This window comes from Pseudomonas guariconensis, from assembly GCF_015680235.1.
In the GTDB taxonomy this organism is placed as follows: domain Bacteria; phylum Pseudomonadota; class Gammaproteobacteria; order Pseudomonadales; family Pseudomonadaceae; genus Aquipseudomonas; species Aquipseudomonas guariconensis_A.
This window is the reverse complement of record NZ_JADLJL010000012.1, coordinates 1-57074: the sequence shown is the minus strand read 5'-3', so window position 1 is coordinate 57074 and position 57074 is coordinate 1. Positions and strand designations below refer to the sequence as shown.

Annotated in this window: 52 protein-coding genes and 2 pseudogenes (1 of these 54 running past the window's edge); 41 read left to right on the top strand and 13 right to left on the bottom strand. The window is 62.2% G+C overall.

Annotated features, from left to right (window positions below; translation table 11 throughout):
• A pseudogene (locus tag IRZ56_RS11055) lies at positions 1–112 on the top strand (response regulator); it begins 2269 nt to the left of the window's first position.
• On the opposite strand, the gene IRZ56_RS11050 reads toward IRZ56_RS11055, so the two are convergent.
• Positions 78–566 (bottom strand): glutathione peroxidase, encoded by a 489-nt coding sequence (locus IRZ56_RS11050; protein ID WP_196144972.1) that lies wholly within the window; start codon positions 564–566, stop codon positions 78–80. The pseudogene IRZ56_RS11055 and the gene IRZ56_RS11050 sit on opposite strands and share 35 nt — an antisense overlap.
• Before the next feature lie 13 nt (positions 567–579).
• Positions 580–975 carry a peptide-methionine (R)-S-oxide reductase MsrB gene (msrB, locus tag IRZ56_RS11045; RefSeq protein WP_196144971.1) on the bottom strand — a complete coding sequence of 132 codons (396 nt, stop codon included), beginning with the start codon at positions 973–975 and terminating at the stop codon, positions 580–582.
• Between the two features lie 161 nt (positions 976–1136).
• Between msrB and IRZ56_RS11040 the strand changes: the two genes are divergently transcribed.
• Positions 1137–2348: a pyridoxal phosphate-dependent aminotransferase gene (locus tag IRZ56_RS11040; protein ID WP_084854990.1), complete on the top strand. Its 1212-nt coding sequence runs from the start codon at positions 1137–1139 to the stop codon at positions 2346–2348.
• 285 nt (positions 2349–2633) lie between these two features.
• Entirely contained in the window at positions 2634–3521 is an 888-nt protein-coding gene (htpX, locus tag IRZ56_RS11035; protein ID WP_196144970.1) for a protease HtpX, read from the top strand.
• 107 nt (positions 3522–3628) lie between these two features.
• On the opposite strand, the gene IRZ56_RS11030 is transcribed toward htpX, so the two are convergent.
• Entirely contained in the window at positions 3629–4279 is a 651-nt protein-coding gene (locus IRZ56_RS11030) for a thiopurine S-methyltransferase (RefSeq protein ID WP_196144969.1), read from the bottom strand.
• Between the two features lie 101 nt (positions 4280–4380).
• Between IRZ56_RS11030 and IRZ56_RS11025 the strand changes: the two genes are divergently transcribed.
• Positions 4381–5148, top strand: coding sequence for a DODA-type extradiol aromatic ring-opening family dioxygenase (locus IRZ56_RS11025; protein ID WP_196144968.1), 768 nt, complete (start codon positions 4381–4383; stop codon positions 5146–5148).
• Between the two features lie 135 nt (positions 5149–5283).
• Here the strand turns inward: IRZ56_RS11025 and IRZ56_RS11020 are convergent.
• Together IRZ56_RS11020 and IRZ56_RS11015 are read right to left on the bottom strand one after the other, a co-directional pair.
• Positions 5284–6994, bottom strand: a pseudogene (locus tag IRZ56_RS11020) (DEAD/DEAH box helicase).
• Positions 6995–7372: 378 nt separating this feature from the next.
• Positions 7373–8128 carry a spermidine synthase gene (locus IRZ56_RS11015; protein WP_196144966.1) on the bottom strand — a complete coding sequence of 252 codons (756 nt, stop codon included), beginning with the start codon at positions 8126–8128 and terminating at the stop codon, positions 7373–7375.
• A 113-nt stretch (positions 8129–8241) separates the two neighbouring features.
• On the opposite strand from IRZ56_RS11015, the gene IRZ56_RS11010 reads away from it, so the two are divergent.
• Complete coding sequence (locus IRZ56_RS11010) at positions 8242–9588, top strand: class II 3-deoxy-7-phosphoheptulonate synthase (protein WP_196144965.1); 1347 nt, start codon at positions 8242–8244, stop codon at positions 9586–9588.
• Between the two features lie 193 nt (positions 9589–9781).
• Here IRZ56_RS11010 and IRZ56_RS11005 read toward each other — a convergent pair whose 3' ends face one another.
• Entirely contained in the window at positions 9782–10003 is a 222-nt protein-coding gene (locus tag IRZ56_RS11005; protein ID WP_196144964.1) for a DUF1127 domain-containing protein, read from the bottom strand.
• A 96-nt stretch (positions 10004–10099) separates the two neighbouring features.
• Here IRZ56_RS11005 and IRZ56_RS11000 point away from each other — a divergent pair, with 96 nt between their 5' ends.
• Complete coding sequence (locus tag IRZ56_RS11000) at positions 10100–10951, top strand: LysR substrate-binding domain-containing protein (protein WP_196144963.1); 852 nt, start codon at positions 10100–10102, stop codon at positions 10949–10951.
• 162 nt (positions 10952–11113) lie between these two features.
• Here IRZ56_RS11000 and IRZ56_RS10995 read toward each other — a convergent pair whose 3' ends face one another.
• A complete protein-coding gene (locus IRZ56_RS10995) occupies positions 11114–11863 on the bottom strand; it encodes a sulfite exporter TauE/SafE family protein (protein WP_196145026.1) in 750 nt (249 codons plus the stop codon).
• Between the two features lie 136 nt (positions 11864–11999).
• Between IRZ56_RS10995 and IRZ56_RS10990 the strand changes: the two genes are divergently transcribed.
• From IRZ56_RS10990 to IRZ56_RS10980, 3 genes are all read left to right on the top strand, one after another.
• Positions 12000–12953 carry a LysR family transcriptional regulator gene (locus tag IRZ56_RS10990; RefSeq protein ID WP_196144962.1) on the top strand — a complete coding sequence of 318 codons (954 nt, stop codon included), beginning with the start codon at positions 12000–12002 and terminating at the stop codon, positions 12951–12953.
• 58 nt (positions 12954–13011) lie between these two features.
• On the top strand, positions 13012–13467 hold the full coding sequence (locus IRZ56_RS10985) for a MarR family winged helix-turn-helix transcriptional regulator (protein ID WP_196144961.1): 456 nt from the start codon (positions 13012–13014) through the stop codon (positions 13465–13467).
• A gap of 129 nt (positions 13468–13596) precedes the next feature.
• The gene (locus tag IRZ56_RS10980) at positions 13597–14025 is read left to right on the top strand and encodes an organic hydroperoxide resistance protein (RefSeq protein WP_084854979.1); all 429 of its coding nucleotides are present in this window, start codon (positions 13597–13599) and stop codon (positions 14023–14025) included.
• Positions 14026–14203: 178 nt separating this feature from the next.
• Here the strand turns inward: IRZ56_RS10980 and efp are convergent, their stop codons facing one another.
• The gene (efp, locus tag IRZ56_RS10975) at positions 14204–14773 is read right to left on the bottom strand and encodes an elongation factor P (RefSeq protein WP_170028870.1); all 570 of its coding nucleotides are present in this window, start codon (positions 14771–14773) and stop codon (positions 14204–14206) included.
• 48 nt (positions 14774–14821) lie between these two features.
• Positions 14822–15955 (bottom strand): elongation factor P maturation arginine rhamnosyltransferase EarP, encoded by a 1134-nt coding sequence (gene earP / locus IRZ56_RS10970; protein ID WP_196144960.1) that lies wholly within the window; start codon positions 15953–15955, stop codon positions 14822–14824.
• A gap of 132 nt (positions 15956–16087) precedes the next feature.
• Here earP and IRZ56_RS10965 point away from each other — a divergent pair, with 132 nt between their 5' ends.
• The 4 genes from IRZ56_RS10965 to IRZ56_RS10950 all read left to right on the top strand — a co-directional run bounded on the left by IRZ56_RS10965 (position 16088) and on the right by IRZ56_RS10950 (position 20533).
• Positions 16088–16468 carry a hypothetical protein gene (locus IRZ56_RS10965; protein ID WP_196144959.1) on the top strand — a complete coding sequence of 127 codons (381 nt, stop codon included), beginning with the start codon at positions 16088–16090 and terminating at the stop codon, positions 16466–16468.
• Positions 16469–16470: 2 nt separating this feature from the next.
• Positions 16471–16953, top strand: a complete 483-nt coding sequence (locus IRZ56_RS10960; protein ID WP_196144958.1) for a GreA/GreB family elongation factor — start codon at positions 16471–16473, stop codon at positions 16951–16953.
• An 863-nt stretch (positions 16954–17816) separates the two neighbouring features.
• Complete coding sequence (locus IRZ56_RS10955; RefSeq protein WP_196145025.1) at positions 17817–19058, top strand: glutamine synthetase family protein; 1242 nt, start codon at positions 17817–17819, stop codon at positions 19056–19058.
• A 131-nt stretch (positions 19059–19189) separates the two neighbouring features.
• Entirely contained in the window at positions 19190–20533 is a 1344-nt protein-coding gene (locus IRZ56_RS10950) for an MFS transporter (protein ID WP_196144957.1), read from the top strand.
• A 68-nt stretch (positions 20534–20601) separates the two neighbouring features.
• Here the strand turns inward: IRZ56_RS10950 and IRZ56_RS10945 are convergent, their stop codons facing one another.
• The 4 genes from IRZ56_RS10945 to flgA all read right to left on the bottom strand — a co-directional run bounded on the left by IRZ56_RS10945 (position 20602) and on the right by flgA (position 23235).
• Entirely contained in the window at positions 20602–21345 is a 744-nt protein-coding gene (locus tag IRZ56_RS10945) for a flagellar brake protein (protein ID WP_196144956.1), read from the bottom strand.
• Positions 21346–21425: 80 nt separating this feature from the next.
• Positions 21426–21893 (bottom strand): flagella synthesis protein FlgN, encoded by a 468-nt coding sequence (locus tag IRZ56_RS10940; RefSeq protein WP_196144955.1) that lies wholly within the window; start codon positions 21891–21893, stop codon positions 21426–21428.
• Positions 21894–21941: 48 nt separating this feature from the next.
• The gene (gene flgM / locus IRZ56_RS10935; RefSeq protein WP_196144954.1) at positions 21942–22253 is read right to left on the bottom strand and encodes a flagellar biosynthesis anti-sigma factor FlgM; all 312 of its coding nucleotides are present in this window, start codon (positions 22251–22253) and stop codon (positions 21942–21944) included.
• Between the two features lie 229 nt (positions 22254–22482).
• A complete protein-coding gene (flgA, locus tag IRZ56_RS10930; RefSeq protein WP_196144953.1) occupies positions 22483–23235 on the bottom strand; it encodes a flagellar basal body P-ring formation chaperone FlgA in 753 nt (250 codons plus the stop codon).
• Between the two features lie 63 nt (positions 23236–23298).
• On the opposite strand from flgA, the gene IRZ56_RS10925 reads away from it, so the two are divergent.
• From IRZ56_RS10925 to fliG, 28 genes are all read left to right on the top strand, one after another.
• Positions 23299–24228 (top strand): chemotaxis protein CheV, encoded by a 930-nt coding sequence (locus IRZ56_RS10925; protein ID WP_196144952.1) that lies wholly within the window; start codon positions 23299–23301, stop codon positions 24226–24228.
• A gap of 51 nt (positions 24229–24279) precedes the next feature.
• The gene (gene cheR, locus IRZ56_RS10920) at positions 24280–25107 is read left to right on the top strand and encodes a protein-glutamate O-methyltransferase CheR (RefSeq protein ID WP_084858256.1); all 828 of its coding nucleotides are present in this window, start codon (positions 24280–24282) and stop codon (positions 25105–25107) included.
• 351 nt (positions 25108–25458) lie between these two features.
• Complete coding sequence (flgB, locus tag IRZ56_RS10915) at positions 25459–25866, top strand: flagellar basal body rod protein FlgB (protein WP_196144951.1); 408 nt, start codon at positions 25459–25461, stop codon at positions 25864–25866.
• Positions 25867–25868: 2 nt separating this feature from the next.
• Complete coding sequence (gene flgC, locus IRZ56_RS10910; RefSeq protein ID WP_084858254.1) at positions 25869–26312, top strand: flagellar basal body rod protein FlgC; 444 nt, start codon at positions 25869–25871, stop codon at positions 26310–26312.
• A 15-nt stretch (positions 26313–26327) separates the two neighbouring features.
• Entirely contained in the window at positions 26328–27032 is a 705-nt protein-coding gene (flgD, locus tag IRZ56_RS10905) for a flagellar hook assembly protein FlgD (protein ID WP_196144950.1), read from the top strand.
• Between the two features lie 31 nt (positions 27033–27063).
• Complete coding sequence (gene flgE, locus IRZ56_RS10900; protein ID WP_196144949.1) at positions 27064–28425, top strand: flagellar hook protein FlgE; 1362 nt, start codon at positions 27064–27066, stop codon at positions 28423–28425.
• Positions 28426–28497: 72 nt separating this feature from the next.
• Positions 28498–28683, top strand: a complete 186-nt coding sequence (locus IRZ56_RS10895; RefSeq protein ID WP_196144948.1) for a hypothetical protein — start codon at positions 28498–28500, stop codon at positions 28681–28683.
• A 216-nt stretch (positions 28684–28899) separates the two neighbouring features.
• On the top strand, positions 28900–29640 hold the full coding sequence (gene flgF, locus IRZ56_RS10890) for a flagellar basal-body rod protein FlgF (RefSeq protein ID WP_084858250.1): 741 nt from the start codon (positions 28900–28902) through the stop codon (positions 29638–29640).
• Positions 29641–29688: 48 nt separating this feature from the next.
• Complete coding sequence (flgG, locus tag IRZ56_RS10885) at positions 29689–30474, top strand: flagellar basal-body rod protein FlgG (protein WP_196144947.1); 786 nt, start codon at positions 29689–29691, stop codon at positions 30472–30474.
• Between the two features lie 33 nt (positions 30475–30507).
• Positions 30508–31203: a flagellar basal body L-ring protein FlgH gene (gene flgH, locus IRZ56_RS10880; RefSeq protein ID WP_196144946.1), complete on the top strand. Its 696-nt coding sequence runs from the start codon at positions 30508–30510 to the stop codon at positions 31201–31203.
• A gap of 11 nt (positions 31204–31214) precedes the next feature.
• Positions 31215–32324, top strand: a complete 1110-nt coding sequence (locus tag IRZ56_RS10875) for a flagellar basal body P-ring protein FlgI (protein WP_416764332.1) — start codon at positions 31215–31217, stop codon at positions 32322–32324.
• A gap of 12 nt (positions 32325–32336) precedes the next feature.
• On the top strand, positions 32337–33491 hold the full coding sequence (flgJ, locus tag IRZ56_RS10870; RefSeq protein WP_196144944.1) for a flagellar assembly peptidoglycan hydrolase FlgJ: 1155 nt from the start codon (positions 32337–32339) through the stop codon (positions 33489–33491).
• A gap of 12 nt (positions 33492–33503) precedes the next feature.
• Positions 33504–35549, top strand: coding sequence for a flagellar hook-associated protein FlgK (gene flgK / locus IRZ56_RS10865; RefSeq protein WP_196144943.1), 2046 nt, complete (start codon positions 33504–33506; stop codon positions 35547–35549).
• Between the two features lie 13 nt (positions 35550–35562).
• Complete coding sequence (locus IRZ56_RS10860) at positions 35563–37131, top strand: flagellar hook-associated protein 3 (RefSeq protein WP_196144942.1); 1569 nt, start codon at positions 35563–35565, stop codon at positions 37129–37131.
• An 86-nt stretch (positions 37132–37217) separates the two neighbouring features.
• The gene (locus IRZ56_RS10855) at positions 37218–40769 is read left to right on the top strand and encodes a glycosyltransferase (protein ID WP_196144941.1); all 3552 of its coding nucleotides are present in this window, start codon (positions 37218–37220) and stop codon (positions 40767–40769) included.
• Between the two features lie 54 nt (positions 40770–40823).
• On the top strand, positions 40824–43547 hold the full coding sequence (locus IRZ56_RS10850) for a glycosyltransferase (RefSeq protein ID WP_196144940.1): 2724 nt from the start codon (positions 40824–40826) through the stop codon (positions 43545–43547).
• A gap of 587 nt (positions 43548–44134) precedes the next feature.
• Positions 44135–45070 carry a ketoacyl-ACP synthase III gene (locus IRZ56_RS10845; RefSeq protein ID WP_196145024.1) on the top strand — a complete coding sequence of 312 codons (936 nt, stop codon included), beginning with the start codon at positions 44135–44137 and terminating at the stop codon, positions 45068–45070.
• A 276-nt stretch (positions 45071–45346) separates the two neighbouring features.
• Entirely contained in the window at positions 45347–46219 is an 873-nt protein-coding gene (locus IRZ56_RS10840; protein ID WP_196145023.1) for a flagellin domain-containing protein, read from the top strand.
• 72 nt (positions 46220–46291) lie between these two features.
• The gene (locus tag IRZ56_RS10835) at positions 46292–46648 is read left to right on the top strand and encodes a flagellar protein FlaG (RefSeq protein WP_196144939.1); all 357 of its coding nucleotides are present in this window, start codon (positions 46292–46294) and stop codon (positions 46646–46648) included.
• A gap of 78 nt (positions 46649–46726) precedes the next feature.
• Positions 46727–48142, top strand: a complete 1416-nt coding sequence (fliD, locus tag IRZ56_RS10830; protein WP_196144938.1) for a flagellar filament capping protein FliD — start codon at positions 46727–46729, stop codon at positions 48140–48142.
• Between the two features lie 134 nt (positions 48143–48276).
• Positions 48277–48672 (top strand): flagellar export chaperone FliS, encoded by a 396-nt coding sequence (gene fliS / locus IRZ56_RS10825; protein ID WP_196144937.1) that lies wholly within the window; start codon positions 48277–48279, stop codon positions 48670–48672.
• Between the two features lie 15 nt (positions 48673–48687).
• The gene (locus IRZ56_RS10820; protein ID WP_196144936.1) at positions 48688–48984 is read left to right on the top strand and encodes a flagellar protein FliT; all 297 of its coding nucleotides are present in this window, start codon (positions 48688–48690) and stop codon (positions 48982–48984) included.
• A gap of 167 nt (positions 48985–49151) precedes the next feature.
• Positions 49152–50627, top strand: a complete 1476-nt coding sequence (gene fleQ, locus IRZ56_RS10815) for a transcriptional regulator FleQ (protein ID WP_196144935.1) — start codon at positions 49152–49154, stop codon at positions 50625–50627.
• Positions 50628–51039: 412 nt separating this feature from the next.
• Positions 51040–52257, top strand: a complete 1218-nt coding sequence (locus IRZ56_RS10810) for a sensor histidine kinase (RefSeq protein ID WP_196144934.1) — start codon at positions 51040–51042, stop codon at positions 52255–52257.
• Positions 52257–53630 carry a sigma-54-dependent transcriptional regulator gene (locus tag IRZ56_RS10805; protein WP_196144933.1) on the top strand — a complete coding sequence of 458 codons (1374 nt, stop codon included), beginning with the start codon at positions 52257–52259 and terminating at the stop codon, positions 53628–53630. The genes IRZ56_RS10810 and IRZ56_RS10805 overlap by 1 nt, the downstream gene beginning before the upstream one ends.
• Positions 53631–53839: 209 nt before the next feature.
• The gene (gene fliE, locus IRZ56_RS10800) at positions 53840–54172 is read left to right on the top strand and encodes a flagellar hook-basal body complex protein FliE (RefSeq protein ID WP_196144932.1); all 333 of its coding nucleotides are present in this window, start codon (positions 53840–53842) and stop codon (positions 54170–54172) included.
• A 14-nt stretch (positions 54173–54186) separates the two neighbouring features.
• The gene (fliF, locus tag IRZ56_RS10795; protein ID WP_196144931.1) at positions 54187–55968 is read left to right on the top strand and encodes a flagellar basal-body MS-ring/collar protein FliF; all 1782 of its coding nucleotides are present in this window, start codon (positions 54187–54189) and stop codon (positions 55966–55968) included.
• Positions 55961–56980 carry a flagellar motor switch protein FliG gene (gene fliG, locus IRZ56_RS10790; protein WP_196144930.1) on the top strand — a complete coding sequence of 340 codons (1020 nt, stop codon included), beginning with the start codon at positions 55961–55963 and terminating at the stop codon, positions 56978–56980. The genes fliF and fliG overlap by 8 nt, the downstream gene beginning before the upstream one ends.
• Positions 56981–57074 lie beyond the last annotated feature (94 nt).

The window sequence follows — 57074 nt, the reverse complement described above, 5'->3', positions numbered from 1 at the left end:
AGCAGGCATGAACGACTACCTGGCCAAGCCGTTTCGCCGTGAGGAATTGCTGGCGCTGGTCGAGCACTGGGTGCCGTTCAGCGATCAAGCAGCGCCTCGATCGGCGCCTTGAGTGCGTCGGGCTTGGTGCTGGGAGAAAAGCGGGTGACCTTGCCGCTGGCCGGGTCGACCAGGAACTTGGTGAAATTCCACTTGATCCGTTGCGTGCCGAGGATGCCCGGCGCACGCTTTTTCAATTCGACGAACAATGGGTGGGCGCCTGGGCCGTTGACCTCGACCTTGCGAAACAGCGGGAAGCTCACGCCGAAGTTGCGCTCGCAGAATTGTGCGATCTCCCGCGCCTCGCCCGGTTCCTGCTTGCCGAACTGGTTGCAGGGAAAGCCCAGCACCACCAGGCCTTGGGCCCTGTAGTCCTGCCAGAGCTGCTCCAGGCCCTTGTATTGGGGCGTGAAACCGCATTGGCTGGCGGTATTGACCACCAACAGCGCCTTGCCGGGAAAGTCGCCCAGCACTTTGTGCTCGCCACCGAGGGTGACGCAGCGGATATCGCTCAGCGAATCGGCCATCGCAGGTCTCCGGTCAGTCACGCGGCTTGAGGTCCAGGCACACCGAGTTGATGCAGTAGCGCAGGCCGGTCGGTGGCGGGCCGTCGGGGAATACGTGGCCCAGGTGGGCATCGCAGCGGGCACAGGTGACTTCGGTACGGATCATGCCATGGGAGGTGTCGCGCACTTCGATCATGGCGCTTTGCTCGATCGGCTCGTAGAAGCTCGGCCAGCCGCAACCGGAGTCGAACTTGGCCTTGGCATCGAACAGCGGCAGGTCACAGCAGATGCAATGGTAGATACCGTCGCGCCGCTCGCTGTTGTACTTGCCGCTGAACGGGCGCTCGGTGCCCTTCAGGCGGCACACCTGGTACTGGGCGGGGTCGAGCATCTGGCGCCACTGTTCCAGGGTCTTGTCGATCTTTTGCATGGGTAACCTCGGCAGGCTGAATTTCACTCGCGCCGTCTTTCTTTATGGCGGGGGTGACACGTATATTAGTGGGCTTCTCTGCCAGCCAGTCTGGCATGCGCTCCGCCCTTTTCAAACCTTTTGACGGCGGTGCGCCGCGACTTCTCAATCGGGATCACATCATGCAGTTCAGCAAATCGAACAAGCTCGCCAATGTCTGCTACGACATTCGCGGCCCAGTGCTCAAGCACGCCAAACGCCTGGAAGAGGAAGGCCATCGCATCCTCAAGCTGAACATCGGCAACCCGGCCCCGTTTGGCTTCGAAGCGCCGGACGAGATCCTTCAGGATGTGATCCGCAACCTGCCCACCGCCCAGGGCTACAGCGACTCCAAGGGCCTGTTCAGCGCGCGCAAGGCGGTGATGCAGTACTGCCAGCAGAAGCAGATCGAAGGCGTCGGCATCGAGGACATCTACCTGGGCAACGGTGTGTCCGAGCTGATCGTGATGTCCATGCAGGCGTTGCTCAACAACGGTGACGAGGTGCTGATCCCGGCGCCGGACTACCCCCTGTGGACCGCCGCGGTGAGCCTGGCAGGCGGCAAGCCGGTGCACTACCTGTGCGACGAGCAGGCCGATTGGTTCCCCGACCTCGAGGACATCAAGGCCAAGATCACCCCCAACACCAAGGCCCTGGTGATCATCAACCCGAACAACCCGACAGGCGCGGTGTATTCCAAGGAGCTGCTGCTGGGCATGCTGGAGCTTGCGCGCCAGCACAACCTGGTGGTGTTCTCCGACGAGATCTACGACAAGATCCTCTACGATGAAGCCGTGCACATCAGCACCGCCTCGCTGGCCCCGGATCTGCTGTGCCTGACCTTCAACGGCCTGTCCAAGTCGTACCGGGTGGCGGGCTTCCGCTCCGGCTGGCTGATCATCTCCGGGCCCAAGCATCACGCCCAGAGCTATATCGAAGGCATCGACATGCTGGCCAACATGCGCCTGTGCGCCAACGTGCCGGCCCAGCACGCGATCCAGACCGCCCTGGGCGGCTACCAGAGCATCAATGACCTGGTACTGCCGCCAGGCCGGCTGCTGGAGCAGCGCAACCGCACTTACGAGCTGCTCAATGCCATCCCAGGCGTGAGCTGCGTCAAGCCCATGGGCGCGTTGTATGCCTTCCCGAAGATCGACCCGAAGGTCTGCCCGATCCATAACGACGAGAAGTTCGTGCTCGACCTGCTGTTGTCCGAGAAGCTGCTGATCGTCCAGGGCACGGCGTTCAACTGGCCATGGCCGGACCACTTCCGCGTGGTGACCCTGCCGCGGGTGGACGACCTGGAGCAGGCAATCGGGCGTATTGGCAATTTCCTGCGCACCTACCAGCAGTAACAGCGCAGCGCCCAATCGCCGGCAAGCCGGCTCCCACCAGGCCTGCGCTGCGCTCGAAAGCAGTGCCGTACCTGTGGGAGCCGGCTTGCCGGCGATTGGGCTTTCAGCGGGCTGTTAAGAAACCTCTTACATCCTGCAACGCTCTGCCCCACAGCTCCCGCTCCAACCTCTGCCATACTCCGCCGTACACAGTTTGAAATAGTCCCCCGGTTGAATCAGCAGGACCTGCCCCTTATATAGCCCGCAGTACGCAACATTTTCGTCCGTCAGGAGAACGTAACAACCATGATGCGCATTCTGTTGTTTGTAGCCACCAACCTCGCGGTGGTGCTGGTTGCAAGCATTACCCTGAGCCTGTTCGGCTTCAACGGGTTCATGGCGGCCAATGGGGTTGACCTCAACCTCAGCCAGCTGCTGGTCTTCTGCGCCGTTTTCGGTTTTGCAGGTTCCCTGGTTTCGCTGTTCATCTCCAAGTGGATGGCGAAGATGACCACCGGCACCCAGATCATTACCCAGCCGCGCACCCGCCACGAGCAGTGGCTGCTGCAAACGGTCGAGGAGCTGTCTCGCGAGGCCGGCATCAAGATGCCCGAGGTGGGTATCTTCCCGGCCTACGAGGCCAACGCCTTCGCCACCGGCTGGAACCGCAACGACGCCCTGGTGGCCGTCTCCCAGGGCCTGCTGGAGCGCTTCTCGCCCGACGAGGTGCGTGCGGTGTTGGCCCACGAGATCGGCCACGTCGCCAACGGTGACATGGTGACCCTGGCGCTGGTGCAAGGCGTGGTGAACACCTTCGTGATGTTCTTCGCTCGCATCATCGGCAACTTCGTCGACAAGGTGATCTTCAAGAACGAAGAAGGCCAGGGCATCGCCTACTACGTGGCGACCATTGTCGCCGAGCTGATCCTGGGCATCCTGGCCAGCATGATCGTCATGTGGTTCTCGCGCCGCCGCGAATACCGCGCCGACGAAGCCGGCGCCCAGCTGGCCGGCACCGGCGCGATGATCGGCGCCCTGCAGCGTCTGCGCGTGGAACAAGGCATGCCGGTGCATATGCCCGACACTCTCAAGGCGTTCGGCATCAACGGCGGCCTCAAGCACGGCCTGGCCGGCCTGCTGATGAGCCACCCGCCGCTGGAAGAGCGCATCGAGGCCCTGCGCCGCCGCGGTTGATCAACGGGTAAACAACAAAAGGGCGACTTCGGTCGCCCTTTTGTATTCAGGTGAGGCGCCGCTCTGGAGCGGGCTTGCCCCGCGATTGGAGGGCACAGCCCTCCCCTTCACCGCTCCAACCGATATACCCGCTCCACCAGGCTCGGCACCCCTGCCTGCTCGAACTTCGGGCTTTCCTTGATGATCTCCCGCGCCTCGAGCCGCTCCACTCGCCACCCGACGAACCCGGCCCGCACCTCGTCGTCCGCCACCGAGAACGGCGGCCCGTCGAGCAAGGCCTGGTCATAATCGAGCGTCACCAACACGCCTTTGCAGGCACTCGGCAGCAGCGTCGACAGCAATGCCATGTAGCGCTCGCGCATGGCTGGTGGCAGTGCGATCAAGGCGGCGCGGTCATAGACCCCGACACACGCCTCCAAATCTTCCGCTCGCAGGGCGAAGATGTCCCCGCACCACAGTTCTACATCCCCACTGCGCCACACTTCGAAAGCGCCTTGCTGCTCCACCTCCGGTACCAGGCCATGCTCCTGGAAGAAGCTTTCCACCGCCCGTCGCGACAGCTCCACGCCCAGCACCCGATGCCCCTGCCCGGCCAGCCAGGCCATGTCCAGGCTCTTGCCGCACAACGGCACCAGCACGCGACTGCCTGGGGCCAGGCCCAACTTCGGCCAGTGGGCCTGCAGGTCGGGGTTCACCTGCGCTTGGTGAAAGCCGATCTGGTTGTCCGCCCACCGCTTGTGCCAGAACGTTGGCTCCATGCTTCCTCCCGATTTTTCGATGAAATGCCTTGAAAACTTATATTGGATATCGATCGATGAGTGATCGAAGATGAAGCCATCTTAACCGCCAGGACTTCATCATGCTGCCTAGCCTGTTCATTTCCCACGGCTCCCCGATGCTTGCCCTGCAACCCGGCGCCAGCGGCCCGGCCCTGAAAAGCCTGGCCGATGCCCTGGCGCGACCGAAGGCGGTCGTGGTGGTGTCGGCACACTGGGAGAGCCGCGAGCTGCTGGTGACGGGCAACGCCCAGCCCGAAACCTGGCACGACTTCCATGGCTTTCCTGCTGCGCTGTATGCGGTGCAGTATCCCGCACCGGGCGAACCGGCTCTGGCCGAACAGGTCGTCGAGCGCCTGGCGGCGACCGGCTTGCCGGCACGCCTGGACGCCCGCCGCCCATTCGACCACGGCGCCTGGGTGCCGTTGTCATTGATGTACCCAGGCGCCCGCATCCCGGTTATCCAGGTATCGCTGCCCAGCCCGCTCGGCCCGGCGTTGCAGGTGAAGGTTGGCGAGGCGCTTTCGGCATTGCGCGCCGAGGGCATCCTGCTGGTGGGCTCGGGCAGCATCACCCACAACCTGGGCGAACTGGACTGGCACGCAGGGCCTGATATGGTCGAGCCCTGGGCGCTGGCATTCCGCGATTGGGTGGTGGACAGGCTGGCCGCGGATGACCGCGACGCGCTGCTCGACTATCGGCGGCAGGCACCGTTTGCCGAGCGCAACCATCCCAGTGACGAGCATCTATTGCCGTTGTTCTTCGCCTTGGGGGCTGGCGGGACGTTCTCGGTGGTGCACCAGGGGTTTACCCTGGGGGCGTTGGGGATGGATATCTATCGGTTCGACTGAAGAGCCCAATCGCCGGCAAGCCGGCCCAACAGCACTGCGTCGAGCCTGTGGGAGCCGGCTTGCCGGCGATTGGGCCATTCCAACCGGGCAAAAAAATCCCCAGCCGAGGCCGGGGATTTTTTCATTGCGCCAGGATCAATCCTCGCGGTAGCGGCGCAGCTTCAGCTGCTTGCCCGCCACACGGGTGTCCTTGAGCTTGGACAGCAAACGCTCCAGGCCTTCTTCCGGCAGCTCGACCAGGCTGAAGCTGTCGCGTACCTGGATGCGGCCGATGGCATCGCGTGCCAGGCCACCCTCATTGAGGATCGCGCCCAGCAGGTTCTTGGCGGCGATACCGTCACGGGCACCGAGGGCGGTACGGCAGCGCACGCGGCCTTCCGGCAGCGGCATCGGCGCGCGACGCTCGCGGTCACCACGCTCGCTACGCTCACCGCGCTCACTGCGTTCGCCACGCTCACGCGGGGTGTAGGTCGGCACCAGCGGCTGTTCGCGCTCGACCGCGGCCAGGTCAAGGGCCTGGCCGTTGGTGGCCTTGCGCAGCAGGGCCGAGGCCAGGGCACGTGGGCTGCAGCCCAGGTCAGCGGTCAGGCGGTCGAACAGTTCGCCATGGCTGGCCTCCGATTCGGCCACCAGCGGCGCCAGGCTCGCGGTCAGCTTCTTGATGCGCGCGTCGAGCACGGCCTGCGGGTTCGGCAGGCGGGCTTCGGCGACCTTCTGCCCGGTGACACGCTCGATGACCTGCAGCATGCGGCGTTCACGCGGGGTGACCAGCAGCAGCGCACGGCCATCGCGACCGGCACGGCCGGTACGGCCGATACGGTGCACGTAGGACTCCGGATCGTACGGCATGTCGACGTTGAACACGTGGGTGATACGTGGCACGTCCAGGCCTCGGGCCGCGACGTCGGTGGCGACGACGATGTCCAGGCGGCCATCCTTGAGCGAGTCGATGACGCGCTCACGCTGGTTCTGGGCGATGTCGCCGTTCAGTGCGGCAGCCTTGTAGCCCTTGGCTTCCAGGGCGGCGGCCAGGTCCAGGGTGGCTTGCTTGGTACGCACGAAAGCGATCAGCGCGTCGAACTCTTCCACTTCCAGCAGACGCAGCACGGCCGGGATCTTCTGGTCGGCGTGGACCATCAGGTGAGCCTGCTCGATCGCGGTGACGGTCTGGGTCTTGCTCTGGATCTTGACGTGCTTGGGCTCACGCAGGTGACGCTCGGCGATCGAGCGGATCGACGACGGCAGGGTGGCGGAGAACAGCACGGTCTGGCGCGACTCGGGGATGGCCTTGAAGATGACTTCCAGGTCGTCCATGAAGCCGAGCTTGAGCATTTCGTCCGCTTCGTCGAGTACCAGGTACTGGACGGTGGACAGGACTTTCTCGTCGCGGCGCAGGTGGTCGCACAGGCGGCCAGGGGTAGCGACGACGATCTGGGCGCCGTTACGGATGGCACGCAGTTGTGGGCCCATCGGGGCACCACCGTACACGGCCACTACATTCACGCCCGGCATCTGCTTGGCGTAGGTTTCGAAAGCGGTGGCTACTTGCAGCGCCAACTCACGGGTCGGCGCCAGGATCAGGGCTTGCGGTTCGCGCTTGCTCACATCGATGCGATTGAGGATCGGCAGGGCGAAGGCAGCGGTCTTGCCGGTGCCAGTCTGCGCCTGGCCGATCATGTCGTGACCGGCGAGGATGATCGGGATCGATTGTTGCTGAATGGCCGATGGCTCTTCATAGCCGGTCGCCAGTACTGCGGCAACGATATTCGGATTGAGATCGAGAGCGGCGAATCCGCCGGTTTCCTGGGTCATGGGTCTGCCTCTAGGTGCATCCGCAAAGACCCATGCTCCAAAGCTGCACATGCCTTGAAAGACCAAACGGTCACCCAGGCAGCTTTGGCGGCGGGGATTTGCGAAAACGATTGAAAAAGGAACGTCTTGGGAAGGTCCGCCTAGCGGACACGCAGCCGAAGCTGGACTCGGAGGATTTGCACCACCTGATTTTGAGGTCCGCTAAAAGACCGGCGCGTACTATACCCGAATCCTGGCCGAACCGTGAGATTTTTTTCAACGGTGAAGGCCAGCACGCGGCCATCAGCCTGTGGGCGCTGAATCGTTTTCGCGTTCTCCTCATCGCGGGACAAGCCCGCTCCCACAGGGCCGGTGCATGCTGCCCCCTGGAGCGGGCTTGCCCCGCGATGGGCCATAAAGCGGCCCCGTTTGCTCAGCTGGCCGATCGAACCGCCCTGATCAGATACTCCAGCGAATACCCAAGCCGCGGCGCCAGCGCCTCGGCCCGCGCCCGCAGCCCGTCCAGGTCCAGTTCCTGCTCCAAATCAGCCGGCACCAGCAAGATCACATTCCCCTCCTTCACCGGCAGCTCCCAGTAGTGCCGGTGGTACAACCCGCGCAACAACGCCGCGCCCAACGGCCGGCCGTCGTCCCCTGCCCATTGGTTGATCACCAGCCACCCGCCTGGGTTGAGCTGCTTCTGGCAGTTCTCCAGGAACCCCCAGGCCAAATGGCCGACGCCGGGCCCATGATCGGTATAGAGGTCGACGAACAACAGGTCGGCCTTCTCGGCGCTGGGCAGCAGCTCCAGGGCATCGCCCACCCGCACGTACAACCGCGGGTCGTCGTCCAGCCCCATATATTGCATCGCCAGGCGCGGCACGTCCGGGCGCAGCTCGATGGCCTCGACGTCTTCCAGGGGCAGGAACTTCAGGCAGGCCTGGGTCAGGGTACCGGCGCCCAGGCCCAGGAACAGCGCGCTTTCCGGTTGCGCGTGGCACAGCGCCCCGACCAGCATGGCGCGGGTGTAGTCGTACTCCAGCCAGCTGGGGTCGGCCGTGAAGGTGCAGCTTTGCTCGATGGCGTCGCCGAACTCGAGGAAGCGGTAGTCGTCCACCTCATAGACGCTGATGACCCCGAATGCATCCTCGACCCGGGCCAACAGCCGCTCTTCCCGCTCCGTCCCCATTACCGCCACCTGCCCGCGCAAAACGGCCATTGTCCGCCAATGCCCCCGGTGCAACAAGCACGCCGCCAGCTGATACCATGGCAGGCAGCCTATAACCGACTACCGAGCCCGTGATGAACCGACCCTGGAGCCCCGAGAGCTGGCGCACCCTGCCGATCCAGCAGCAACCGACCTACCCCGACGCCGCGCACCTGCTCAAGGTCGAGCAGACCCTGGCCAGCTACCCACCACTGGTGTTCGCAGGCGAAGCCCGGGAGTTGCGCCGGCAGTTCGCCGAGGTCACCGAGGGCCGGGCCTTCCTGCTGCAGGGGGGCGACTGCGCCGAGAGTTTCGCCGAGTTCTCGGCGGCGAAGATCCGCGACACCTTCAAGGTGCTGCTGCAGATGGCCATCGTCATGACCTTCGCCGCCGGTTGCCCGGTGGTCAAGGTCGGGCGCATGGCCGGGCAGTTCGCCAAGCCGCGCTCCTCGGGTGACGAAACCATCGGCCAGGTGACCTTGCCGGCCTACCGCGGCGATATCGTCAACGGCATCGGTTTCGACGAGCAGAGCCGTGTGCCGGACCCGGAGCGCCTGCTGCAGGCCTACCACCAGGCCACCGCCAGCCTCAACCTGCTGCGCGCCTTCGCCCAGGGCGGCTTTGCCGACCTGCACCAGGTGCACAAGTGGAACCTGGATTTCATCGCCAACTCGGCCTTGTCGGAGAAGTACCACCAGCTGGCCGGGCGCATCGATGAAACCCTGGCGTTCATGCGCGCCTGCGGCCTGGACGGCGCACCGCAACTGCGCGAGACGAGCTTCTTCACCGCCCACGAAGCGCTGCTGCTCAACTACGAGGAAGCCTTCGTGCGGCGCGACAGCCTGACCGGCGACTACTACGACTGCTCGGCGCACATGCTGTGGATCGGCGATCGCACTCGCCAGCTGGACGGCGCCCATGTGGAGTTCCTGCGCGGGGTGCACAACCCGATCGGTGTGAAGGTGGGGCCGAGCATGAACCCCGAGGAACTGATCCGCTTGATCGACACCCTCAACCCGGACAACGATCCAGGGCGGCTCAACCTGATCGTGCGCATGGGCGCCGGCAAGGTGGCCGAGCACCTGCCGGGGTTGATCCGCACCGTCGAGCGCGAAGGGCGCAAGGTGCTGTGGAGCTCCGACCCAATGCACGGCAATACCATCAAGGCCAGCAGCGGCTACAAGACCCGGGATTTCGCGCAGATCCTCGACGAGGTGCGCCAGTTCTTCCAGGTGCACCAGGCCGAAGGCAGCCATGCCGGGGGGATTCACATCGAGATGACCGGGCAGAATGTCACCGAATGCATCGGCGGTGCGCGGCCGATCACCGAAGATGGATTGTCGGACCGGTACCATACCCATTGCGACCCGAGGCTCAATGCCGACCAGTCATTGGAATTGGCGTTCCTGATTGCCGAGACATTGAAGCAAGTACGCAAGTAAGGCGCTGCTGCCAATCGCGGGACAAGCCCGCTCCCACCAGGCCTGCGCTGTTTTCAGAGACACCGCTGTACCTGTGGGAGCTGGCTTGCCAGCGATAGGTCCGGGGCAAGCAACTCAAGACAGTTGGCTCCCACAGAATCCGCGACAAGGCCGTCCCTGTGGGAGCGGGCTTGTCCCGCGATGGCATCGGCACTCATTTGCGCAGCGGATCATCCCAGAAATGCCGCTCGGCCTCCTGCTCGATATCCGCCCTGCTCAACCCCAGGTCGTGCAAGGTCGCATCGCTCAGGCTGCGCAACGCGCGGCGCTGGCGGTACAGCTCGTACCAGCGAAGTAGCCGCGCCAGCAACGCCTTTCCCATATAGGTGAATGACGAGGAAGGTTTGACGTACAGGGTAGTGATCTGACCTTTCATCTTGAAGCCCTCCGTGAAGATGGCTTCAGTCTCGCGCCGGGCTTAAGATCAATCCAACGAATGTTTCTGATGCAATGCATCTCGGAGATTGATGCAATGTCCCAGTACCAGAACCTCGATTCAGACGTACTTCGCACCTTCGTGGCCATCGCCGAACAAGGCGGTTTCACCCGCGCCGGCGAGGTGGTCAACCGCACCCAGTCGGCGGTGAGCATGCAGATGAAACGGCTCGAAGAAGACATTCTCCAACGTCAGCTGTTCGAACGCGACGGCCGCCAGGTGCGCCTGACCGCCGAGGGCCAGGTACTGCTCGGCTATGCCCGACGCATCCTCAAACTGCAGGGCGAGGTGTTCAACACCCTGCGCATGCCGCATATGGTCGGAGTGGTGCGCATCGGCACGCCCGACGACTACGCCATGCGCTTTTTGCCGACCATTCTTTCGAGCTTCGCCCAGGCCTACCCGCTCATCCAGGTAGAAGTGCATTGCGAGTCGTCCAAACACCTGATGCTGCGCCAAGACCTGGACCTGACCATCGTCACCCGCGAGCCGGGCAACGAGGTCGGCCAGCTGCTGCGCCAGGAGCGCCTGGTATGGGCCGCGGCGCAAGGTTTCTGCCCGCAGGAGCAACGGCCCATGCCTTTGGCGCTGTTCAACACCGACTGTTTCTGCCGCGCCTGGACCTGCAACGCCCTAGAGGCCCAGGGCATCGACTATCGCATCGCCTACACCAGCCCCAGCCTGGCGGCGATCTTCGCCATCGTCAGCGCCGGCCTGGCCGTCACGGCCCAGCTGCAGAGCCTGATCGGCGGCAATCTGCGGATGCTCGGCGAGCACGAGGGCCTGCCGCAGCTGCCGCTGGCCAATGTGATGCTGTTGCGCAATACGCAGCAGCAGTCGCCGATCACCGACTGCATGGCGGACTACATCGTCGAAGGGTTCAAGTGATGCCTGTCGCCGGCAGAGGCGCGGGCCCTATGGGAGCGGAGCAAACTGTCTTGGTTGCCTGCTCCGGCCCTATCGCCGGCAAGCCGGCTCCCACAGGTACGACGCTGCCTCTTAAAACAGCGCAGGACAGGTGGGAGCCGGCTTGCCGGCGATGCGTCTTGGCTAGATCTCCAAGCCCAGCATCACGGCGCAGGCCACCAGAAAGATGCAGAATAGCGTGCGCAGCACGTTCTCCGGCAAGGCGTGGGCCAGCTTCACGCCCCAACTGATGCTGAGCAGGCCACCGATGGCCAGCGGGATACCTACGTGCCAGTCGACACTTCCGTGCACACCGTAGGTGACCAGCGTCACCAGGGTGCTGGGGGCAGCCAGGGCCAATGGCAGCCCCTGGGCAACGACCTGGGTGGTACCGAATACGCTGGTCAGGATGGGGGTCGCCACCACGGCCCCGCCGACACCGAACAACCCGCCCATGGCACCGGCGAAACTTCCCAATACCCCCAGCCAAGGCCATGGGTATCGCAGTTCGGCGCTCGGCGGCGGCACGCGCAGGAACATCCGCGCCACGTTCCACAGCGCCAGAGCCACCAGGAAGCCAACGAAGCCTAGGCGCATGGACTGTGCATCGATGCCCACCGCCCAGATCGAGCCGAGCCAGGCGAACAGGAAGCTGCACACCGCCAGCGGCAAGGCATGGCGCAACTCGATGCGGTTACGCTGGTGGTAGCGCCACAGCGCCAGCAGCACGTTGGGCACCACCATCACCAATGCCGTGCCTTGCGCCAGTTGCTGATCAAGGCCGAACAACACCCCCAACGCCGGGATCGCGATCAACCCACCGCCGATACCGAACAATCCACCCATGGTGCCCAGGGCCGCGCCTAACACCCCATACATCACCCACTCGATCATCCGCGCCTCATCCCGCCGGTTTGACAATACGGGCATGCTAGCGGCTCGCTGCTGGCGGGGAAACGCACAGCAGCGCACAATGGCTTTGCTTGTTTCGCACAAGCAAACCCTCTCCGCGCTGGAACAGTGATGTGCCATGAGCCCTGATACCCTGACCGAACAATTGAGCCTGTTTCTCGATGTGCTGGAAACCGGCAGCTTCTCCGCCGCGGCGCGCCGCCACCCGCTGACGCCCTCGGCGGTAGCCCGGCGTATCGATAACCTGGAGCAGGCCGTCGGCAGCCGCTTGTTCGCCCGCACCACCCACGCAGTTCGAGCCACGCCAGCCGGTAAAGCTTTCGCCGAGCGGGCCCGGCGCATCATCGAGGAACTGCGCCTGGCGCGGGCCGAGGCGGTGTCGTTAAGCAGCGCGCCGGAAGGGTTGATCCGCATAGATGCCCCTGCCGCCTTTGGCCGCCGCCACCTGGCTCCGGCCATCGCCGACTTCCTGGCGGCCTACCCTGGGCTGGATGTGCAACTGCGTCTGATCGATAGCTTCGTCGACCTGCACGGCAGCCACCTGGGCGAGGTCGACTTGGTGCTGCGCGCCGGTCCCCTGGCCGACACCCGCCTGGTGGCCACGCCCCTGGCCTACATGGTGCGCATCGCCTGCGCCAGCCCCGCCTACCTGGCCAGCCGCGGCGTGCCGGCCTGCCCGAGCGAGCTGCCGGAGCACCATGGCCTGGACTGGGACGGCCTGGCGCCGCCCTTCGCCTGGCGCTTCACGGTCGATGGCCAGAGCCGCCTGTACCGCCCGGCACGCATGCGCATGGCCGCCAACAATGCCGAGACGCTGCTGTTCGGCGCCCTGGCCGGCCTGGGCATCGCCCATCTGCCTACCTGGCTGGTCAGCGACTACCTGCTGCGCGGCGAACTGCTGCCGCTGTTCTGCGAAAACGGCCTGCCGCCACCGGAAAGCAGTGGCATCTATGCATTACGCCTGGAACATGAAACGAACTCTCGCAGTCGCTTGCTGCTCGAATTCCTCAAGAGCCGTTTCAGTCCGGTACCCCCCTGGGACCTGGCCCTGCGCAGCGGACTGCGCAGGTAGTGAGCGCGCCAACCATCAGCGTGCTAGATTTTCACCCTGACTTCATTCAAGGACCTGCATGAACGCCGACATCAATGCCCCTTGCAACGAGCTGCTGCTGGACAACCAGGTCTGCTTCGCCCTGCATTCCACCTCGTTGCTGATGACCAAGGTCTACAAACCCCTGTTGCAGGCCCTGGGCCTGACCTACCCGCAATACCTGGCCATGCTCGTGCTCTGGGAACAGGACGGCCTGACCGTGGGCGAGATCAGCCAGCGCCTGCTCACCGACCCGGGCTCGCTGACCCCCCTGCTCAAGCGCCTGGAAAGCGAAGGGCTGCTCAAGCGCACCCGCAGCCGCGAGGATGAGCGGGTGGTACTGGTGGAGTTGACCGACAAGGGGCGCGCCCTGCAGGACGAGGCCAGGCGCGTGCCGCCGTGCATCCTGCAAGCCAGTGGGCGCAGCATCGAACGCCTGCAGCAACTGCAGGCGGACTTGTTGGAGCTGCGCGCCAGCCTGCAAAAAAACCTCTGACGGCTATGCTGTGGAACGCCGTACCGATGAACGGAATGAAATTTATCTTGCGCACTAAATAATTGAGCGCTAATTTAACTCCCATACCCATCCAGCGCCACGGCGCACAGCACACAAGCGAGGCTCAAGATGCAAAAGGTCACTCCCCTGTACATCGCCGAAGCAACCTCCACGGGCGGTCGCGATGGTAAATCGCGCTCCAGCGACGGCAAGCTCGAGGTCAAGCTGAGCACGCCCAAGGAGCTGGGCGGCGCTGGCGGCGACGGTACCAACCCCGAGCAGATGTTCGCAGCCGGTTATTCGGCCTGCTTCATCGGCGCCTTGAAGTTCGTGGCGGGCCAGGCGAAGCAGCAACTGCCTGCCGACAGCTCGATCACCGCCAAGGTGGGCATCGGGCAGATCCCGGGCGGGTTCGGCCTGGATATCGACCTGCACATCAACCTGCCGGGGCTGGCCCAGGCCGAGGCCGAGGCGCTGGTGGAGAAAGCGCACCACGTCTGCCCGTACTCCAATGCCACGCGCAACAATGTGGATGTGCGGTTGCACGTGACTGTTTGATCGTAGGGGACGCTTTGCGTCCCAATCGCCGGCAAGCCGGCTCCCACAGAAAAACGCATAACTATTTGATTTTGCAGGCCCTTTGTGGGAGCCGGCTTGCCGGCGATTGGCAACAGCAAATATCGCACCTGAAAAAAAACCCGGCCAAGGCCGGGTTTTTTTGCGATCGCAAGAAGAATTACTTCTTGGAACGGCCCTTGAAGCTGCCGTCGCGAGTGTCGATGTCGATCCACTCGTCGATCTCGATGAAGTCGGCAACCTGAACTTCGGTGCCGTTGGCCAGCTTGGCCGGCTTCATGACCTTGCCCGAGGTGTCGCCGCGAGCAGCGTTCTCGGTGTAGGTGACCTGGCGGCTGATGGTGGTCGGCAGCTCGACCGATACGACTTTCTCTTCGTACATGGTCAGGGCGCAGACGTCCTGCATGCCTTCTTCGATGTACGGCAGAACGGCGTCGATGTCTTCGGCGTTCAGTTCGTACATGGTGTAGTCGGTGGTGTCCATGAAGGTGTAGGCATCACCGCTGATGAAGGACAGGGTGACTTCCTTGCGATCGAGGATCACGTCGTCCAGCTTGTCGTCGGCGAAGTAGACGGTTTCGGTCTTGTAGCCGGTCAGCAGGTTCTTCAGCTTGGTCTTCATGATCGCACTGTTGCGACCGGACTTGGTGAATTCGGCTTTCTGTACCAGCCACGGGTCGTTGTCGATCCGCAGTACGGTACCGGGTTTCAGTTCTTTACCAGTTTTCATTACGAAGTATCCGAATCTGGATGGATTTATAAAAATCGAGGCCGCGTATCATAGCCAATTTCGGTAAAACTGTACCAGCGTCGTGGCAAGGTCCGGCCGAGCGGCCTGTGCGGCGCTCCATTGGCGGGCATGTGCCTGCAGTTGCGGCCAGTGCTCGAGCACCCCGCGCCAGGCCGCGCCCATGTCGCGGTCCATGTTCCAGGCACGCCAAAGCTCGACCAGCGCATCTCCCGCTTTTTCTGACAGCCCTTGGCGATAAAGCTTGAGGAACGCTTCGAGTTTTTCCCAATGGGCGTTCTCGTCCTGCACATAGATATGCCACAACAGCGGCTTGCCGGCCCATTGGGCACGCACGAAGGAGTCCTCACCGCGCACGGCATTGAAGTCGCAGGCCCAGAGCAGGCGATCATAATCGTCCTGGCTGACGAATGGCAGGATCTGCACGGTCAGCGCACCTTTGCGCCGCACCGCGCCCACACTCAGGCCGGGCTCACCCAGCCATTGGCGTACATCGGCCAGGATGCGCCCGTCGGGCACCAGCAGGTGGCTGGGTTGGCTGTCTTCGACCAAGGCATCGAGCCAGGTGCCCAGCTGCGCGTTTTCGTAGGCAAACAACGAGAGCAGCCGCGCGCCCTCCTCCACCTGCACGCCCAGGCCGCCGAGGAACGCTGTGCGCGCGGTCGGGTCCGCCTCGAAGGCCGCGCGCCGGGCCAGCAGCGTGCCCTCGCGCAGCAGGCCACCGGTCTTGTCGGTGAAGCCTGGGAAGAAAAACAGGGTGCGCAGCCCATTGGCCTGGGGCGAGGCCAGGCCATGGCAGCCCTCTACCCAATCCTCGGCGCTCAGGTACTCGAGGTTCAGCCACAGCGCAGGCCTGGCCCGTAGGCGCAGGGCCTCGATGTAATCGGCCGGCAGCCGGCAACCGAAGGCACCGATCACCACGTCGCCCGGCGCTACCGGTTGCCATTGGCTCGGCCAGTGCCGCACGTCGACGCCGGCTTGCCACTGCTGCGCGGCGCCGGCATCGGCCTCGGGGCACAGGCGCACGAAGGCTTCGAGGTCGTCCACCCACAGGCGTACCGCCAGCCCCTGCTCGGCCACCAGTTGCCGGGCCAGGCGCCAGGTCACGCCGATGTCGCCGTAGTTGTCGACGACCGTGCAGAAGATGTCCCAGGTGGATTTCATGCCCACTCCCTTGCCCCGCGCAAAAACCGCGGATTTTGCGGATAAATGCTTCAAGGCGAAAGCATCGACGCCAAAAAACCCCTGCCACCGTGCGACAATGCCCGGCATGAACCGCCCAGCCAGGAGGCCGCCATGCCACGTCGCCGCGAACTGAAGGTTACCCTCAAGCCCGTCCAGTTGATTCTATGCGTGGCGCTCGGCCTGTGGCTCGGCGCCGTGGCCATCGCCCTGAGCCTGTGGCTGGCATGGCACTGGTGGCCGGGACAGGTGCAGCCGGTGGTCCAGGCCATGGCACCGACCGCCAGCCAACCGGCAGCGCCGGCCGACGCGCAGGCCGAAATGTTCGAGCGCTACAAGGTGATCCTGCAACAGCAGGAGACTCGCCAGGCCGTCGAAGCGGCCCAGGGCAGCCCGCGCAACCTGAACAACCCCAAATGCCAGTTCTGGCTGCAGCAGAACCGCACTGCACCAACTGACAAGAGCCAGGCCAACGTACTGGAATTCTGCTATTGACCATGGACAAGACCACCCTGCTCTCGCGCATCGTCGAGACCCTCGAACATGATGTCGAGGTGCTGCGCCGTGCGGCACAGGCCGCCTACGAGGCCGCCACCGCCGAGGAGAATATCGCCGAGAACAAGTATGACACCCTGAGCCTCGAGGCCTCGTACCTGGCCACCGGGCAGGCCCGGCGCACGGCCGAGATCCGCCAGGCGCTGCTGGCGTACCAGCAGTTGCTGTTGCGCGACTATGACCCGGTACGAGGTATCCAGGTCAGCAACCTGGTGACCCTGGAAGATGAACAGGGGCGCCAGCGCTTGCTGTTCCTTGGGCCTGAGGCGGCAGGCTTGAAGATAGGCGAAGGCGCGCAGCAGGTCACCGTCATCACGGCGCGCTCGCCGTTGGGGCAACAGTTGCTGGGCAAGAAAGTCGATGACGAGGTGAGCCTGGTGGTGGCTGGCGCCGAACAGGTATCGGTGGTGATCAGCGTCGTCTGAACCGGCCCAATCGCGGGGCAAGCCCACTCTCATAGAACATCGCATAACTATTTGAGTTTGCAGGTCCTTTGTGTGTGGGCTTGTCCCGCGATTAGGCCGGACCCGATATCACCGTCGCCTGGCAAGGGCTTCGCCCTTGATCGCGGGGCAAGTCGGACCGCCGCACCGGGTGTGGTTGGCGAAGTACCGGTGGGATATTCTATGGTTGTGGGCAAGCCGGCTCCCACTGGTGCAGCGCCAACCACACCCTGTGGGAGCCGGCTTGCCGGCGATGAAGACAACCCTTTACCCAAAGCCAGATCGCATCCCGGTGTGGGTAATCACCATGCACTCAACCAGCCCTGCTCGCTCAGGATTCATGATGCTGTTGCCCGTTCTGGCCAATCGCCGGCAAGCCGGCTCCCACCGGTACTTCGCCAACCACACCCTGTGGGAGCGGGCTTGTCCCGCGATCAAGGGCGAAGCCCTTGCTTGGCGGCGGTGATAGCGGGCCCGGCCCAATCGCGGGGCAAGCCCGCTCCCACAGGCCCTGTGTACGCTTGTTGCGGGAGGTCACCCAGCCCTTTGGGCTGCGCTGTCGAGCACAGAACAAACGGCCAGTGCTGACCCTCTGTGGGAGCCGGCTTGCCGGCGATTGGGTTGATACAGCGTTCGCCTCGAGTGTTAATAAATTTCTACATCGAAACCTTGAGGTGCTTGATATTTTCAACACTCAGCGCCTATGTTGTGCCCGACGAGCACACAACAACAAGGACAGCGTCATGAAGACCGAAGCCCCGCGCTCATTCGCCGAGCGCTTGACCGGCATCGACGAGATCGAATGTGTCACCCCCGACCTCAACGGCGTGCCCCGCGGCAAGGTGATGACCGCCGAAGGCTTTCTTGAAGGGCGCCGCCTGCAGATGGCGCGGGGCGTATTGCTGCAATGCATCATGGGCGGCTACCCGCCGGCGCGCTTCTATGGCAGTGACGACGGCGATCTGGCCTTGGTGGCCGACCCCGCCCAGGTTCACCGCCTGCCTTGGAGCGACGAGCCCCGGGCCTTGGCCATCTGCGATGCGGTCGAACTCGACGGCGTGCCGTCCGGGCTTTCCACCCGCGGCCAGCTCAAGGCCGTAATTGCCCGCTATGCTGCCCTCGGCCTTGCGCCGGTGGTGGCCACGGAACTCGAATTCTTCGTCTTCGCGCCCAATGCCGACCCAGGTCAGGCGTTTCTGCCGCCGGTGGGCAAGGACGGGCGCCGCGAACTCGGCCACTCGGCTTTCAGCGTCAGTTCCAACAATGGCTTGCGTCCCTTCTTCAACGAGGTCTACCAGTGCATGGCCGCCCTTGGCCTGCCCCGTGACACCTTCATGCACGAGATGGGCGTCAGCCAGTTCGAGATCAACCTTTTGCATGGCGACCCGCTGCTACTGGCCGACCAGACCTTCCTGTTCAAGCACCTGCTCAAGGAAGTGGCGCTCCGGCACGGCCTGACGGTGGTGTGCATGGCCAAGCCGTTGGCGCGGACCCCGGGTAGCTCCATGCACATCCACCAGAGCCTGGTGGAGATCGGCACTGGTCGCAACGTGTTCAGCGACGAAGCGGGACAGCCGACGGCGACCTTCCACCAGTTCATCGGCGGCCTGCAAGCGTGCATGGCCGACTTCACCGCGTTGTTCGCGCCCAACGTCAATTCCTACCAGCGCCTGTGCCACCCGTACGCCTCGCCCAACAATGCCTGCTGGTCCGAAGACAACCGTGCCGCCGGCCTGCGCATCCCGGCCAGTTCCCCCGTGGCACGGCGGGTGGAGAACCGCTTGCCAGGTGCCGATGCCAACCCGTACCTGGCCATCGCCGCGAGCCTAGCTGCCGGCCTGCACGGCATCGAGCAGGGCCTGCTGCCGACGCCTGCGATCCAGGGGGAATTCGACGTGCCGGAGCACCTGAGCCTGCCGTGTACGCTGCACGGCGCGTTGCAGCGGCTCAAGCGCAGCGCATTGGCGCGGGAACTGTTCGGCGACGAGTTCATCGAAGGCTACATTGCCACCAAGACCCTGGAGCTGACCGATTTCCTCGACGAAATCACGCCTTGGGAGCGTCGGGTGCTGGCAGCACAGGCCTGATCGCGACACGACCGGCACTGGACGCGCCCCTGCTGCGCTATTTCGCCGTCAGGGGCCTGCGCCGCGGCAAATTTGCTTTTATGCTTGCCTGCAAGCCAACGCCATCTGACCCAAGGAGTTCGACGGGACGTATGCGCAACATCTGGAAGCCGTTTCAGTCGCTGTATTTCGCTGCCTTGATGATGCTGATCGGCTCGGGCCTGCTCAGTACCTACCTGGCCCTGCGCCTAGCCGCCGACCATGTGGACAGCCTCTGGGTCGGTGCCTTGATGGCCGCCAACTACTTCGGCCTGGCGGTGGGCGGCAAGATCGGCCACCGGCTGATCGGCCGAGTCGGGCACATACGGGCCTATGCCACGTGCGCCGGCATCGTCTGCGCAGCCGTGCTCGGGCATGGCATGACCAGTTGGTTGCCGGTCTGGGTAGGGCTGCGGATGATCGTCGGCCTGGGGATGATGTGCCAGTACATGGTCATCGAGAGCTGGCTCAACGAGCAGGCCGATGTGAAGCACCGCGGAGCGGTATTCAGCGGCTATATGATCGCCTCCTATCTGGGCCTGGTGCTCGGCCAGCTGATCCTGGTGGTGCACCCTGAGCTTGGCCCCGAGCTGCTGATGCTGGTCGCCATGTGCTTCGCCCTGTGCCTGGTGCCGGTGGCGATGACCCGGCGCATCCACCCGGCGCCGCTGCGGCCGGCACCGATGGAGCCCAAGTTCTTCATCAAACGTGTCCCGCAGTCGTTGTCCACGGTGCTGGGTTCTGGCCTGATCGTCGGCTCGTTCTACGGGCTGGCGCCGCTGTACGCGGCCAACCAGGGGCTGACCACCGAGCAGGTCGGCCTGTTCATGGGTAGCTGCATTTTCGCTGGCTTGGTGGTGCAATGGCCGCTGGGCTGGTTGTCCGACCGCTATGATCGCGCAGTGCTGATTCGCAGTGCAGCCATCGGCCTGGCCCTGGCTTCGCTGCCGCTGGCGATATTGCCCAGTGTGCCGCTCGAGTTGTTGTTCGCCATCGGCTTTCTGATTTCGCTTTTGCAGTTCTGCCTGTATCCGCTGGCGGTGGCCTTTTCCAATGACCACGTGGAAAGCGAGCGGCGGGTGTCGCTGACCGCCATGCTGCTGGTGACCTATGGCGTGGGCGCCTGTATCGGGCCGTTGGCGGCGGGGGTGCTGATGAAAGCCCTGGGGCCGCAGATGCTGTATGCGTTTTTCCTGTTCTTCGCCTTGGTGCTGGTATGGCGTATCCGACCGAAGGCGGTCACCGGGTTGCACCAGGTGCAGGACGCGCCTCTGGGCCACGTGGCCATGCCGGCGGCCGGTTCGCCATTGTCGGCGGCGCTCGACCCGCGGGTGGATGAGGCGACCGTGCAGGAGGTGATGCAGGCGCCGGTGGCGGCGGAGGATACCGAGGCCGAGGAGCAGAAGACCAAGGCCGAGGAGGCTGAGCCGCAGGCTGAGGTCGACAAGTCGATCTAGGTGGCAGAGCCGCCGGAAAAACGAAAACGCCACCCGATCGGGTGGCGTTTTTCATGTCCCTGCAAGGATCAATAATCGTCCTTGTCGAACCGCCGTGCTTCACGCTGCAACTGGTACACGAAGCTTTCGACCTTGCGCTGCAATTGGCCGTTGAGGTTGTGGAAGCGTACCCCGGCAAAGGTGGTATTGGCGCGCTCCTCGAAGTGCAGGTGGCGCAGTTCCACCATCGCTTGCGGCATACCCAGCGGGGCTGCGGCGGCAAAGCGCTCGTAGACTTGGCCCAATTGCAGGCGATCTTCGACGTTACCCTCAAAGCGCAGCTTGCAACCGGTGGCGGAGATATCCAGCAGCTTGCCGCGCAGGGCGCCCTTGCCCTTGAGCTTTTCGCCGTCGAGCACGATATCGACCAACTGCGACAGCTTGAGCGCGGCGCGGAAGGCGTTGCGCCGCTGGTGGTAGGTCACTTCGCTGGGCAGGGCGCTGCGATAGCAGCGGTGGCCGTTGATCTCGGTGATGGTCGGCGCGCTGTTGCATTCCCAGGCGATGCGCACCCCATCATGGAAACCTTCGATACGGAACGGTTCGCCGTTCTCGATGAATTTTTCCCCGTCTCGCGGAATCATCTCGTCCAACGCCAGGGTATTGCTGTCACGGTCCACGTGTACCACGTAGCTCTGGAACCGCTGGCTGCGCTCATGGAAGGTGATGATCAAGGGATCATGGCTATCTTGCAGCTGGCGCAGGTTGGCCGCGATCTCCAAAGGTGTGGTCAGCACCTTTGGCGGTTGCGGGGCATCGGTCTCATTGAACACGGGTTCTCATTCTCCAGGCAAAAACGACACACGCAAGTAACGGCATTTTGCCAGTATGCTTCGTGCCTTGATAGCGGTAATCACACTTGGCTGATAGCCCGTGCCTTGGCCATGGGCGAAGTGGCGCCACGGCTGTCGTAGAGCGAGGGAGAATCGCCGCCATTGAGGATGCGGATCTGGTTGGCGGTGGCGAGCTGCTGCACCTGGATGATCCGGCCATTGGTCGCGTTGGCGGCCTGGCAGGCATCCATCAGTTGGGAGAGCGCGTCCAGTCGTTGCAGCAGGACCTCGCCAATGCTCGATTGTGCGGCCAGCGCCTGCACGCCCGCGCGATCGGCAGTAAAGCCGAGCTCGGTGAGCAGATGATTACGACGCATACCTTGCTGTTCGAGCAAGACGATCAACGACTGCTTGCGTGCCAGGATCTGTTCCAGCAGCAGCATGTCGCGGCCATGCAGGGCGACGGTTTCCTTCTCGAGCAGCTCGAGCAGCTCCTGGGTAGGCGCGATGTCGTCTTCGATCAGTTGCAGCAGGGTGGTGTCGTGCATGGCTGGCTCTTGGCTCGTTGCGTCCCTTGAAGTCAGCGCCCCGAAGGGTCAGCGCTGGGCTTCGAAATCAAGCAGTTTGCTGGCGACCCGCTCGGCATCGACCTTGTAGCTACCCTCTGCGATGGCCTGCTTCAACTGGGCCACACGGGCACTGTTGACTTCAGGTTGATCGCGCAGCTGGTCGCTGATCTTCTGCAACTGCTGGGCCTCCTGGCTGAGATGTACGGTTTCTCCGCTGGCGCTGGGCTTGCTCGCCTGGCCGGTTTCGCCGGCCTTTTCGGCGTTGCCGGTTGCGGTATTGCCGCGAACGCCACCCGTCACGGACGGCGCATTATTCAAACGACTGAAGTCGATGACCATGATTCAGAAACCTCTGGGAATTTGGACGCTTGCCTTGTTTTCGGCCAACCCGAAAAAAACTTTAGGCGCGAATTTTCGGCGCCTGTGCGCAAGTTCACATAACCCGTTTTCTGACACAGTTTAGGAAAAGCGGTTCCTTGTCGCCAGCCTTCATGGCGTTTTCCTGGCAGGGCCAATCGCGGGGCAAGCCCACTCCTGCAGGGATGGGCCTTGCCAGGCAATGACAATATTACATGGCCACCTCGACCTGGCCCGGCCCGGTCACCCGCGCCTTGACCACTCGCTTGGAGTTGAGGTTGCGCACGCGTATCTGCTCCGACAGGCCGCCCTTGCTCAAGGCTTCGCCCGGCATGCGCACGCTCAGGCTGCCGCTGCGGGCGATGATCACCACGTGGTCGCCCTTGCGCACCACCTCGGCCTGTTCCAAGTGCTGTGGCGTGAGCACCTGGTCCAGTACCGTAGGGCGCAGCAGCTTCATACCCAGGGCCTGGTCCAGGTCGGTAAGAAAGCCCTGGTTGAGCGTGCCCACGTCCCGTTCGCGCAGGCTCACGTCGCCTTCGCCGATGACACTTTCGCGTTTGAGCGGGCGGGCCATCACCACCACATCGCGGAACAGGCGCACCTGGGCCGGGACGAACACCGTCCACGGCGCGCTACCGGCGCAGCGCACCCGCACCGTGACCCGGCCCAGTGGTTGCGCCGGGCTTTCCAGCGAAGCGTCCAACTGCTGGCTGCATGCCGGCATGCGCAGGCGCGGGTCAAGGGGGTTGACCTGGATCTCGTAGCGGCCCGGCGTCTGGCTGGTGGCCAGGTAGTCTTCCACGGTGAATTCAAGAAACCCTTGGGTGACGCCGATAAGCTGTTCAGGCAAGGTAACCGCATCGGCCAGCGCCCGGTTGCCGGGGGCCAGCAGGCAGATCACGGCCAGCGAGCCGCCCAGCAGGCGCGTCAGACGTCGGAAAAATGTCGTTTTCATATACATGGCGCTCAAAAAAGCAAAGCCCGTGCCGATTCGGTGCATAGGCGAAAACTAGAGGAGTCTGGCATGGCTGGAGTCATGGATTCGGTCAACCAGCGTACGCAACTGGTGGGGCAGAATCGCCTGGAGCTGTTGCTGTTTCGCCTCAATGGCGAACAGCTCTATGGCATCAACGTGTTCAAGGTGCGGGAAGTGCTGCAGTGCCCGGAGCTGACCGTGATGCCCAAGTCCCACCCGGTGGTGCGTGGTGTGGCTAACATCCGCGGGGCGACCATTCCCATTCTCGACCTGTCGATGGCGACCGGGTTGCCCGGCCTGCGGGAAGAAACACGCAACAGCTTCGTGATCATCACCGAGTACAACACCAAGACCCAGGGCTTTCTGGTGCATTCGGTCGAACGCATCGTCAACATGAACTGGGAAGAGATCCACCCGCCACCCAAGGGTACCGGCCGCGACCATTACTTGACGGCGGTCACCCGCGTGGACAACCGCATGGTGGAGATCGTCGACGTGGAAAAGGTGCTGGCCGAGGTATCGCCGGCCTCCGAGGTGATTTCGGCCGGGGTGATCGATGCCGAGGTGCAGGATAAAGCGGTGATGCTGCGGGTGCTTACGGTCGACGATTCGTCTGTGGCGCGCAAGCAGGTCAGCCGTTGCCTGCAGGCCGTGGGGGTCGAGGTGGTGGCGCTCAACGACGGCCGCCAGGCCCTGGACTACCTGCACAAGCTGGTGGAAGAGGGCAAGCGCCCGGACGAGGAGTTCCTGATGATGATCTCCGACATTGAAATGCCGGAGATGGACGGCTATACCCTGACCGCGGAGATTCGCAGCGATCCACGCATGCAAAAGTTGCACATCGTGCTGCATACTTCGCTGTCCGGCGTCTTCAACCAGGCGATGGTCAAGAAGGTCGGCGCCGACGACTTCCTGGCCAAGTTCAAGCCGGACGACCTGGCCCAGCGGGTGGTCGACCGGATCAAGGCGACGCATTGAAACCGCCGGGGGCCTGCCCCCGGCACCAGTGATTGGAAAGAGGCGGCAGCATTGTCTACGGGTAATTTGGATTTCGAACAGTTCCGGGTCTTCCTGGAGAAAGCCTGTGGCATCTTGCTGGGCGAGAATAAGCAATACCTGGTCTCCAGCCGTCTCAACAAGCTGATGGAGCAGCAGGGCATCAAGTCGCTGGGCGAATTGGTGCAGCGTATCCAGAGCCAGCCACGGGGCGGTTTGCGCGAGCAGGTGGTCGACGCCATGACGACCAACGAGACCCTGTGGTTCCGCGATACCTACCCCTTCGAGGTGCTCAAGAACAAGGTCATCCCGGAGTTCATCAAGAACAACCCGGGCCAGCGCCTGCGTATCTGGTCAGCGGCCTGCTCTTCGGGGCAGGAGCCGTACTCGATCTCCATGGCCATCGACGAGTTCGAGCGCAGCAACCTGGGGCAATTGAAGATGGGCGCGCAGATCGTCGCCACCGACTTGTCCGGGTCGATGCTGACCAACTGCAAGACCGGCGAATACGACAGCCTGGCCATCGGCCGCGGCCTGTCCCAGGAGCGTCTGCAACGCTACTTCGATACCAAGGGTCCGGGCCGCTGGGCGGTCAAGGCACCGATCCGCAGTCGGGTGGAGTTCCGCTCCTTCAACCTGCTCGATAGCTATGCGGCGCTGGGCAAGTTCGACATCGTGTTCTGCCGCAACGTGCTGATCTACTTCTCGGCCCAGGTCAAGAAAGACATCCTGCTGCGCATCCACAGCACCCTCAAGCCCGGTGGCTACCTGTTCCTCGGCGCGTCCGAGGCGCTCAACGGGTTGCCGGACCACTACCAGATGGTCCAGTGCAGCCCGGGGATCATCTACCAGGCCAAATGAACGAAAGGGCAAGCCTAATACCGGTCAGTTAAGCCGTTTGGGCCATGTCATTGGGGCTGCTATGCAGCCCATCGCGGGACAAGCCCGCTCCTACAGGCTCGCCATTGGCAAGGTTTGCGTAATCCTGTAGGAGCGGCCTTGTGCCGCGAAAGGGCCGCAAGGCGGCCCCCGTTCGTTATTGGTCATTGCCGCTTTGCTGACGCCAAGCGGTAATCCATTGCCGCTTTTCTGGCATCCGGCTTTGCCGCCCACGCCCCAACCCCCGGTTTTACTGGGCCTCTTCCGCTTGGCACAAACCTTGCTCTAGCCTGCTCACGATTCTTCCGGTCAACCTTCGAAGGTTTCCCCGACATGAGCATCAGCTTCGACAAGGCGCTCGGCATCCATGAGCAGGCATTGAGCTTCCGCGCCCAGCGCGCCGAGGTGCTGGCCAACAACATCGCCAACGCCGACACGCCCAACTACAAGGCGCGTGACATGGACTTCTCGTCGGTGCTCGCCGCCGAGGCCGAAAAACAGCAGAACGGCCGCATCGCCCTGGACCGTACCAATACCCGGCACATCGAAGCCCAGGGCCTGGCCATGGGCGACGACACCCTCAAGTACCGCACGCCGATGCAGCCGTCGATCGACCAGAACACCGTCGACGCGCAGATGGAGCAATCGAACTACGCGGAAAACGCTATCGGCTTCCAGGCCAGCTTCACCCTGCTCAACAGTAAATTCAAAGGGCTGATTTCGGCCCTGCGCGGAGAGTGACCATGTCCCTTGCCAGTGTCTTCAACATTGCCGGTAGCGGCATGAGTGCGCAGAACACCCGCCTCAATACCGTCGCCTCGAACATCGCCAACGCCGAGACCGTTTCCTCAAGCATCGACCAGACCTACCGCGCACGCCATCCGGTGTTCGCCACTACCTTCCAGCAGGCCCAGGACGGCGCCGGACAGTCGCTGTTCCAGGACCAGGGCGAGGCGGGGCAGGGCGTGCAGGTGATGGGTATCGTCGAGGACCAGAGCAACCTCGAGGCGCGCTATGAGCCCAACCACCCGGCGGCGAACAAAGACGGCTATGTCTACTACCCGAACGTCAATGTGGTGGAGGAGATGGCCGACATGATTTCCGCCAGCCGCGCGTTCCAGACCAACGCCGAGCTGATGAACACCGCCAAGACCATGATGCAGAAGGTCCTGACCCTGGGTCAGTGATAAGGAATACGGACCATGGCTATCGATAGCACCAATGGTGTGAACCTCAACGACGTCCTGTCGGCTTCGGGCGTCAGTACCGGCACGACCAAGAAAACCACAACCGAGCCCGCCGACAAGAATGCGCTGGGCAAGGATGCGTTCCTGCAACTGCTGGTGACCCAGATGCAGCACCAGAACCCGCTCGATCCGCAGGACAACAGCGAGTTCGTCGCGCAGTTGGCGCAGTTCAGCAGCCTGGAAGGCATCACCACGCTCAACGGCACCGTCAACTCCATCGCCGGTGCGCTGGGTTCGTCCCAGGCGCTGCAGGCTTCTTCACTGGTGGGGCGTTCGGTCGTCGTGCAGAACGACAAGGCCGTGGTCGATACGGCCGAGAGCTTCAATGGCCAAATCATCGTGCCCCAGGGTATCGGCGAGGCGAAGGTCACCATCAAGGACAAGGACGGCAATGTCGTCAAGACCATCGAGTTGGGCGAGCAGAAAGCCGGTTATGCCGACTTCATCTGGGACGGCACCAACGAGAAGGGCGAAAAAGTCGATCCGGGTACCTACAGCTTCGCCGCCACCACCACGGTCGATGGCAAGGCGGTACAGCTGTCCACCCTGCTGCCGGCCAAGGTCACCAGCGTCAGCATCAACCCCAATGGCGAGATGATGCTCAACCTGGCCGGGCTCGGCAAAGTTTCCCTTTCCAGCGTGCAAACCATTGGTATCTAAGGCCGGCTAGAGCGGCACAAGGAGCTATTACATGTCTTTCAATATCGGTCTTAGCGGTCTGTACGCAGCCAACAAGCAGTTGGACGTCACCGGTAACAACATCGCCAACGTCAACACCACAGGTTTCAAGTCCTCGCGTGCCGAGTTCGCCGATGTATACGCCGGCGCCAACCGCCTGGGCGTGGGCAAGAACCAGGTCGGCAATGGCGTGCGCCTGGCAGCGGTTTCCCAGCAATTCAGCCAAGGTGATATCAACAACACCGGCAACGTGCTGGACATGGGCATCCAGGGTCAGGGCTTCTTCGTCCTGTCGGACAACGGCTCGATGGTCTACACCCGAGCTGGCGCCTTCCAGACCAGCAAAGACAATTACGTGGTCACCTCGGACGGCCTGCGCCTGCAGGGTTATGCCGCCGATTCGACGGGCAAGATCCAGAAAGGCGTGCTGAGCGACCTGCGCATCGATACGTCTGCGCTGGCGCCGAAGGCTACCTCGCTGATCGACCAGGGCATCAACCTGAATTCTTCGGCTACCGACATTCCGCTGGAAGTCTACGATGACAGCACCCCGCCGGTGTTGGTGCCGAACAAGCCGTTCGATCCTGCTGACGAAACCACCTACACCAAGTCGTTCCCGACCAAGGTGTACGACAGCCAGGGCAACGAGCACACCATGGAGCAGTTCTATCGCAAGACCGGCACCAACGAGTGGACCATGTACACCCTGGTGGATGGTCGCAATCCATTCGATCCGGCTTCCGAGGCGCCGTTGACCGGCACCATCAGCTTCAACAGCGATGGTTCCGTCAAGAGCATGTCGGCTGACAACACCGGTCATCCGGCTGGCTCGTCGTTCACGGTCAGCAACAACACGTTCACCATGACAGGTTGGGTGCCTGCGGCGAAGAATGCTGCAGGTGACTGGGCCGCTAATGGTGCGGTCGGCAACGCCGATGGCATGCGCCTGTCGATGAACAGCACCACCTCCTACAACACCGAGACCGCGCGTATGTCGCAGTCCCAGGACGGCTATGCCACCGGCATCCTGTCGAGCCTGAGCATCGACTCCACTGGTGTGATGTTCGCCAGCTTCAGCAACCAGCAGTCCCGTGCCATCGGCCAGGTCGCCGTTGCCAGCTTCGCCAATGAACAGGGCCTGCAGCAAGTGGGTGGAACCCGCTGGACCGAGACCTTCTCGTCCGGCATTCCGGGTATCGATGCGCCGAAGACCGGAACCCTGGGCAGCGTCGAGTCGAACTCGCTGGAGGCCTCCAACGTCAACCTGACCCAGGAATTGGTCGAGCTGATCAAGGCGCAGAGCAACTACCAGGCGAATGCCAAGACCATCTCCACCGAAAGCACCATCATGCAGACCATCATCCAGATGACCTGACGCTCGCGGGTTGGTCGCTTGTGTTCGAGCCCCTTTTCCACAAAGGGGCTCGTCGTTTTCGAGGAAGCAATCATGAAGAAATTGATCGTCGCGTTCGCCGCCGCGGTGTGCCTGCTCCAGGCCCAGGCTGCCACGGCGCCCTGGTGGCGTTGGGAGAGCCAGGTCGATGGTCGGCTGGTGTGTTCGCAGTGGTCGCCAGGGGAGGGGTGGAAGCGCTTTGCCGGGCCTTTCAATAATGGTGGATGCAGGGAGATGTGAGTGCATGCTCGCGTCTATATCGGGGGTGTGATTGCAGATCTTTGCCGTCACCGGCAATCAGGCGCCGGATAACCGACGTCCGCTTCCCCGAAAGATTCCCCAAGAGCCCGTATTCACGGGCTTTTTCATGATTTTGAAAAGTTGGTTCGGAACTTGCTTTAGTGCCTGCAAAGCAACGTCGGCGGCAATCGGTCGTCGGTGCAGCGGAGGATGACTGTGGACAAGATGCTTTACGTGGCCATGACCGGTGCCAGCCAGAACGCGCTGGCCCAGCGGGCCCATGCCAACAACCTGGCGAACGTTTCCACCAACGGTTTCCAGCGTGACCTGGAGCAGGCGCGCTCGATGCCGGTATTCGGTGACAGCTTTCCGGCGCGTGCCTTTGCCATGACCGAACGCCCGGCCACCGACTTTACCGCCGGTGCCTTGGTGGAAACCGGGCGCGAGCTGGACGTGGCGGTCAGTGGGGACGGCTTCATCGCCGTGCAGGCACCTGACGGCAGTGAAGCCTACGTGCGCACGGGCAGCCTGAACATTGACGCCCTCGGCGTATTGCGCGCCGGCAATGGTATGCCGGTGATCGGCAATGGCGGCCCGATCGCGATTCCGCCGGAGCAGAAGGTGGAGATCGGCGAAGACGGCACCATCAGTATTCGTGCCATGGGCGAAGACCCGCGAGTGATGGCCGAGGTCGATCGCATCAAGCTGGTCAACCCGGACACCAAGGGCCTGACCAAGGGCCTGGACGGCATGATCCACACCACCAGCGGGCAGCCGGCCGATGCCGACGTCAACGTCAAGGTGGTGTCGGGCTTCCTGGAGTCGAGCAACGTCAATGCCGTCGAGGAAATGACCTCGGTACTGGCCCTGTCCCGCCAATTCGAGTTGCACGTCAAGATGATGAACGCGGCCAAGGAAGGCGATGAAGCCATGGCTCGTGTTTTGCAAATCGGCTAATCACTTTTGAACGGGTGCCGTAAAACAGGCGCACGAGGAGAACACTAAATGCTTCCGGCTCTTTGGGTCGCTAAGACCGGCCTGTCCGCCCAGGACACCAACCTGACCGTCATCTCCAACAACCTGGCCAACGTCTCGACCACCGGCTTCAAGCGTGATCGCGCCGAGTTCCAGGACCTTCTGTACCAGGTCAAGCGCCAGCCCGGCGCCCAGTCGACCCAGGACAGCGAGCTGCCTTCGGGCCTGCAGGTCGGTACCGGTGTGCGTATCGTCGGCACCCAGAAGAACTTCCAGACCGGCAGTCTGCAGACCACCGAGAACCCACTGGACATGGCCGTCAACGGCCGCGGTTTCTTCCAGGTGTTGCAGCCGGACGGCACCGTCTCCTATACCCGTGACGGTACCTTCCACCTGAACTCCGACGGCCAGATCGTCACCGCCAACGGTTTTGCCCTGGAGCCTGCGATCGTCGTGCCGCCGGATGCCCAGACCTTCACCGTCGGCCAGGACGGCACTGTGTCGATCACCACCGCCGGCAACCCGGCCGCACAGATCATCGGCAACATCCAGACCGCCGATTTCATCAACCCGGCCGGCCTGCAGGCCATCGGCAACAACCTGTTCCTGGAGACCGCCGCCAGCGGTGCGCCGCAGATCGGTACCCCGGGCCTGAACGGCTTCGGCACTACCCTGCAGCAGACCCTGGAAAACTCCAACGTCAGCACCGTGGAAGAGCTGGTGAACATGATCACCACCCAACGCGCCTACGAGATGAACTCCAAGGTCATCTCCACTGCCGACCAGATGCTCTCGTTCGTCACCCAGCAGCTGTAAGCCCCAAGCCCGTTACACCGTGAGGTAAGCGTCATGAATCGTCTGTTGTCCGTCTTCGCCCTCGGGGGCGCGGTGTTGTTGGCCGGTTGCGTCGCGCCGACGCCAAAGCCCAACGACCCGTACTACGCGCCGGTGTTGCCGCGCACCCCGTTGCCTGCGGCGGCCAACAACGGTTCGATCTACCAGGCCGGTTTCGAGCAGAACCTGTACACCGACCGCAAAGCGTTCCGGGTGGGCGATATCATCACCATCACCCTCAACGAGCGCACCTCGGCGAGCAAGAACGCAGGTTCGCAGATCCAGAAGAACAGCAACGCCAACATCGGCCTGACCTCGCTGTTCGGCACCACCCCGAACACCAACAACCCGTTCGGCGGTGGTGACCTGTCTCTGGAGGCCGGCTATAGCGGCGAGCGCGCCACCAAGGGCGACAGCAAGGCGACCCAGGGCAACACCCTGACCGGTTCGATTACCGTCACCGTGGCCGAGGTGCTGCCCAACGGCATTATCGCCGTGCGCGGCGAGAAATGGCTGACCTTGAACACCGGCGAGGAGCTGGTGCGCATTGCCGGCCTGATCCGTGCCGACGACATCGCCACCGACAACACCGTGCCGTCCACCCGCGTGGCCGATGCGCGCATCACCTACTCGGGCACCGGCTCCTTTGCCGATGCCAGCCAGCCCGGCTGGCTGGACCGCTTCTTCATCAGCCCGCTCTGGCCCTTCTGAGTCGAATGACCATGTTCAACGTAAGGCAGCTGATCGCCGCGACCCTGCTCATGACCTGTGCCTTCGGCGCCCAGGCCGAGCGCCTGAAGGACATCGCCAGCATTTCCGGCGTGCGTACCAACCAGTTGATCGGCTACGGCCTGGTGGTAGGTCTGAACGGCACGGGTGACCAGACCACCCAGACCCCGTTCACCCTGCAGACCTTCAACAACATGCTCTCGCAGTTCGGCATCAAGGTGCCGCCAGGGTCGGGTAACGTGCAGCTCAAGAACGTGGCTGCAGTGTCGGTGCACGCCGACCTGCCGGCCTTCGCCAAGCCTGGCCAGGTGGTGGATATCACCGTCTCCTCGATCGGCAACTCCAAGAGCCTTCGCGGCGGTAGCCTGCTGATGACCCCGCTCAAGGGTATCGATGGCAACGTCTATGCCGTGGCCCAGGGCAACCTGGTGGTGGGCGGCTTCGACGCCGAAGGGCGGGATGGCTCCAAGATCACCGTCAACGTGCCGTCGGCCGGCCGTATCCCGGGCGGTGCCACCGTCGAGCGCGCCGTGCCGAGCGGCTTCAACCAGGGCAACAGCCTGACGCTGAACCTCAACCGCCCGGATTTCACCACCGCCAAGCACATCGTCGACAAGATCAACGAACTACTCGGCCCGGGTGTCGCCCAGGCTGTCGATGGCGGCTCGGTGCGCGTCACTGCACCCATGGACCCGAGCCAGCGGGTGGATTACCTGTCGATCCTCGAGAACCTGGAGATCGACCCGGGCCAGGCCGTGGCCAAGGTCATCATCAACTCGCGTACCGGCACCATCGTCATCGGCCAGAACGTCAAGGTCTCGCCAGCGGCGGTGACCCACGGCAGCCTCACCGTGACCATCACCGAAGACCCGATCGTCAGCCAGCCTGGGCCATTCTCCAACGGCCAGACCGCCGTGGTGCCGCGTTCGCGGGTCAACGCCCAGCAGGAAGCCAAGCCGATGTTCAAGTTCGGCCCGGGTACCACCCTGGACGAGATCGTCCGTGCGGTGAACCAGGTCGGCGCGGCGCCCAGCGACCTGATGGCGATCCTCGAAGCCCTGAAGCAGGCCGGCGCCTTGCAGGCCGACCTGATCGTGATCTGAGGACGCCTGCCCATGACTCCCAAGAGCCTGGTCTCCGGACACGCCGACAGCGGCGCCTATACCGACCTCAATCGCCTGAGCTCGCTCAAGCACGGTGATCGCGACAGCGACGCCAATGTGCGCAAGGTGGCCCAGGAGTTCGAGTCGCTGTTCATCAGCGAGATGCTCAAGGCTTCGCGCAAGGCCAGCGACGTGCTGGCCGACGACAACCCGATGAACTCCGAGACGGTCAAGCAGTACCGCGACATGTACGACCAGCAGTTGGCTGTGAGCATGTCGCGCGAGGGCGGTGGCATCGGTTTGCAGGATGTGCTGGTGCGCCAGCTGTCGAAGAACAAGGGCCCATCCGTCAATACCAGCCCGTTCCCACGCATCGAGGGGCACGCCCCTGCGTTGTGGGGTAACAAGGTGGCCGAGCCGGTGCACACCAGCGAATCGACGGCGACCCGCAATGACGTCGCGGCGCTCAATGCCCGCCGCCTGGCGTTGCCGGGCAAGCTTACCGACCGCCTGCTGGCCGGCATCGTGCCGTCGGCGGCCACCAGCAACACCGCCGCAGTGCCAGCCCGCGAAGGGCAGCAGGTCGCGCGCGCCTTCGCCGTGCCGGATAACGGCCTGCGCATTCTCGGCCGTGCCGTTGCCCAGCCACCGCTGGCGCCGAAGAAGGCCTTCGGCGACAGCGACGAATTCGTCGCCACCATGCTGCCGATGGCCGAGCAGGCGGCCAAGCGCATCGGCATCGACCCCCGCTACCTGGTGGCCCAGGCCGCCCTGGAAACGGGCTGGGGCAAGTCGGTCATGCGCAATGCCGATGGCACCAGCAGCCATAACCTGTTCGGCATCAAGGCCACGGGCAACTGGCAGGGTGGGCATGCGCGGGCGATCACCAGCGAATTTCGTGGCGGGCAGTTCGTCAAGGAGACCGCGGCGTTCCGCTCCTACGACTCCTACCAGGACAGTTTCCACGACCTGGTCAGCCTGTTGCAGAACAACGCGCGCTATCAAGATGCGGTGAAGGCGGCCGATAACCCGGAACAGTTCGTGCGGGAGCTGCAGAAGGCCGGGTACGCCACCGACCCGAATTACGCCAGCAAGATCTCGCAGATCGCAAGACAGATGAAGTCGTACGAGAGCTACGCAATGCTCGGTACCACAACGCAACTTTAAGGGTTTGGAACCATGGCGAGTTTGATCAATATTGGCATGTCGGGCCTGGGCGCCGCGCAATCGGGGATGTATACCCTGGGCAACAACATCGCCAACGCCGATGTGGACAGTTATTCTCGCCAGCAGATCGTGCAGAAGACCAAGGGGTCGCAGCAGTACGGCCAGGTGTTCATCGGCAGCGGCACGACTTTGGCCGATGTGCGCCGGGTGTACAACGCCTTCCTGGAAAACCAGTTGCGCACCACCACCTCGCTGTCCAGCGATGCCACGTCTTACCTGAACCAGATCACCCCGCTGGACACCGCATTGTCGAGTGCCGACACCGGCATCACCGCTGCGCTCAAGAGCTTCTTCGGCGCCCTGCAGGATGCCGCGGCCAAGCCCAACGAGGATGCCTCGCGCCAGTTGCTGCTGGGCAGCTCCCAGGCCCTGGCCAAACGTTTCAATACGCTGTCGGCACAGCTGAACCAACAGAACAGCAACATCAACGCCAACATGGCGTCGATCGCAGACAAGGTGAATAAGCTCACCGCGACCATCGCCGAGTACAACGATCAGATTTCGCGCATCTCCGCCGTGAAGGGCAGCCCCAACGACCTGCTCGACCAGCGTGACGGCGCAGTGCGCGAGCTGACCGCGTTGATCGGTGCCGATGTGGTGGAGCGTGAAGGCAACTACGACATCTACCTGAAGAATGGCCAGGCCCTGGTCTTGGGCAAGACCACCCAGACCTTGGCGGCAGAGCCGAGCCAGACCGACCCCACCCGCATGAGCCTTGTGCTCAACCGCGGTTCCACCAAAATGGACATCACCAACAGCGTCAGCGGTGGTGAGCTGGGGGGGCTGTTGCGTTATCGCCGCGACACCCTGGACCCTGCACTCAATGAACTGGGGCGCGTGGCCTTGGTGGTCGCCGATGCGATCAACCGCCAGTTGGCCCAGGGCATCGACAAGAACGGCGAGTTCGGCGCCACCCTGTTCGGTGATATCAACAGCGCCAAGGCCATCAGCGAGCGTAGCGTGGCATCGCAGCGCAACAGCGCAGGCTCCGGCAATCTCGATGTCACCATCAAGGACACCGGCAAGCTGAGCACCAGCGACTACCAGGTGACCTTTACCAGCGCCACCGAGTACAGCGTGCGCAAGCTGCCCGAGGGCACCGACATGGGCTCCTTCGACCTCAATGACGACCCGGCTCCGGTGATCGACGGTTTCACTCTGTCGCTCAAAGGCGGTGCGGTGAGCGCAGGGGACAGCTTCAAGATCACCCCGACCCGCAACGCCGCGGCGTCCATCGAGTCGGTGCTCACCGACCCCGATCGCCTGGCCATGGCCGCGCCCCTGACCGGCGTCAACGGCGCTGGCAACAAAGGCACCGGCTCGATCACCCAGCCGACCCTGACCTCCTCGCTCGACATCTACGACGCGGCCCAGCGCAGCGAATTGCAGACCGGCCTGAAGTACTCGACCCCGGTCAAGTTGGTGTTCGGTGACGACAGCGCCTCGCCCCAGGGCTACACGATGTACGACGCCAAGGGCAACGCGATTGGCACCGGCACCATCATCCCCGGCCAGGAAAACAAGCTGCAGTTGTCCGTGCCGATGGTCGATGCCAACGGCGACCCGATCATGGACGGCAGTACCCAGAAGACCTTCACCTTCGAAATGAATGTCTCCGGTGCGCCGAAGAACGGCGACAGCTTCACCGTGTCGCTGACCGGCGCAGGCTCGGCGGACAACCGCAACGCCCAGTCGGTACTCGACCTGCAGACCAAGGGCACTGTCGAAGTCGGTGCCGACGGCAAGGGCATCAGTTTCACCGATGCCTACGCCAAGCTGGTATCCAACGTAGGGGGCAAAACCTCCCAGGCCAGCATGGACGGCAATGCCACCAATGCCTTGCAACAGTCCGCACTGGATAGCCGCAACTCGGTATCGGGCGTGTCCGTCGACGAAGAAGTCGGCAACCTGGTCAAGTTCCAGCAGTACTACACCGCGTCGTCGCAGATCATCAAGGCGGCCCAGGAAACCTTCGCCACCTTGATCAACAGCCTTTAAGGAGCCGTAGACCGTGCGCATCTCCACTTCGCAGTTCTACAACACCAGCAGCGCGAACTATCAGCGCACCTTCTCCAACGTCAACAAGACGTCCCAGGAGGCCAGCGACTTCCTGCGCGTGCGTACCGCGGCCGACGATCCGGTGGGCGCCGCACGCCTGCTGCAGCTGGAACAGCAGCAGAACATGCTGGAGCAGTACAGCGGCAATATCGTCAATGTGCGTAATGCGTTGGGGACTGCGGAAAGTACGCTCAATGCCATTGGCACGATTCTGCAGCGGGTCAATGAACTGGCGATCAGTTCGGGTAACGGCGCATTTACCGATTCCGATCGCAAGGCCAATGCCGACGAACTGGCCTCGCTGGAAGACCAGTTGTTCACCCTGATGAATAGCAAGGACGAGAACGGCAAGTATCTGTTCTCCGGCTCCAAGGGCGACACACCGCCCTATGTGCGTAATGCCGACGGCACCTACAGCTATCAGGGTGATCAGGGCAAGTTGAATCTGCAAGTGGGTGACATGCTCAGCCTGGCGGCCAACGAGACTGGTTACGACGCGTTCGAGCAGGCGCTGAACACCAGCCGCAGCGAGACCCACCTGGTGATTCCGGCCTCCGACGATGGCCGTGTCAGCCTGTCTAACGGCCAGGTTTCCGGCAGTGCGACCTACAACGACCGCTTCCGCAGTGGTGAGCCGTACAGCATCGAGTTCCTCAGCAGTACCCAGTACAAGATTCTCGACGCCGATGGCAACGATGTGACCCTGGAGGCGAGCCAAGGGGGTAGTTTCGACCCCAAGAGCGAAAACGCGACCATCAACTTCCGTGGTGTCGACCTGCGCCTGAATATCACTTTCCAGGCCGGTGATGAGGCCGATCCCGATGCCGCCATTAAGGGGCACATCTTCAGCCTGAGCTCCAAGGCTGACTCGATCGTCGGTACACGCAGCCCAGGCAATACCTCGTCGGCGCAGATCACCAGCGCCGGCATCAGCGATGCCGCCGACTATAAGGCGGCATTCCCTGGCGGTGGCGCGGTGCTCAAGTTCACCAGCGCTACCGAGTTCGAGCTCTATGCGGCGCCGGTGACCGACGATAGCCGTCCGGTTTCCAAGGGCACCCTGAGCGGAACGACGGCCACTGCGGCCGGAGTCAGCTTCGAGCTGTCGGGTACTCCGAATGCCGGAGATTCGTTTGGGGTGAAAGTCGATACTCATCAGACCCAGAATATTCTCGATACGATCGGGCAGTTGCGTAAGGCACTGACTACGCCTCAGGACCATGATCCGGTGGCGCGACAGCACTTCCTTGCTTCGCTGGACGCCGCGATAGGTAATGTTGGTAGCGCGATCAACCAGGTATCGTCCTCGGTTTCCTCTATTGGTGGTCGTGGCCAGGCGCTGGATGTGCAGGCCGAGACCAACGAGGCGCTGAGCACCGAGAACAAGAAGACCCAGAGTTCGATCCGCGAAAGCGACCCGGCGGAGGTGATGCTGCGCCTGGAGATGCAGAAGAACATGCTGCAGGCTTCGATGCAGTCGTATGCCAAGATCGCTGGACTGTCGTTGGTCAATTACATCTGATCGAGGCTGGTCGGGCGAGATGGCCTGTATAAGTTCTTCTCGCCTGTCTCGTGGAATGAAATGTTTTATCGCTTAAGTGAGCACTCGTGGACACACAGCCTCTCGTCTCCATCACTATCCCGGCGTTCAACCCAGCGTTTTTCCGTCGTACGCTGAGCAGCGCGCTCAATCAGGACTACCCGAATCTGGAAGTGGTCGTATGCGATGACAGCCCTGGCCGCGAGATCGAGATGATTTGTGAGGAGCTGAGCAAGACTTCGCCAGTGCTACTGCGTTACGTTCGTAATCCCGCGCGTCTTGGGTTCGCCCGTAATATGTTGCAGTGCCTCGGCCAGGCTCGCGGAGAGATGGTCAAATTCCTCTGCGATGATGACCTCTTGGCGACCCATTGCCTGAGCTATCAAGTGAAGGTGCTGTGTGAACATCAGCAGGTCAGCATGGTGATCTGCCAGCGGCTGGTGTGCGATGCCGATGACATTCTGTTGCCGTCCAGAGCGCTAAATGCGGTGGTTGCCCCGACCACTGCCGTGCTCTACGGTACAGACCTGCTGGCGTATATCGCCGAAAGCACATCGAACTTGTTTGGCGGTATCAGCCATGCGCTTTTCCGTCGTGCTCAGGTGGCCGAATACCTAGAGACGCTGGTGCAGGATGGTCAGGGGTTCTGCGCGCGGCTGGACATGGCGCTGTATATCTGTTTGCTGCGTCGCGGACATCTGGCCAGCCTCGAGCAGGTACTGAGCATTGAGCGGATCCATGCCGGCCGTCTTAGCCATCAGGTAGCGATGACCGAGGCGGCCAAGGTCGAATCTGATTGGCTGCGGCAAATGTTGGCTGAGCGGACCGGAGAGCGGGAACCTGCCGAAGGATGGGTGCGGTTCTTGCCGATGCAGTCCTATGGTGGCGATGACGTGTGGCAAGAGCTGGACATGCGTAACTTCACCAACCGGCAAATCGCTTCCTTCCATCAGCAGGTCGGTACTCAGAGCCTCAGCTTCACAGAGTTATACGCTGAGTGGCTCGAGTCTCGCTCATTGTCTACGGGGCAACAGCGTCTATTGCCCAAGCGTATAGAGCAGTGGCCAAGTCGACCCCGTATCAAAGCGGTGGTGTTCTGCGATGACGGCGAAGCGCTTGCTCTTCGTGCCACGCTCGATAGCTTGGCCGCACAATCCTATGCCACCAGCGCTACTTATGTATTAAGTACGTGCGAGCTGCCCTCGTTACCTTTTGCTGGTGTACAGCACCAAATTCGCTATGGCGATGGTTTCGATGATCTGAATGCTCGGTTGATCGATACCTCGGCTGACTGGGTCGTTTTGTTGCAAGCGGGGGATCGCCTACATCCCCATGCATTGGTGATCATGGCCGAGCGCATGGCGTTGAATGCCGGTAGCTTGTGTCTGTACTGTGATGAAGGTGCTTACGATGGGCGTGAACCGAGCCAGCCTATCTTCAAGCCCGATTTCAACCTGGATCTGATGCGCAGCTTGCCTTATGTAGGCCGCCAGTTGGCATTCAAGTGTGAAGCGCTGCGCGCCCTTGGCGGTTTTGACACCCAGTTCGGCAAGCTGGCGCCACATGATGCCCTCTGGCGCCTGGTTGAAGCACATGGTTTGCGAGCGGTGGAGCATATCTCCGAATTGCTGGTTCAGAGTCAGAATAATTATGCTGACTGGATGAATGATCCGGCAGTAAAAGCTCACGCCGTCGAGGTGGTACGTGCGCACTTGAAGCGCATAGGGGTGGCTGCTGAAGTTGAAGCTGCTGCCGATAGTATGGCAACCCGCGTGCGTTATCAGCACGCGTTTCCCGCCAGTGTCTCTATCTTGATTCAAGTCGGCAGCGATCTGCTCGCGCTGCGCCGTTGTGTCGAATCACTATTCGAATACACCCATTACAGCAACTATGAAGTGTTGCTGATCGCCAACGGCGATGAGCCTGCCGAAGTGCGTGACTGGCTGACTGCGATGAAGGGCATGGGCAGTGACCAGTTACGTGTATTGGAGGTAAGGGGGCGGGGGAGGGCGGCAAGTCTGAACCTGGGCAGCGAACAGGCCCTCGGCGACTATCTTTTGTTGCTTGATGTTGGGTGTGCGCTGTTCGACCCGCAATGGCTGCATGAGCTGATGAGCCAGGGCCAGCGTCCCGAGGTGGGCATAGTTGGGCCGAAACTGTATGCCCGCGATGGCACCGCAGCACCCAGCGCATTGGTTCTGGGGCTGGGCGGCCCTGCCGGCAATCCGTTTGCGGGTAACGCGGCAGATGCCGAGAGCTATCTTGGCCGGCTGTGTCTGGTGCAGAACTGGAGTGCACTGAGCCTGGATTGTCTTTTGGTTCGGCGCGAGCTCTTCAATGAGCTGCATGGCTTGGATGTGCAGGCGCTGCAGCAAAGCTGGTTCGACGCAGATCTCTGCCTGAGGGTGCGTGAAGCGGGCTATCTTGTGGTCTGGACGCCGTTTTCGCGAGTGGCGCGGATGCTTCCGAGTGCACTAAGCAAAGAGGCTGCTGACCAGCAGACCTTTTACCGACGCTGGTTGCCCAGTGTCGCTGATGACCCCGCCTACAACAAAAATCTGAGCCTCCGGCAGGGGGGCTTCAGGCTTGAACCGGGGCTGCGCAGTGGCTGGGATCCTTTTATCGCTCGTGCGATGCCATCCGTGCTGGCATTACCATTCAATACGACGGCGATCGGACATTATCGGGTCATTCAGCCGTTCACGGAGTTGGAACACGCAGGCTGGATCCAGGGCAGGATCGGCTACCAAATAGCCGAGCCTATTGCGGCAGAGCGGGAAAAGCCAGACGCGATAATCCTGCAGTTGCGCTATTCCGTCGAGAGCATCAAGGAAATAGCCGAAATCAAAAGGTATTCCAGCGCTCGACGGATATTCGAAATTGACGATTACGTCATCGCACCGTCCGAAAAAAATGACCATGTTCGCAACTGGCCCAAAAATGTCGGTGAACTGTTGGGTCAAGCGATCGGATTGTGTGATCGACTGGTCGTGTCCACTGAACCGTTGGCAGATGCTTTGTCACATCTGCATCACGACATTCGTGTTGTTCCGAACATGTTGGCCGCATCGTTGTGGACAGGCTTGTCCAGTCAACGCCAGACAAGCGCAAAGCCGAGGGTGGGTTGGGCGGGGGGCACGAGCCATCGGGGTGATCTGGAGCTGATGCTGGGTGTTGTCCGGGCGCTTGCGGAGGAGGTCGACTGGGTATTCTTTGGCATGTGCCCGGAAATACTGCGCCCCTATGTCAAGGAGTTCCATAAGGGAGTCCCGCTGGCACAGTACCCGCGCAAGCTCGCCAGCCTTAACCTCGATCTCGCGCTGGCACCCCTTGAACAAAACCTGTTCAACGACTGCAAAAGCAATCTACGGCTTTTGGAATATGGTGTCTGTGGTTATCCGGTGATTTGTACTGACACCAAGGCCTACGATGGCTACCTGCCATGTACTCGGGTTCGTGCCAATACAACCGAGTTGTGGCTGGATGCCATTCGTATGCACCTTGCCGACCCCGGCGCCAGTTTCCGCCAGGGAGATGAGCTTCGCGAAGCGGTATTGCGCGACTACGTACTGGCGCCACGCCATCTGCAGCATTGGGCCAACGCCTGGCTTGCCGACTGAACTCTGGCGCCTGGCGGGCCCAGGCGCTATACCACCCTTTGAAACAGGTGCTTTATGAGCGTAATCACTACCGGGACACGCAGCGATGTAACCGTCCTCCTGCTCGGCCACGAACAAGCCGACACCCGTGCACGCGCGCATTATTACTACAGCCAGGTAGACGTGCCTTGCGTGGCGCTGGAGTCGTTGCAAGCCGGCAGCACCGGTGAGGTGTGCCGGCAGCGGTTGTTACAGGCATTGCATCAAGTGACTACGCCCTTGGTGGTGCTGAGCCTGGACGCTGACTTCATTCTGCCGGTGGCTTTGGATAACGCAGCTGCTCATTTGCAAGCGGCTCCCCAGGCAATCGGTGCGCAAGGGTATGCGTTGGGTTATACCGCAGGCAATTGCGAGTTTACCTATCACAAGATCGGCTCGGCACTGTTGCCTTCGGCTGAGCAGAGTGCCCATGGCCGTTTGCAACGCTATACCGAAGCTGCTCAGCCGGCTTGGCGTGCCGTGTTACGGGTATCGGCTCTGAAGGCTGTTTTGCCCCTCCTGCCGGAGTCGGTGGATTTCCCGACCTGGCGCCTGGCGTTGTCGTATGCGTTGCTGACGCATGGCGAGATAGAGCGACTCGAGCAAACCGATGCAGTGACTGAGTATGTGGAGTGCCCATTGTCTGCAGCCTTGCTGGAGGAGCGACTGACATTGGCGGTACGCACGCTGCGTGAATGGGATGCGGCGGGGGCAGGCCTTTGCAGCGACGACTTCGACTTGCTCAACCGGTTCGTGCGCGGCACATATGGCGCATCCGAAGAGCCATTGTTGTTCACGTCTGCTTGGAGAAGTGTCACGGCTGCGCCTGAGCGAGTGTTTGCACCACAGCAGTATGTAGCGTTGCCGTATTACAACAGTGCGTTGTTCGATTGTTTGGTCGAATTGGAGTTCCTGTGTCATGCCTGGCCTGCTGGAGAGCAGCATTATCGGAGCCTGGAAGGCGCCTGGGTGCGTCAGCGCGAGTTGTTGACGGTGCATGCCAACGATACACCCGCGAGTTTGCAGCAGCGTTATTGGCAGGCGCTGGCGTTGGGTCTGTTCAACCGTGAAGTTTGCCTGCGCTTGGAGGGTTCACTGGTCGCAGACAGCGATGCACGTCCTGCACGTGAACTTCAGGACTGGTGCCAACGCTTGGCCAAGGTTCCGGCGCTTTCTCCTGAGCAGGGACTGGCCGCTACCCCGTCAGGCCAGCTGCTCGAGTTGCTCGATACCATGACCCCGGACACCGATGCTCGGCAGCGAGTGCTGGACCAACTGGCGCAGTCCCAGCCACAGGTCGCTTTCGTGGTGTTGGACCTGGCCAATGATGATGTCGGGTTGCAAGCTACTTTCGATAGCCTGCTGGCCAGTGGCGTGCGCAACTTCAAGCTGTGGGTCCTCAAGGCTGGCAAACCGCTGGTGATCACTACACCTCAAGACACATTGCATTTCGTTCAGGTTACGCCCGATAACTGGGTAGCTCACCTGAATCAGGTCGTTCGCCAATTGCCAAGCGAGTGGTTGATGCTGTTGCATGCTGGTGAACAATTGCTTGTCGGTGGGCTCCTGCATCTGCTTTGGGAACTGCGCCAGTCGCCTGCGTGTCAGGCCATTTGCGCCCATGAAGTACAGCGCGATGAGCAGGGGCGGCTGCACAATGTGGCGCGTCCAGGTGCCGACCTGGACCTGCTGCGCAGTCAGCCCAGGTTGATGTCGCGACACTGGCTCGTGCGGCGCCAGGCGGTGCTTGAATTAGGTGGATACAGCGAGAGCCAGCGTCAAGCTCTGGAGTTCGACTTGCTGCTGCGCTTGCTGGAAGCTAGGGGTATGGCCAGCCTGGCCCATCTGGATGACTACCTGGTACTGGGCGAGCAGTCACCAGAAACCATGACCCAAGAGGCCGTTACCGTTCTGGAGCGGCACCTCAGGCAGCTAGGTTACCGTGCTCATGTCAGTGAACGGGGTGGGGCGGGCTTGGCTATGGATTACCGTCACGGAACTACGCCGTTGGTCAGCATTCTGATCGCCAGCACGGACGGCCTTGCCACGCTCCAGCCTTGCTTGGCCAGTATTGTGCAGCGCACCCGTTACCCGCGCTATGAAGTGTTGGTAGCCTGCGCGGGTGATGCTGAACGCTCCGAAGGCGAAGCGCTCCAAGGCGAAGGCAGCCGAGTGCGGCTGCTCACGGGCAAGCCTGACGCTTCGCATGATGACTTGCTGAATCTGGCCGCGAGCCAGGCTCGGGGCGAGTACCTGGTGTTGTTCTCCGAAACGGGGGAGGTGATGAGCCCGGCTTGGCTCGAAGGCCTTCTCAACGAGGTCCAGCGCCCGGAAGTGGGGGTCGTTGGTGGAGCCCTGTACGATTCGAATGCAGCGCTGGCTCATGCAGGCTATCAATTGCTCGCTGGACCAAGGGTGCATCAACCATGGTTGAGAGCAAATCAGTTGTGGCAGCAATCGGTTCGGAGTTGCTCTGCCGTCTCGGGCGGCTGCCTGATGTTGGGCAAGGAGTTGTTCGAACAAGTGGGTGGGATGCAGGGCATGACGGGAGGCGATATCGATCTTGCTCTGCGTGTGCAGGATGTAGGTTTGATGGTGGTTTGGACGCCGCAGGCGCAGGTGCTGGTCAAGCGCGAGCCGGTTTGTGACGCACAAGTCGCTCAGGTGCTAAGTGAGCGTTGGCCGCAGGCTTTCACTGGGCGCGCTTTCGATGACGGGGTGAAGCCTGATGCTGGGGCGATCTGGCTAGCAGCCTTGTAATCTAATGCAGCCTTCATTGACAGATGCCACATGAATCTTATTCGAGTTACTTGTGGGCTTGTGAGTCGGTTAAGGGAAGGGGTTAAAGCTTTTGACCAAATCGGGCTTGCAGATGCACTCGCTGCGTCGAAGTTCAGTCTGCATATTTGTCACAGGACGCTCAGAGGGGATATGGGTATTGAAGCAGTGACTGTGATCCCCTAGCCGCGACTTTGCTGTCGATTGCAGGGTCGTGGTGGTAGGAATAGACCTAGGCGTGCCTGCGCAGGACGCCTTGCCTCAGAGCAGTCGTCAACTGACGCGGGGGGAACAGGTAATCGCGATCGGCTTGAAGTGCTCCCCTTGATCTTGCGCTACACCCAATTTACAGGTTGAGCGCGCTTTGGCTGGCCAGCAGGGTGCGACTGCCTTTGCCAGGATTCGACAAAAGCACGTGACTCGGAAGTCACGGCAAGCATCTTCACTGTTATGATTGCCGCAACCGGGAACGGCTGAGCCAATGAACCGCGTTGCCAGAAGGTGTGCCTTCCCGGCAAGCGCTCATGGTGCTCAGCGGGCATTTTGCTTTTTCAGAATTGGGAAGCCATATGATTGGCATTAAAAGTATCGCCAGTTACGTGCCGGCTGAAGGGGTAGACAACTACGCCCAAGGCGCAAAATTTGGCAAAGACCAGGATTTCATCTTTGGCAAGATCGGTTCGACCTTCCTGCCGCGCAAAGATGATGCTCAGGAAACCTCCGACCTGTGCGTGCAAGCCGCAAAAAACCTATTTTCTGCCAATCCATCGCTCGACCCGGCTGCTATCGATGCCGTTATCGTCGTGACCCAGAACGGTGATGCTGAAGGGCTGCCGCACACTGCTGCTATCGTTCAGCACAAGCTGGGCTTGTCGACCGCTGTTGCCGCATTCGATATTTCGTTGGGTTGTTCTGGCTATGTCTATGGCCTGTATGCGATGAAAGGCTTTATGGAGGCGGCAGGCCTGAAGAACGGCCTGTTGATTACCGCCGACCCCTACTCCAAGATCGTCGACCCTGAAGACCGCAATACCACCATGCTATTTGGCGATGCGGCCACGGCTACCTGGATGGGCGATGGGGCTGCCTGGCAGCTGGGTAAATCGTTGTTTGGCAGCGATGGTGCGGGTGCTGAGCACCTGCGCACCACTGACGGCAAGTTCTTTATGAATGGTCGCCAGGTTTACAACTTTGCACTCGTCAAGGTGCCTGCTCACCTGCTGCAATTGCTGGAGGCCAGCGAACTCAAAGCGGAAGATATCGACTTGTATTGCTTGCATCAAGGCAGTGCAGCGATCGTCGATGCTGTTTCAGCGCGCTTCGGCGAGGGTGAGCATAAGCAGAAATTTGTCAAGGACATGGTCGAGACTGGCAACACCGTGTCGTCGAGCATTCCTTTGCTGCTGGAAAAGCACGTGCTCGGCTCACAGCATAAGCGCGTCGCGCTGAGTGGCTTCGGTGTCGGGCTGTCGTGGGGCTCTGCCATCATCGAGCGCTGTGACTGACTGTTTCATCGCCGCATGAAACGCCGCCGCTTGGCGGCGTTTGTTTTTCAGTTGCGCCTACAAAGGTGCCCGCTAATTCATATGGGGAGGATGCGGCGGTCTTTTGGCGTCAACTCCTTGATTTTATTGGGCTGGCATGGTGCCAGTAATTTTTTTCTAAAATCCGCTAAAGCAAACGGCCCTGACGACGATAACTATTACGAAGGTTCTCTGTGCCGCACCCGGCGAATTGCCAAGGCCGGAAGCCGTAGTACCCAATCCAACGAGGAATTCGTCATGGCTTTGACTGTAAACACCAACACCACCTCTCTGGGCGTTCAGAAGAACCTGAACCGTGCTTCCGATGCGCTGGCCACTTCGATGAGCCGCCTGTCCTCCGGCCTGAAAATCAACAGCGCCAAAGATGACGCTGCTGGCCTGCAGATCGCTACCCGCATGACCTCGCAGATTCGTGGCCAGACCATGGCGATCAAGAACGCCAACGACGGTATCTCCATCGCCCAGACCGCTGAAGGTGCGATGCAAGAGCAGACCAACATGCTGCAGCGTATGCGCGAACTGGCCCTGCAGGCTCGAAACGATTCTAACAGCTTCAAGGATCGTGCCGCGCTGGATGGCGAGTTCAAGTCGATGCTGGAGGAAATCAATCGCGTTGCTGCAAGTACTGAACTGAACGGTAAAAAGTTGCTGAACGGCGATGCTGGGGTCATGACCTTCCAGGTGGGTTCTAATGGTAGTACTGATAACCAGATTGAGATCACTCTGAGTGCAGCAGTTGATAACTCGTCTGGCGGTGTTCTGTCTGCTCTGAGCGCAAACTCTACTATTGCCATGTCGGCGTCCGATATGGCGTCTTCTGATTACGACGCTGTCTTCCAAGCCGTGATCACCTCCATCGATGATGCACTGCAGGGCATCAACACCACCCGTGCTGACCTGGGTGCTGCCCAGAACCGTCTGACCAGCACCATCAACAACCTGCAAAACGTCAATGAGAATGCTGAAGCTGCTCGTGGTCGCGTACAGGACACCGACTTCGCTGCCGAAACTGCCCAGCTGACCAAGCAGCAGACTCTGCAGCAGGCCTCGACTTCGGTTCTGGCCCAGGCCAACCAGCTGCCATCGGCAGTCCTGAAGCTGCTGGGCTAATCTGCCTGACAGGTGTCGGCGGGGGAGTGCGCTCGAGGCACTTCCCCGCCTTTTCATTGTGAGGGAGCAGACATGGACATGAGCGTCAAGCTGAACCTGTCCTATCAACCTGCGCGTTCGGCTGAGCAGGCTGTCGACAAACCATTGGTGCGGTCGGCTGAAGTCAAGGATGAAGGCAGCAAGCGCGAGCCGGTCGAGGTGCAGAGCGCCGACGAGGTCAAGAGCGCCGTTGCCGAGATCGAAAAGTTTCTGAAAGAGACCCGGCGTAACCTGGAATTCTCGACCGACGAGGAATCCGGCAAGATCGTGGTCAAGGTCGTCGCCAGCGAAAGTGGCGAGCTGATTCGGCAGATTCCCTCGGAAGAGGCCCTGCGGATCGCCCACAGTCTGAGCGATGTCAAAAGTGTCCTGTTCGACGCCAAGGCTTGATCCTCGGCAGCAGTGACCATGGTTTCATGTCAGGCTTGCAGGAGCATGATCTGACGCGTTAGCGAGAGGGATAAGAGCATGGCAAGCCCAATTACTTCGAGTGTTGGCCTGGGTTCTGGTCTGGACATTGGTTCGCTGGTCAAGGCTCTGGTTGGAGCGGACACCGCTGCCAAGCAGGCGCAAATCACCCGTCAGTCCAGCAACAACAGTGCGATGATCTCTGGCGTCGGCTCGCTGCGCAGTGCCCTCACGGCGTTCCAGGATGCCATGAAGAAACTCAACGACAAGAATGCCCCCTCGTTCAATGCCTATGCGGCCAAGTCTGCCAATGAGGCGGTGGTCAAGGTGACCTCGAGCAATACCGCGGTTGCCGGTAGCTATGACATTGTCGTGAAGCAACTGGCCACCAGCTCCAAGGTGGCGAGCCAGCAGTTTGCCGGCGGCGCCACAAGCGCCATTTCCGAAGGCACCCTGACCATCAGCCAAGGCGGCAAGACCTACGATCTCAATGTTGCGGCCGGTGCGACGCTGCAAAGTGTGCGCGACCAGATCAATAAGGAGATGGGGGTCAATGGTATTTCGGCGAACATCATCAACGAGGAGGGCGGTTCCCGTCTCGTGCTGAGTTCGACGACCACCGGTGCCAATACCGATATCAGCCTGAGCGGTATCCCCGAGCTGCAGATCGATGGCACAACCCAGCTGTCTGGAAGCGGAGCTGGCTACATCACCGCCAAGGCGCAAGACGCCGAACTGACGATCGATGGGCTGACCATCAAGAGTGGAAGCAACACGGTAAGCAACGCCATCAGCGGCATGACGCTCGAACTTACCGGTGTAAGTGCCAAGGCTGCCGATGGCACTACTACGCCAACGGCGCTGACGGTATCGGCGGATAACGAAGGGTTGAAGAAGTCGATCCAGGGGTTTGTCGATGCCTACAACACTTTGCAGAAAGCCATCACCTCGCTGACTTCCACCAGTCGTGATGAAAACGACAAGCTCGTGCTGGGGCCCCTCACCAACGACCCGACCACCCGGTCGCTGCTGGGGGATATACGCAAGGTACTGAGCGAAGTAGGTGCCGGGGACAGGCTTACCACTTTGAGCCAGCTGGGCATCAACACGCAAAAAGACGGTACACTCGAGTTCAACAGCGTCAAGTTCACGGCCGCGATGGACGAGAAGAAGCTGGGCCCTGAGGTGCAGGAGCTGTTCACAGGTGCCGATGGTATTTTCGAGCGCATGAACAAGGCCATCGATCCTTACAACGCGACCGATGGTAGTTTGGCGACGCGCAAGGCCAATCTCGACAAGACCGCCAAGAACCTTGCCGATCAGCAGGCTGCCTTGGATCGCCGTACCGAGTCCCTGACCGAGTCCCTGACCAAGAAATATGTGGCACTGGATGCCGCACTGGGCAAGATGAAAGCCCAGGCCGAGCAAATCACCTCGATCTTCGAAGCCATCAACGCCCAGGCCAAGAAGTCCTGATTCGACGTGATCGACTTTGAAAGCCCGGTAGCATCACCTTGATGCGCCGGGCTTTTTGCTTCCCCGCTAAAGTTTTTTGACGAACCGACGATACATAGGTATACGCAACCTTTTCGCTGCAACGAGGTAGATCCATGAACCCGATGTTGGCCCTTCGGCAGTACCAGAAAGTCAATAGTGTGGCGCAGACCTCCGAGGCCAGCCCGCATCGTCTGGTGCAGATGCTCATGCAAGGCGGCCTCGACCGTCTGGCCCAGGCCAAGGGCGCCATGGCGCGTAACGACATTGCCCAGCGCGGCATCCTGATCGGCAAGGCCATTGATATCATCGGTGGTCTGCGCGAAGGTCTGGATCTGGAGAACCACGGCGATAGCCTTGCCGATCTGGATAGCCTGTATACCTACATGAGCCGCCGGTTGGTCGAGGCCAACGTGCAGAACGACCCGGCGATCATCGATGAAGTGGCACGCCTGCTGATCACCGTCAAGGAAGGCTGGGATGCGATTGGCGACGAGTCACCGTCCGTCTGATTTTTGGAGGTTGCGATGAGCCAGGTGATCGAGCGTATCGAGCAGACCCGTGAAGCGCTGCTCGCGGCGTTGGCGAGCCGGGATTGGGATGCGATCGGGGAACTGGACCTCGAATGCCGGCTGTGTGTCGATGATGTGCTGGCTGAAGCGCGGGTCGACGAGGCGGCCGTGAAGGGCAGTCTAGAGCAATTGCTTGGGGTTTATCGCCAACTTATTGATATTGCAAGTGGCGAACGTCAATCTCTGGTCGATGAATTGACACAGATTCGTCAGGCGAAGAGCGCCGCAAAGGTATACCATCTGTTCAGCTGACGCTGGACGGTACAAAAAAACACGCGCCATTAATTTGACTGTGTGCTCTTTTTTGACTTAACTAGTGACTGTTTTCGCAAATTCAGACGTCCGAGCACTGATCATTCAGTCGGAATGATGTCGAGCACGCCCTCGGGCGACGAAATGACTAGGGAAGTTGCTAACGCATGTGGCGTGAAACCAAGATCCTCCTGATCGATGACGACAGCGAACGCCGCCGCGATCTGGCGGTGGTCCTGAATTTTCTAGGCGAAGAAAACCTCTCCTGCTCCAGCCAAGATTGGCAGCAGGCGGTAGAGTCTTTGTCTTCGAGTCGCGACGTGTTGTGCGTGTTGATCGGGACCGTGAATGCTCCAGGCGGTGTGCTGGGGCTCCTTAAGACAGTGGCAACCTGGGATGAGTTCCTTCCGGTTCTGCTTTTAGGTGAAATTTCTTCTGCGGAGTTCCCGGAAGACCTGCGCCGTCGCGTTCTGTTCAACCTCGAGATGCCGCCGAGCTATAGCCAGTTGCTCGATTCGCTGCACCGTGCCCAGGTCTATCGCGAGATGTACGACCAGGCCCGCGAGCGTGGCCGCCAGCGCGAACCGAACCTGTTCCGCAGCCTGGTGGGCACCAGCCGGGCCATCCAGCATGTGCGGCAGATGATGCAGCAGGTGGCCGATACCGATGCCAGCGTGCTGATCCTCGGCGAGTCCGGTACCGGCAAGGAAGTGGTGGCGCGCAATCTGCACTACCACTCCAAGCGTCGTGAAGCGCCGTTCGTGCCGGTCAACTGCGGGGCGATCCCGGCCGAGTTGCTCGAGAGCGAGCTGTTCGGCCACGAGAAGGGGGCCTTCACTGGGGCGATCACCAGTCGTGCGGGGCGCTTCGAGCTGGCCAACGGCGGTACCTTGTTCCTCGACGAGATCGGCGACATGCCGCTGCCGATGCAGGTCAAGCTGCTGCGCGTGTTGCAGGAGCGCACCTTCGAGCGGGTGGGCAGCAACAAGACCCAGAGCATCGATGTGCGCATCATCGCGGCGACCCACAAGAACCTCGAGACCATGATCGAGGAGGGTACTTTCCGCGAAGACCTGTACTATCGCCTGAATGTCTTCCCCATCGAGATGGCGCCGCTGCGGGAGCGGGTCGAGGATATTCCGCTGCTGATGAACGAGCTGATCTCGCGCATGGAGCACGAGAAGCGCGGTTCCATCCGCTTCAACTCGGCGTCGATCATGTCCCTGTGCCGCCATGGCTGGCCGGGTAACGTGCGCGAGCTGGCCAACCTGGTCGAGCGGATGGCGATCATGCACCCGTATGGGGTGATTGGGGTTTCCGAGTTGCCGAAGAAATTCCGCTACGTCGATGACGAGGACGAGCAGTTGGTCGACAGCCTGCGCAGCGACCTCGAAGAGCGGGCGGCGATCAACGGCCATGCACCGGGCTTCTCCAGCCATGCGATGCTGCCGCCTGAAGGGCTGGACCTCAAGGATTACCTGGGCAATCTCGAACAGGGGTTGATCCAGCAGGCATTGGACGACGCCAACGGCATCGTCGCGCGGGCCGCCGAGCGCCTGCGTATCCGCCGCACCACGCTGGTGGAGAAGATGCGCAAGTACGGCATGAGCCGCCGAGAAGGGGACGACCAGGCGGAAGGTTGACGCCTGTTGCTTCTGCATAATCAGGGCTGCTGTGCAGCCCTATCGCCGGCAAGCCGGCTCCCACAGAGGCCGAACACGCTGAACCTTGTGGGAGATTACCCAGCCCTTCGGGCTGCGCTGTCGCGCAGAGAACAAGCGGTTAGCGCCGCCCCCCTGTGGGAGCGGGCTTGTCCCGCGATTGGGCCGGGCCGGATATCACCGTCGCCTGGCAAGGGCTTCGCCCTTGATCGCGGGACAAGCCCGCTCCCACAAGGACCCGCAAAATCAAATAGTTATGCGTTGTTCTATGAGAGCCGGCTTGCCGGCGATAGGGGCAGAGCAGGGCGTCCCGGGGAAGCATACCCGGCACGCCTATTGCTACATCGCTGGCAACATACCGGTTTTATGACGGTCAGCCACGCGAGAGAGCACGATGCCCCAGGCCGCCCACATCTCCCGAATTCCCGACCCGCACGGGCGCAGCCCGGTCGAGCAGGCCAGCCGCCAGGGCCTGGAGCAGGCGTTTGCCTTGTTCAGCCAGGTGTCCAGCCAGCTCAACGAGTCCTACAGCTTGCTCGAAGCGCGCGTCAGCGAACTGAAGGGCGAGTTGGCGGTGGTCAGCGCCCAGCGCATGGCCGAGCTGGACGAGAAGGAGCGCCTGGCCAATCGCTTGCAGAACCTGCTCGACCTACTGCCCGGCGGGGTGATCGTGATCGATGCCCAGGGCTACGTGCGCGAGGCCAACCCGGCCGCCTGCGAGCTGCTCGGCGAACCGCTGGTGGGTGAGCTGTGGCGGCAGGTGATCGCGCGCAGTTTCGCGCCGCGCAAGGATGACGGTCACGAAGTCTCCCTGCGCGATGGCCGACGCCTGTCCATCGCCACCCGTTCTTTGGATGCCGAGCCCGGGCAGTTGGTGTTGCTCAACGACCTGACTGAAACCCGTCGCCTGCAAGACCAGCTGGCGCGCCACGAGCGCTTGTCGTCCCTGGGGCGCATGGTCGCCTCCCTGGCCCATCAGATTCGCACGCCCTTGTCGGCGGCGATGCTCTATGCCAGTCACCTGGCCGATGGCGAGAAGGAGCTGCCGCAGGAAACCCGGCAACGCTTTGCCGGTAACCTCAAAGAGCGCCTGCATGAGCTTGAGCACCAGGTCCGCGACATGCTGGTGTTCGCCCGTGGCGAGCTGCCGCTGGGTGATCGCATCAGCCCCAAGGCCTTGTTCCAGGCCCTGCAACAGGCAGCTCAGGCCCATGTCCAGGGGCATGCGGTGCGCTGGCAGTGCGACAGCCATCTGGGTGAGCTGCTGTGCAACCGCGACACCCTGGTCGGTGCCCTGCTCAACCTGATCGAGAACGCCTTGCAGGCCAGCCAGGGTCCGGCGCGCCTCAAGGTCCACCTGTATCGCCGTGGGCAGGCCTTGCACCTGTGCGTCAGCGATGCCGGCAGCGGCATCGATGCCGACCTGCTGGCACGCCTGGGCGAACCCTTCCTCACCACAAAGACCACCGGCACTGGCTTGGGCCTGGCAGTGGTCAAGGCTGTGATGCGTGCGCACCAGGGCAACCTGGGCATTCGCTCCAAGGTCGGACGCGGCACTTGCGTGCAAGTGGTGTTGCCGTTGATCGACGGTCGGTCACGGGAGGTCGTGTAATGGCTGTGAAGGTCCTGCTGGTGGAGGACGACCGTGTCCTACGCCAGGCGCTTGGCGATACCCTGGAAATCGGCGGTTTCACCTACCGCGCCGTGGGCAGTGGCGAAGAAGCGCTCGAAGCGGTAGCCGGCGAGGCATTCAGCCTGGTGGTCAGTGATGTGAACATGCCGGGCATGGATGGGCACCAGTTGTTGGCGCAGCTACGCAGCCTGCATCCGCAGCTGCCGGTGCTGCTGATGACGGCCCATGCGGCCGTGGAACGGGCAGTCGAGGCTATGCGTCAAGGAGCCGTCGACTACCTGGTCAAACCGTTCGAGCCCAAGGCGCTGATCAGCCTGGTGGAGCGTCACGCTGCCGGCCGCGTGGGCGGTGCGGATGAAGAGGGGCCGGTGGCCTGCGAGCCGGCCAGCCGGCAGTTGCTGGAGCTGGCGGCGCGGGTGGCGCGCAGCGATTCCACCGTGCTGATCTCTGGTGAGTCCGGCACCGGCAAGGAAGTCCTGGCACGCTACATCCACCAGCAATCGCCCCGTGCAGCGCAGCCCTTCGTGGCGATCAACTGCGCGGCGATCCCCGACAATATGCTCGAGGCGACCCTGTTCGGCCACGAGAAAGGGGCTTTCACCGGTGCCATCGCCGCCCAGGCGGGCAAGTTCGAACAGGCCGACGGCGGCACCTTGCTGCTCGACGAGATTTCCGAAATGCCCCTGGGCCTGCAGGCCAAGCTCCTGCGTGTGCTGCAGGAGCGGGAGGTCGAGCGGGTGGGGGGGCGCAAGCCGATTACCCTGGACATCCGCGTGCTGGCCACTACCAACCGCGACCTCGAAGGCGAGGTGGCCGCCGGGCGTTTCCGTGAAGACCTCTACTATCGCCTGTCGGTCTTCCCGCTGGCCTGGCGCCCGTTGCGCGAGCGCAGCGCCGATATCCTGCCGTTGGCCGAGCGCCTGCTGGCACGCCACGTGGCGAAGATGAAACATGCCCCGGTGCGCTTGTCGGCCGAGGCGCGGGCCTGCCTGCAGGGGCATGCCTGGCCGGGCAACGTGCGCGAGCTGGACAATGCCCTGCAGCGGGCCTTGATCCTGCAGCAGGGCGGGGTGATCGAGGCGGCGGATTTCTGTCTGGCGGGTGTCATCCCCCTGTCGGCGCCCCTGCCTACTCCGACGCACGCCGTGAACGAAGCGCCTGCCGAGCGGGGCGGGCTGGGCGATGACATGCGTCGCCACGAATTCCAGATGATCATCGACACCCTGCGTGCCGAGCGGGGCCGGCGCAAGGAGGCCGCCGAACGGCTGGGAATCAGCCCGCGTACCCTGCGCTACAAGCTGGCGCAGATGCGTGATGCCGGGTTCGACGTCGAGGCCAGCCTGTACGGCTGAGCCATAAGCCGCAAGCAAGCACATTGGGGCTGCTACGCAGCCCAATCGCCGGCAAGCCGGCTCCCACGGGTGCAGTGCTGCCCTCGGAGTCGAGGAGGTTACTTGCAGCTTGCCGCTGGAAGTTTTGCAGGGCTGGCACTCTTGTTGCTAGTTCCAGCCCATTCGCTGCATGAGCGTCAAAAAAATGCGGCCGCCGGAGAGAGAAATCCATGACCCAAGGTGTTGAATTCAATCGTCTGATGCTGGACATGCGTGCCATGCAGGCCGAAGCCATGTCCCAGCCCAAGATCGCTGCCGCGCCGGAGCTGGCCCCGGGCCAGAGCAGCTTCGCCGACATGCTCGGCCAGGCCATCGGCAAGGTGCACGAGACCCAGCAGGCCTCTACCCAGCTGGCCAACGCCTTCGAGATCGGCAAGAGCGGTGTCGACCTGACCGACGTGATGATTGCTTCGCAGAAAGCCTCCGTATCGTTCCAGGCCCTGACCCAGGTGCGTAACAAACTGGTCCAGGCGTACCAGGACATCATGCAGATGCCGGTTTGAGGGCAAGGTGAGTCATGGCCGAAGCAGTCGTCGATAACGCCCCCGCCAAGAGCGGTCCGCCAGCGGCCAAGCCGCCGCTGTTCGGCATGGCGTTCCTGGAAAACATCTCGCAGATGCCCATGCTGCGGCAGGTCGGTCTGTTGGTCGGGCTGGCCGCCAGCGTGGCGATCGGCTTTGCCGTGGTGCTCTGGTCGCAGCAACCGGACTACCGGCCGCTGTACGGCAGCCTGGCGGGCCTGGATGCCAAGCAGGTCATGGATACGCTGGCCTCGGCCGATATCGGCTACCGCGTGGAGCCCAACTCTGGTGCCTTGCTGGTCAAGGCCGACGACCTGTCCCGCGCGCGCATGAAGCTCGCGGCCGCAGGCGTTGCGCCCAGCGATGGCAACATCGGCTTCGAGATCCTCGACAAGGAGCAAGGCCTGGGCACCAGCCAGTTCATGGAGGCCACCCGCTACCGCCGTGGCCTGGAAGGCGAACTGGCGCGTACAGTCTCGAGCCTGAACAACGTCAAGGCCGCTCGCGTGCACCTGGCAATCCCCAAGAGCTCGGTGTTCGTGCGTGACGAGCGCAAGCCCAGCGCATCGGTACTGGTCGAGCTGTACCCAGGCCGTGCCCTGGAAGCCGGGCAGGTGATGGCCATCGTCAACCTGGTCGCCACCAGTGTGCCGGAGCTGGACAAGTCCCAGGTCACCGTGGTCGACCAGAAGGGCAATCTGTTGTCCGAACAGTTGCAGGACACCGCCCTGACCATGGCCGGCAAGCAGTTCGACTACAGCCGCCGCATGGAAGGTATGCTTACCCAGCGCGTGCACAACATCCTGCAGCCGGTGTTGGGCAACGACCGCTACAAGGCCGAGGTGTCCGCCGACGTCGACTTCAGCGCGGTGGAGTCCACCTCCGAGCAGTTCAACCCCGACCAGCCGGCCCTGCGCAGCGAGCAGTCGGTGAACGAGCAGCGCACCAGCAGCCAGCCGCCGCAAGGTGTGCCGGGTGCCCTGAGCAACCAGCCGCCGGCCGGTGCCGCGGCCCCTGAAAACGCCACGGCCGCCGCACCGCCTGCGGGCGCGATCCAGCCTGGGCAACCGCTGGTCGATGCCAATGGCCAGCAGATCATGGACCCCGCCACCGGCCAGCCGATGCTCGCGCCTTACCCGGCCGACAAACGTCAACAGACCACCAAGAACTTCGAGCTGGACCGTTCCATCAGCCATACCCGCCAGCAACAAGGGCGCCTGACCCGCTTGTCGGTGGCGGTGGTGGTGGACGACCAGGTCAAGGTCGATGCCGCTACCGGCGAGACCACCCGTGCGCCCTGGGGCGCCGAAGACCTGGCGCGCTTCACTCGCCTGGTGCAGGACGCGGTCGGCTTCGATGCCAGCCGCGGCGACAGCGTGACCGTGGTCAACGTGCCGTTCTCCGCCGACCGTGGTGTGGAGCTGGCCGACATTCCGTTCTACTCGCAGCCGTGGTTCTGGGACATCGTCAAGCAGGTGCTGGGCGTGGTGTTTATCCTGGTGCTGGTATTCGGCGTGCTGCGCCCGGTGCTCAACAACATCACCGGCGGTGGCAAGCAGGCCGCTGCCACCGACAGCGACATGGAGCTGGGCGGGATGATCGGTCTGGATGGCGAACTGGCCAACGACCGCGTCACCCTCGGTGGCCCGCAAAGCATTCTGTTGCCTAGCCCCAGCGAGGGCTACGAAGCACAGCTCAACGCAATCAAAGGCCTGGTGGCCGAAGACCCGGGCCGCGTGGCCCAGGTCGTGAAAGAGTGGATCAACGCCGATGAGTGACAACCGAGCCGTTACCGCCAAGCTGAGCCGCGTCGACAAGGCGGCGATCCTTCTGCTGTCCCTGGGCGAGACCGACGCCGCCCAGGTGCTGCGTCACATGGGGCCAAAGGAAGTGCAGCGGGTCGGTGTGGCCATGGCGCAGATGGGCAACGTGCACCGTGAGCAGGTCGAGCAGGTGATGAGCGAGTTCGTCGAGATCGTCGGCGACCAGACCAGCCTGGGCGTGGGTTCGGACGGCTACATCCGCAAGATGCTCAACCAGGCCCTGGGCGAGGACAAGGCCAACGGCCTGATCGACCGCATCCTGCTCGGTGGCAACACCAGCGGCCTGGACAGCCTCAAGTGGATGGAGCCGCGTGCCGTGGCCGACGTCATTCGCTACGAGCACCCGCAGATCCAGGCGATCGTGGTCGCCTACCTGGACCCCGACCAGGCCGGCGAGGTGCTGAGCAATTTCGACCACAAGGTGCGCCTGGACATCATCCTGCGCGTGTCTTCGCTCAACACGGTGCAGCCGGCGGCGCTCAAGGAGCTCAACCAGATTCTCGAGAAGCAGTTCTCCGGCAACTCCAACGCCGCGCGCACCACCCTGGGCGGCATCAAGCGGGCGGCCGACATCATGAACTTCCTGGACAGCTCCGTGGAAGGTCAGCTGATGGACTCGATCCGCGAGATCGATGGCGACCTGTCCGAGCAGATCGAAGACTTGATGTTCGTCTTCAACAACCTGGCCGACGTCGACGACCGTGGCATCCAGGCGCTGCTGCGCGAGGTGTCCTCCGACGTGCTGGTGGTTTCGCTCAAGGGCGCCGACGAGAAGGTCAAGGACAAGATTTTCCGCAACATGTCCAAGCGTGCTTCGGAGCTGCTGCGTGACGACCTGGAGGCCAAGGGCCCGGTGCGGGTCAGCGACGTGGAAACGGCGCAGAAGGAGATCCTCACCATTGCACGGCGCATGGCCGAGGCGGGCGAAATCGTGCTCGGCGGCAAGGGCGCCGAGGAAATGATCTGATCCAGCCCCCTGTAGGAGCGGCCTCGCGCCGCGAAAGGGCTGCCAAGCAGCCCCTGGATTTTCAGCGTTTTCGCATAGATGGCCGGGGCTGCTT

Excerpts from the sequence above, each read along its gene's own strand:
- IRZ56_RS11050 (WP_196144972.1), bottom strand. The coding sequence starts at position 566 with ATGGCCGATTCGCTGAGCGATATCCGCTGCGTCACCCTCGGTGGCGAG.
- msrB (WP_196144971.1), bottom strand. The coding sequence starts at position 975 with ATGCAAAAGATCGACAAGACCCTGGAACAGTGGCGCCAGATGCTCGAC.
- IRZ56_RS11040 (WP_084854990.1), top strand. The coding sequence starts at position 1,137 with ATGCAGTTCAGCAAATCGAACAAGCTCGCCAATGTCTGCTACGACATT.
- htpX (WP_196144970.1), top strand. The coding sequence starts at position 2,634 with ATGATGCGCATTCTGTTGTTTGTAGCCACCAACCTCGCGGTGGTGCTG.
- IRZ56_RS11030 (WP_196144969.1), bottom strand. The coding sequence starts at position 4,279 with ATGGAGCCAACGTTCTGGCACAAGCGGTGGGCGGACAACCAGATCGGC.
- IRZ56_RS11025 (WP_196144968.1), top strand. The coding sequence starts at position 4,381 with ATGCTGCCTAGCCTGTTCATTTCCCACGGCTCCCCGATGCTTGCCCTG.
- IRZ56_RS11015 (WP_196144966.1), bottom strand. The coding sequence starts at position 8,128 with ATGGGGACGGAGCGGGAAGAGCGGCTGTTGGCCCGGGTCGAGGATGCA.
- IRZ56_RS11010 (WP_196144965.1), top strand. The coding sequence starts at position 8,242 with ATGAACCGACCCTGGAGCCCCGAGAGCTGGCGCACCCTGCCGATCCAG.
- IRZ56_RS11005 (WP_196144964.1), bottom strand. The coding sequence starts at position 10,003 with ATGAAAGGTCAGATCACTACCCTGTACGTCAAACCTTCCTCGTCATTC.
- IRZ56_RS11000 (WP_196144963.1), top strand. The coding sequence starts at position 10,100 with ATGTCCCAGTACCAGAACCTCGATTCAGACGTACTTCGCACCTTCGTG.
- IRZ56_RS10995 (WP_196145026.1), bottom strand. The coding sequence starts at position 11,863 with ATGATCGAGTGGGTGATGTATGGGGTGTTAGGCGCGGCCCTGGGCACC.
- IRZ56_RS10990 (WP_196144962.1), top strand. The coding sequence starts at position 12,000 with ATGAGCCCTGATACCCTGACCGAACAATTGAGCCTGTTTCTCGATGTG.
- IRZ56_RS10985 (WP_196144961.1), top strand. The coding sequence starts at position 13,012 with ATGAACGCCGACATCAATGCCCCTTGCAACGAGCTGCTGCTGGACAAC.
- IRZ56_RS10980 (WP_084854979.1), top strand. The coding sequence starts at position 13,597 with ATGCAAAAGGTCACTCCCCTGTACATCGCCGAAGCAACCTCCACGGGC.
- efp (WP_170028870.1), bottom strand. The coding sequence starts at position 14,773 with ATGAAAACTGGTAAAGAACTGAAACCCGGTACCGTACTGCGGATCGAC.
- earP (WP_196144960.1), bottom strand. The coding sequence starts at position 15,955 with ATGAAATCCACCTGGGACATCTTCTGCACGGTCGTCGACAACTACGGC.
- IRZ56_RS10965 (WP_196144959.1), top strand. The coding sequence starts at position 16,088 with ATGCCACGTCGCCGCGAACTGAAGGTTACCCTCAAGCCCGTCCAGTTG.
- IRZ56_RS10960 (WP_196144958.1), top strand. The coding sequence starts at position 16,471 with ATGGACAAGACCACCCTGCTCTCGCGCATCGTCGAGACCCTCGAACAT.
- IRZ56_RS10955 (WP_196145025.1), top strand. The coding sequence starts at position 17,817 with ATGACCGCCGAAGGCTTTCTTGAAGGGCGCCGCCTGCAGATGGCGCGG.
- IRZ56_RS10950 (WP_196144957.1), top strand. The coding sequence starts at position 19,190 with ATGCGCAACATCTGGAAGCCGTTTCAGTCGCTGTATTTCGCTGCCTTG.
- IRZ56_RS10940 (WP_196144955.1), bottom strand. The coding sequence starts at position 21,893 with ATGCACGACACCACCCTGCTGCAACTGATCGAAGACGACATCGCGCCT.
- flgM (WP_196144954.1), bottom strand. The coding sequence starts at position 22,253 with ATGGTCATCGACTTCAGTCGTTTGAATAATGCGCCGTCCGTGACGGGT.
- flgA (WP_196144953.1), bottom strand. The coding sequence starts at position 23,235 with ATGTATATGAAAACGACATTTTTCCGACGTCTGACGCGCCTGCTGGGC.
- IRZ56_RS10925 (WP_196144952.1), top strand. The coding sequence starts at position 23,299 with ATGGCTGGAGTCATGGATTCGGTCAACCAGCGTACGCAACTGGTGGGG.
- flgB (WP_196144951.1), top strand. The coding sequence starts at position 25,459 with ATGAGCATCAGCTTCGACAAGGCGCTCGGCATCCATGAGCAGGCATTG.
- flgC (WP_084858254.1), top strand. The coding sequence starts at position 25,869 with ATGTCCCTTGCCAGTGTCTTCAACATTGCCGGTAGCGGCATGAGTGCG.
- flgD (WP_196144950.1), top strand. The coding sequence starts at position 26,328 with ATGGCTATCGATAGCACCAATGGTGTGAACCTCAACGACGTCCTGTCG.
- flgE (WP_196144949.1), top strand. The coding sequence starts at position 27,064 with ATGTCTTTCAATATCGGTCTTAGCGGTCTGTACGCAGCCAACAAGCAG.
- IRZ56_RS10895 (WP_196144948.1), top strand. The coding sequence starts at position 28,498 with ATGAAGAAATTGATCGTCGCGTTCGCCGCCGCGGTGTGCCTGCTCCAG.
- flgG (WP_196144947.1), top strand. The coding sequence starts at position 29,689 with ATGCTTCCGGCTCTTTGGGTCGCTAAGACCGGCCTGTCCGCCCAGGAC.
- flgH (WP_196144946.1), top strand. The coding sequence starts at position 30,508 with ATGAATCGTCTGTTGTCCGTCTTCGCCCTCGGGGGCGCGGTGTTGTTG.
- IRZ56_RS10875 (WP_416764332.1), top strand. The coding sequence starts at position 31,215 with ATGTTCAACGTAAGGCAGCTGATCGCCGCGACCCTGCTCATGACCTGT.
- flgJ (WP_196144944.1), top strand. The coding sequence starts at position 32,337 with ATGACTCCCAAGAGCCTGGTCTCCGGACACGCCGACAGCGGCGCCTAT.
- flgK (WP_196144943.1), top strand. The coding sequence starts at position 33,504 with ATGGCGAGTTTGATCAATATTGGCATGTCGGGCCTGGGCGCCGCGCAA.
- IRZ56_RS10850 (WP_196144940.1), top strand. The coding sequence starts at position 40,824 with ATGAGCGTAATCACTACCGGGACACGCAGCGATGTAACCGTCCTCCTG.
- IRZ56_RS10845 (WP_196145024.1), top strand. The coding sequence starts at position 44,135 with ATGATTGGCATTAAAAGTATCGCCAGTTACGTGCCGGCTGAAGGGGTA.
- IRZ56_RS10840 (WP_196145023.1), top strand. The coding sequence starts at position 45,347 with ATGGCTTTGACTGTAAACACCAACACCACCTCTCTGGGCGTTCAGAAG.
- IRZ56_RS10835 (WP_196144939.1), top strand. The coding sequence starts at position 46,292 with ATGGACATGAGCGTCAAGCTGAACCTGTCCTATCAACCTGCGCGTTCG.
- fliD (WP_196144938.1), top strand. The coding sequence starts at position 46,727 with ATGGCAAGCCCAATTACTTCGAGTGTTGGCCTGGGTTCTGGTCTGGAC.
- fliS (WP_196144937.1), top strand. The coding sequence starts at position 48,277 with ATGAACCCGATGTTGGCCCTTCGGCAGTACCAGAAAGTCAATAGTGTG.
- IRZ56_RS10820 (WP_196144936.1), top strand. The coding sequence starts at position 48,688 with ATGAGCCAGGTGATCGAGCGTATCGAGCAGACCCGTGAAGCGCTGCTC.
- fleQ (WP_196144935.1), top strand. The coding sequence starts at position 49,152 with ATGTGGCGTGAAACCAAGATCCTCCTGATCGATGACGACAGCGAACGC.
- IRZ56_RS10810 (WP_196144934.1), top strand. The coding sequence starts at position 51,040 with ATGCCCCAGGCCGCCCACATCTCCCGAATTCCCGACCCGCACGGGCGC.
- IRZ56_RS10805 (WP_196144933.1), top strand. The coding sequence starts at position 52,257 with ATGGCTGTGAAGGTCCTGCTGGTGGAGGACGACCGTGTCCTACGCCAG.
- fliE (WP_196144932.1), top strand. The coding sequence starts at position 53,840 with ATGACCCAAGGTGTTGAATTCAATCGTCTGATGCTGGACATGCGTGCC.
- fliF (WP_196144931.1), top strand. The coding sequence starts at position 54,187 with ATGGCCGAAGCAGTCGTCGATAACGCCCCCGCCAAGAGCGGTCCGCCA.
- fliG (WP_196144930.1), top strand. The coding sequence starts at position 55,961 with ATGAGTGACAACCGAGCCGTTACCGCCAAGCTGAGCCGCGTCGACAAG.